The sequence below is a fragment of the Trabulsiella odontotermitis genome, from assembly GCF_001297775.1.
GTDB lineage: Bacteria > Pseudomonadota > Gammaproteobacteria > Enterobacterales > Enterobacteriaceae > Trabulsiella > Trabulsiella odontotermitis.
Genome location: NZ_LIFX01000004.1, coordinates 1 through 56,434 on the forward strand (window position 1 = coordinate 1; position 56,434 = coordinate 56,434).

56 protein-coding genes and 1 tRNA gene (1 of these 57 cut by a window edge) are annotated in these 56,434 nt (G+C 54.0%); 34 read left to right on the forward strand and 23 right to left on the reverse strand.

The features are described 5' to 3' along the window. Together fumA and yccX are read left to right on the forward strand one after the other, a co-directional pair. Positions 1-1,638: class I fumarate hydratase FumA (fumA, locus tag AOY23_RS05545; protein ID WP_072170928.1), on the forward strand; the 1,638-nt coding region annotated here is incomplete at its 5' end. 123 nt (positions 1,639-1,761) lie between these two features. Beyond that, positions 1,762-2,043, forward strand: coding sequence for an acylphosphatase (gene yccX, locus AOY23_RS05550; protein WP_054178785.1), 282 nt, complete (start codon positions 1,762-1,764; stop codon positions 2,041-2,043). On the opposite strand, the gene tusE is transcribed toward yccX, so the two are convergent. Both tusE and yccA read right to left on the reverse strand, forming a co-directional pair. Beyond that, positions 2,040-2,369: a sulfurtransferase TusE gene (gene tusE, locus AOY23_RS05555; RefSeq protein ID WP_054178784.1), complete on the reverse strand. Its 330-nt coding sequence runs from the start codon at positions 2,367-2,369 to the stop codon at positions 2,040-2,042. The two genes, yccX and tusE, sit on opposite strands and share 4 nt — an antisense overlap. An 87-nt stretch (positions 2,370-2,456) precedes the next feature. Continuing rightward, positions 2,457-3,116 (reverse strand): FtsH protease modulator YccA, encoded by a 660-nt coding sequence (gene yccA, locus AOY23_RS05560; protein WP_038154607.1) that lies wholly within the window; start codon positions 3,114-3,116, stop codon positions 2,457-2,459. 270 nt (positions 3,117-3,386) lie between these two features. On the opposite strand from yccA, the gene AOY23_RS05565 reads away from it, so the two are divergent. The 4 genes from AOY23_RS05565 (at position 3,387) to AOY23_RS05580 (ending at position 6,154) form a co-directional block, all read left to right on the forward strand. Next, positions 3,387-5,015, forward strand: coding sequence for an ABC transporter substrate-binding protein (locus AOY23_RS05565; RefSeq protein WP_054178783.1), 1,629 nt, complete (start codon positions 3,387-3,389; stop codon positions 5,013-5,015). Positions 5,016-5,158: 143 nt separating this feature from the next. Next, positions 5,159-5,246 (forward strand) — tRNA-Ser (locus AOY23_RS05570). A 332-nt stretch (positions 5,247-5,578) separates the two neighbouring features. Next, positions 5,579-5,860, forward strand: coding sequence for a hypothetical protein (locus AOY23_RS05575; protein ID WP_200906044.1), 282 nt, complete (start codon positions 5,579-5,581; stop codon positions 5,858-5,860). Between the two features lie 150 nt (positions 5,861-6,010). Then, entirely contained in the window at positions 6,011-6,154 is a 144-nt protein-coding gene (locus AOY23_RS05580) for a DUF1127 domain-containing protein (RefSeq protein ID WP_152958471.1), read from the forward strand. A gap of 120 nt (positions 6,155-6,274) precedes the next feature. On the opposite strand, the gene AOY23_RS05585 is transcribed toward AOY23_RS05580, so the two are convergent. After that, positions 6,275-7,396: an acyltransferase family protein gene (locus tag AOY23_RS05585; RefSeq protein ID WP_054181224.1), complete on the reverse strand. Its 1,122-nt coding sequence runs from the start codon at positions 7,394-7,396 to the stop codon at positions 6,275-6,277. A gap of 777 nt (positions 7,397-8,173) precedes the next feature. Between AOY23_RS05585 and AOY23_RS05590 the strand changes: the two genes are divergently transcribed. Both AOY23_RS05590 and AOY23_RS05595 read left to right on the forward strand, forming a co-directional pair. Continuing rightward, positions 8,174-9,067 (forward strand): GNAT family N-acetyltransferase, encoded by an 894-nt coding sequence (locus AOY23_RS05590; RefSeq protein WP_054178779.1) that lies wholly within the window; start codon positions 8,174-8,176, stop codon positions 9,065-9,067. 24 nt (positions 9,068-9,091) lie between these two features. Next, positions 9,092-10,075, forward strand: a complete 984-nt coding sequence (locus AOY23_RS05595; protein ID WP_054178778.1) for a glycosyltransferase — start codon at positions 9,092-9,094, stop codon at positions 10,073-10,075. Between the two features lie 21 nt (positions 10,076-10,096). On the opposite strand, the gene AOY23_RS05600 is transcribed toward AOY23_RS05595, so the two are convergent. Further along, positions 10,097-10,732: a GntR family transcriptional regulator gene (locus AOY23_RS05600; protein ID WP_054178777.1), complete on the reverse strand. Its 636-nt coding sequence runs from the start codon at positions 10,730-10,732 to the stop codon at positions 10,097-10,099. A 238-nt stretch (positions 10,733-10,970) separates the two neighbouring features. On the opposite strand from AOY23_RS05600, the gene AOY23_RS05605 reads away from it, so the two are divergent. Genes AOY23_RS05605 through AOY23_RS05630 form a run of 6 tightly spaced genes read left to right on the forward strand, consistent with a single transcriptional unit; the run spans position 10,971 to position 17,926 of the window. Continuing rightward, a complete protein-coding gene (locus AOY23_RS05605; RefSeq protein ID WP_054178800.1) occupies positions 10,971-11,831 on the forward strand; it encodes an alpha/beta hydrolase family protein in 861 nt (286 codons plus the stop codon). A 12-nt stretch (positions 11,832-11,843) separates the two neighbouring features. Beyond that, positions 11,844-12,950, forward strand: coding sequence for a C45 family autoproteolytic acyltransferase/hydolase (locus tag AOY23_RS05610; RefSeq protein WP_054178776.1), 1,107 nt, complete (start codon positions 11,844-11,846; stop codon positions 12,948-12,950). A gap of 13 nt (positions 12,951-12,963) precedes the next feature. After that, entirely contained in the window at positions 12,964-14,508 is a 1,545-nt protein-coding gene (locus AOY23_RS05615) for an ABC transporter substrate-binding protein (RefSeq protein ID WP_054178775.1), read from the forward strand. An 18-nt stretch (positions 14,509-14,526) separates the two neighbouring features. Continuing rightward, entirely contained in the window at positions 14,527-15,468 is a 942-nt protein-coding gene (locus tag AOY23_RS05620; protein ID WP_054178774.1) for an ABC transporter permease, read from the forward strand. Beyond that, positions 15,468-16,286 (forward strand): ABC transporter permease, encoded by an 819-nt coding sequence (locus AOY23_RS05625; protein WP_054178773.1) that lies wholly within the window; start codon positions 15,468-15,470, stop codon positions 16,284-16,286. Before AOY23_RS05620 ends, AOY23_RS05625 begins: the two co-directional genes overlap by 1 nt. Then, positions 16,283-17,926: a dipeptide ABC transporter ATP-binding protein gene (locus AOY23_RS05630; protein ID WP_054178772.1), complete on the forward strand. Its 1,644-nt coding sequence runs from the start codon at positions 16,283-16,285 to the stop codon at positions 17,924-17,926. The genes AOY23_RS05625 and AOY23_RS05630 overlap by 4 nt, the downstream gene beginning before the upstream one ends. A 5-nt stretch (positions 17,927-17,931) precedes the next feature. On the opposite strand, the gene AOY23_RS05635 is transcribed toward AOY23_RS05630, so the two are convergent. Next, positions 17,932-18,834 carry a LysR family transcriptional regulator gene (locus tag AOY23_RS05635; RefSeq protein ID WP_054178771.1) on the reverse strand — a complete coding sequence of 301 codons (903 nt, stop codon included), beginning with the start codon at positions 18,832-18,834 and terminating at the stop codon, positions 17,932-17,934. 93 nt (positions 18,835-18,927) lie between these two features. On the opposite strand from AOY23_RS05635, the gene AOY23_RS05640 reads away from it, so the two are divergent. From AOY23_RS05640 to AOY23_RS05660, 5 genes are all read left to right on the forward strand, one after another. Continuing rightward, on the forward strand, positions 18,928-19,761 hold the full coding sequence (locus tag AOY23_RS05640; protein ID WP_054178770.1) for an SDR family oxidoreductase: 834 nt from the start codon (positions 18,928-18,930) through the stop codon (positions 19,759-19,761). Between the two features lie 193 nt (positions 19,762-19,954). After that, entirely contained in the window at positions 19,955-21,592 is a 1,638-nt protein-coding gene (locus tag AOY23_RS05645) for a methyl-accepting chemotaxis protein (protein WP_054178769.1), read from the forward strand. Positions 21,593-21,698: 106 nt separating this feature from the next. Next, on the forward strand, positions 21,699-22,154 hold the full coding sequence (locus tag AOY23_RS05650) for a MarR family transcriptional regulator (protein WP_054178768.1): 456 nt from the start codon (positions 21,699-21,701) through the stop codon (positions 22,152-22,154). Positions 22,155-22,181: 27 nt separating this feature from the next. Then, positions 22,182-23,369, forward strand: coding sequence for an HlyD/EmrA/EmrK family protein (locus tag AOY23_RS05655; protein ID WP_054178767.1), 1,188 nt, complete (start codon positions 22,182-22,184; stop codon positions 23,367-23,369). Between the two features lie 10 nt (positions 23,370-23,379). After that, positions 23,380-24,921: a DHA2 family efflux MFS transporter permease subunit gene (locus tag AOY23_RS05660; RefSeq protein ID WP_054178766.1), complete on the forward strand. Its 1,542-nt coding sequence runs from the start codon at positions 23,380-23,382 to the stop codon at positions 24,919-24,921. Positions 24,922-24,958: 37 nt separating this feature from the next. Here AOY23_RS05660 and AOY23_RS05665 read toward each other — a convergent pair whose 3' ends face one another. The 7 genes from AOY23_RS05665 to AOY23_RS05695 are packed head-to-tail and all read right to left on the reverse strand — an operon-like array spanning position 24,959 to position 31,438. Continuing rightward, the gene (locus tag AOY23_RS05665) at positions 24,959-25,765 is read right to left on the reverse strand and encodes a phosphate/phosphite/phosphonate ABC transporter substrate-binding protein (RefSeq protein ID WP_054178765.1); all 807 of its coding nucleotides are present in this window, start codon (positions 25,763-25,765) and stop codon (positions 24,959-24,961) included. Continuing rightward, entirely contained in the window at positions 25,762-26,766 is a 1,005-nt protein-coding gene (locus AOY23_RS05670; protein ID WP_054178764.1) for an ornithine cyclodeaminase family protein, read from the reverse strand. The genes AOY23_RS05665 and AOY23_RS05670 overlap by 4 nt, the downstream gene beginning before the upstream one ends. Further along, entirely contained in the window at positions 26,763-27,731 is a 969-nt protein-coding gene (locus tag AOY23_RS05675; RefSeq protein ID WP_054178763.1) for an ABC transporter ATP-binding protein, read from the reverse strand. The genes AOY23_RS05670 and AOY23_RS05675 overlap by 4 nt, the downstream gene beginning before the upstream one ends. Positions 27,732-27,735: 4 nt before the next feature. Next, entirely contained in the window at positions 27,736-28,377 is a 642-nt protein-coding gene (locus tag AOY23_RS05680; protein ID WP_200906043.1) for an ABC transporter permease, read from the reverse strand. Continuing rightward, positions 28,374-28,997 (reverse strand): ABC transporter permease, encoded by a 624-nt coding sequence (locus AOY23_RS05685; protein WP_054178761.1) that lies wholly within the window; start codon positions 28,995-28,997, stop codon positions 28,374-28,376. Before AOY23_RS05685 ends, AOY23_RS05680 begins: the two co-directional genes overlap by 4 nt. Continuing rightward, positions 28,997-30,541 (reverse strand): HAL/PAL/TAL family ammonia-lyase, encoded by a 1,545-nt coding sequence (locus AOY23_RS05690; protein WP_081005647.1) that lies wholly within the window; start codon positions 30,539-30,541, stop codon positions 28,997-28,999. Before AOY23_RS05690 ends, AOY23_RS05685 begins: the two co-directional genes overlap by 1 nt. 9 nt (positions 30,542-30,550) lie before the next feature. Beyond that, on the reverse strand, positions 30,551-31,438 hold the full coding sequence (locus AOY23_RS05695) for a glycine betaine ABC transporter substrate-binding protein (RefSeq protein WP_054178799.1): 888 nt from the start codon (positions 31,436-31,438) through the stop codon (positions 30,551-30,553). Between the two features lie 202 nt (positions 31,439-31,640). Between AOY23_RS05695 and AOY23_RS05700 the strand changes: the two genes are divergently transcribed. Together AOY23_RS05700 and AOY23_RS05705 are read left to right on the forward strand one after the other, a co-directional pair. Beyond that, complete coding sequence (locus AOY23_RS05700; RefSeq protein ID WP_054178759.1) at positions 31,641-32,519, forward strand: NAD(P)-dependent oxidoreductase; 879 nt, start codon at positions 31,641-31,643, stop codon at positions 32,517-32,519. Next, positions 32,519-33,094 (forward strand): DUF1349 domain-containing protein, encoded by a 576-nt coding sequence (locus tag AOY23_RS05705; protein ID WP_054178758.1) that lies wholly within the window; start codon positions 32,519-32,521, stop codon positions 33,092-33,094. The genes AOY23_RS05700 and AOY23_RS05705 overlap by 1 nt, the downstream gene beginning before the upstream one ends. Before the next feature lie 66 nt (positions 33,095-33,160). On the opposite strand, the gene AOY23_RS05710 is transcribed toward AOY23_RS05705, so the two are convergent. Further along, the gene (locus AOY23_RS05710; RefSeq protein WP_054178757.1) at positions 33,161-33,553 is read right to left on the reverse strand and encodes a VOC family protein; all 393 of its coding nucleotides are present in this window, start codon (positions 33,551-33,553) and stop codon (positions 33,161-33,163) included. Between the two features lie 423 nt (positions 33,554-33,976). Between AOY23_RS05710 and AOY23_RS05715 the strand changes: the two genes are divergently transcribed. Further along, positions 33,977-35,635, forward strand: a complete 1,659-nt coding sequence (locus tag AOY23_RS05715) for a methyl-accepting chemotaxis protein (protein WP_054178756.1) — start codon at positions 33,977-33,979, stop codon at positions 35,633-35,635. Between the two features lie 60 nt (positions 35,636-35,695). Here the strand turns inward: AOY23_RS05715 and AOY23_RS05720 are convergent, their stop codons facing one another. Continuing rightward, positions 35,696-36,973, reverse strand: a complete 1,278-nt coding sequence (locus AOY23_RS05720; RefSeq protein WP_054178755.1) for a glycoside hydrolase family 10-like protein — start codon at positions 36,971-36,973, stop codon at positions 35,696-35,698. A 346-nt stretch (positions 36,974-37,319) separates the two neighbouring features. Here AOY23_RS05720 and AOY23_RS05725 point away from each other — a divergent pair, with 346 nt between their 5' ends. The 9 genes from AOY23_RS05725 to hybG all read left to right on the forward strand — a co-directional run bounded on the left by AOY23_RS05725 (position 37,320) and on the right by hybG (position 45,953). Continuing rightward, complete coding sequence (locus AOY23_RS05725; RefSeq protein ID WP_054178754.1) at positions 37,320-38,714, forward strand: cytochrome-c peroxidase; 1,395 nt, start codon at positions 37,320-37,322, stop codon at positions 38,712-38,714. A gap of 683 nt (positions 38,715-39,397) precedes the next feature. Beyond that, positions 39,398-40,516, forward strand: coding sequence for a hydrogenase 2 small subunit (gene hybO / locus AOY23_RS05730; RefSeq protein WP_054178753.1), 1,119 nt, complete (start codon positions 39,398-39,400; stop codon positions 40,514-40,516). 2 nt (positions 40,517-40,518) lie between these two features. After that, the gene (gene hybA, locus AOY23_RS05735; protein WP_054178752.1) at positions 40,519-41,502 is read left to right on the forward strand and encodes a hydrogenase 2 operon protein HybA; all 984 of its coding nucleotides are present in this window, start codon (positions 40,519-40,521) and stop codon (positions 41,500-41,502) included. After that, a complete protein-coding gene (gene hybB / locus AOY23_RS05740) occupies positions 41,492-42,667 on the forward strand; it encodes a Ni/Fe-hydrogenase cytochrome b subunit (protein WP_054178751.1) in 1,176 nt (391 codons plus the stop codon). The genes hybA and hybB overlap by 11 nt, the downstream gene beginning before the upstream one ends. Then, on the forward strand, positions 42,664-44,367 hold the full coding sequence (gene hybC / locus AOY23_RS05745; protein WP_054178750.1) for a hydrogenase 2 large subunit: 1,704 nt from the start codon (positions 42,664-42,666) through the stop codon (positions 44,365-44,367). The genes hybB and hybC overlap by 4 nt, the downstream gene beginning before the upstream one ends. Continuing rightward, positions 44,367-44,861 (forward strand): HyaD/HybD family hydrogenase maturation endopeptidase, encoded by a 495-nt coding sequence (locus AOY23_RS05750; protein ID WP_054178749.1) that lies wholly within the window; start codon positions 44,367-44,369, stop codon positions 44,859-44,861. The genes hybC and AOY23_RS05750 overlap by 1 nt, the downstream gene beginning before the upstream one ends. Continuing rightward, a complete protein-coding gene (gene hybE / locus AOY23_RS05755; RefSeq protein WP_054178748.1) occupies positions 44,854-45,342 on the forward strand; it encodes a hydrogenase-2 assembly chaperone in 489 nt (162 codons plus the stop codon). The genes AOY23_RS05750 and hybE overlap by 8 nt, the downstream gene beginning before the upstream one ends. Beyond that, complete coding sequence (gene hypA / locus AOY23_RS05760; protein WP_054178747.1) at positions 45,335-45,676, forward strand: hydrogenase maturation nickel metallochaperone HypA; 342 nt, start codon at positions 45,335-45,337, stop codon at positions 45,674-45,676. Before hybE ends, hypA begins: the two co-directional genes overlap by 8 nt. 22 nt (positions 45,677-45,698) lie before the next feature. Further along, on the forward strand, positions 45,699-45,953 hold the full coding sequence (hybG, locus tag AOY23_RS05765) for a hydrogenase maturation factor HybG (protein WP_054178746.1): 255 nt from the start codon (positions 45,699-45,701) through the stop codon (positions 45,951-45,953). A 39-nt stretch (positions 45,954-45,992) separates the two neighbouring features. Here hybG and AOY23_RS05770 read toward each other — a convergent pair whose 3' ends face one another. From AOY23_RS05770 to AOY23_RS05780, 3 genes are all read right to left on the reverse strand, one after another. Then, positions 45,993-47,381, reverse strand: coding sequence for a diguanylate cyclase (locus AOY23_RS05770; protein WP_054178745.1), 1,389 nt, complete (start codon positions 47,379-47,381; stop codon positions 45,993-45,995). 138 nt (positions 47,382-47,519) lie between these two features. After that, positions 47,520-48,002 (reverse strand): hypothetical protein, encoded by a 483-nt coding sequence (locus tag AOY23_RS05775; RefSeq protein WP_054178798.1) that lies wholly within the window; start codon positions 48,000-48,002, stop codon positions 47,520-47,522. Further along, positions 47,995-48,822 carry a winged helix-turn-helix domain-containing protein gene (locus AOY23_RS05780; protein WP_054178744.1) on the reverse strand — a complete coding sequence of 276 codons (828 nt, stop codon included), beginning with the start codon at positions 48,820-48,822 and terminating at the stop codon, positions 47,995-47,997. The genes AOY23_RS05775 and AOY23_RS05780 overlap by 8 nt, the downstream gene beginning before the upstream one ends. Before the next feature lie 572 nt (positions 48,823-49,394). Here AOY23_RS05780 and agp point away from each other — a divergent pair. Next, a complete protein-coding gene (gene agp, locus AOY23_RS05785; protein ID WP_054178743.1) occupies positions 49,395-50,636 on the forward strand; it encodes a bifunctional glucose-1-phosphatase/inositol phosphatase in 1,242 nt (413 codons plus the stop codon). An 88-nt stretch (positions 50,637-50,724) separates the two neighbouring features. Here the strand turns inward: agp and AOY23_RS05790 are convergent, their stop codons facing one another. Further along, positions 50,725-50,952 (reverse strand): YccJ family protein, encoded by a 228-nt coding sequence (locus AOY23_RS05790; RefSeq protein ID WP_038154557.1) that lies wholly within the window; start codon positions 50,950-50,952, stop codon positions 50,725-50,727. Between the two features lie 36 nt (positions 50,953-50,988). Continuing rightward, positions 50,989-51,585: an NAD(P)H:quinone oxidoreductase gene (wrbA, locus tag AOY23_RS05795; protein ID WP_054178742.1), complete on the reverse strand. Its 597-nt coding sequence runs from the start codon at positions 51,583-51,585 to the stop codon at positions 50,989-50,991. 384 nt (positions 51,586-51,969) lie between these two features. Here wrbA and AOY23_RS05800 point away from each other — a divergent pair, with 384 nt between their 5' ends. After that, a complete protein-coding gene (locus AOY23_RS05800; RefSeq protein ID WP_054178741.1) occupies positions 51,970-52,137 on the forward strand; it encodes a con-10 family general stress protein in 168 nt (55 codons plus the stop codon). A 91-nt stretch (positions 52,138-52,228) separates the two neighbouring features. Further along, a complete protein-coding gene (rutR, locus tag AOY23_RS05805) occupies positions 52,229-52,867 on the forward strand; it encodes an HTH-type transcriptional regulator RutR (protein WP_054178740.1) in 639 nt (212 codons plus the stop codon). On the opposite strand, the gene AOY23_RS05810 is transcribed toward rutR, so the two are convergent. From AOY23_RS05810 to putA, 4 genes are all read right to left on the reverse strand, one after another. Continuing rightward, complete coding sequence (locus AOY23_RS05810) at positions 52,864-53,259, reverse strand: lysozyme inhibitor LprI family protein (RefSeq protein WP_054178739.1); 396 nt, start codon at positions 53,257-53,259, stop codon at positions 52,864-52,866. The two genes, rutR and AOY23_RS05810, sit on opposite strands and share 4 nt — an antisense overlap. A gap of 48 nt (positions 53,260-53,307) precedes the next feature. Then, a complete protein-coding gene (locus AOY23_RS05815) occupies positions 53,308-53,754 on the reverse strand; it encodes a hypothetical protein (RefSeq protein ID WP_054178738.1) in 447 nt (148 codons plus the stop codon). Between the two features lie 28 nt (positions 53,755-53,782). Continuing rightward, on the reverse strand, positions 53,783-54,610 hold the full coding sequence (locus AOY23_RS05820; protein WP_054178737.1) for a winged helix-turn-helix domain-containing protein: 828 nt from the start codon (positions 54,608-54,610) through the stop codon (positions 53,783-53,785). 533 nt (positions 54,611-55,143) lie between these two features. Continuing rightward, positions 55,144-56,434: the 3' portion of a trifunctional transcriptional regulator/proline dehydrogenase/L-glutamate gamma-semialdehyde dehydrogenase gene (gene putA, locus AOY23_RS05825; protein WP_054178736.1), read on the reverse strand. The gene runs 2,672 nt beyond the window's last position; 1,291 of the gene's 3,963 nt are visible here — the last part of the coding sequence; its start codon lies off the right edge, out of view — the gene reads right to left on this strand; it ends in the stop codon at positions 55,144-55,146.

Below are 56,434 nucleotides of genomic sequence, written 5' to 3' on the forward strand. Positions count from 1 at the left end.
AAACCCTTTCATTATCAGGATCCTTTCCCCCTGGCAAAGGATGACACCGAATACTATCTCCTCAGCCCCGATTATGTCTCTGTCGCAGAATTTGAAGGGCAGGAGATCCTCAAAGTAGACCCGCAGGCGCTGACGCTCCTCGCGCAACACGCTTTCCACGATGCCTCTTTTATGTTGCGTCCGGCGCATCAGCAGCAGGTCGCCGATATCCTGAACGACCCGGATGCCAGCGAGAACGACAAATACGTCGCGCTGCAGTTCCTGCGTAACTCGGAAATCGCCGCGAAGGGCATTCTGCCGACCTGTCAGGACACCGGCACCGCCATCATCACCGGTAAAAAAGGCCAGCGCGTCTGGACCGGCGGCGGCGATGAAGCGGCGCTGGCCCGCGGGGTGTACAACACCTATATCGAAGACAATCTGCGTTACTCGCAGAACGCCGCGCTGGACATGTATAAAGAGGTTAACACCGGCACCAACCTGCCGGCGCAGATTGACCTCTACAGCGTGGACGGCGACGAGTACAAATTCCTCTGCATCGCCAAAGGTGGTGGCTCGGCCAACAAAACCTATCTGTATCAGGAAACCAAAGCGCTGCTGACGCCGGGTAAACTGAAAAACTATCTGGTTGAGAAGATGCGCACGCTGGGGACCGCGGCCTGCCCGCCGTACCATATTGCGTTTGTCATTGGCGGCACCTCGGCGGAAGCCACGCTGAAAACCGTCAAACTCGCCTCGACCAAATACTATGACGGTCTGCCGCTGGAAGGTAACGAGCACGGCCAGGCGTTCCGCGACGTACAACTGGAAAAAGAGTTGCTGGAAGAGGCGCAGAACCTCGGCCTCGGCGCGCAGTTTGGCGGTAAATATTTCGCGCATGATATCCGCGTGATCCGTCTGCCGCGCCACGGCGCCTCCTGCCCGGTCGGCATGGGCGTTTCCTGTTCGGCGGACCGCAACATCAAGGCGAAGATTAACCGTCACGGTATCTGGCTGGAAAAACTGGAAGACAATCCGGGCAAATACATCCCGGAAGCGCTGCGTAAGGCGGGCGAGGGTGAAGCAGTACGTGTGGATCTGAACCGCCCGATGAATGAAATCCTCAAACAACTGTCGCAGTACCCGGTATCCACGCGCCTGTCGCTGACCGGCACCATTATCGTCGGGCGCGATATCGCCCACGCGAAGCTGAAAGAGCGGATGGATAAAGGCGAAGGGCTGCCGCAGTACATCAAGGATCACCCTATCTACTACGCCGGTCCGGCCAAAACCCCGGCAGGGTATGCTTCCGGCTCGCTGGGGCCAACCACCGCAGGGCGGATGGATTCCTACGTGAATCAGCTTCAGTCGGAAGGCGGCAGCATGATCATGCTGGCGAAAGGCAACCGCAGCCAGCAGGTGACCGACGCGTGCCATAAGCACGGCGGTTTCTATCTTGGCAGCATCGGTGGTCCGGCAGCGGTACTGGCGCAGGGCAGCATTAAGAGCCTGGAGTGTGTGGAGTACCCGGAACTGGGGATGGAAGCTATCTGGAAAATCGAGGTGGAAGATTTCCCGGCGTTCATCCTGGTGGATGATAAAGGCAACGACTTCTTCCAGCAGATCCAGTCATCGCAATGCACGCGCTGCGTGAAGTAAACGAAACCGCCCTCCGGGGCGGTTTTTTTTATCGCTGTAATGGCATAAAGGACTACAACAAAAAGGCAAAGCCATCAATACTTAAACCTGTTTGCAGGTAAGAGGTATTCAAGGAGATCAATGATGGCAAACATCTGTACCCGCGCATGGGTTCACGGCATCGTTCAGGGTGTCGGGTTTCGCTATTGCACGCAACGCGAGGCGCTGAAGCTCGGGCTGACCGGTTACGCCCGCAATCTGGATGATGGCAGCGTCGAAGTGCTGGCCTGCGGCGAGGCGCAACAGGTCGAGGCACTAATTGACTGGCTGAAGGCGGGAGGGCCGCGGAGCGCGCGGGTCGATAAAGTGCTTACTGAACCGCATCAACCCGCCAGAACGTGGAATAACTTCGATATCCGCTACTAAATGCATTTCACCGGCTTGGGCAGACCTGCGATTTTGGTGGCCTGCTTCGCCGGGCCTTTCGGGAACAGACGGTACAGATAGCGGCTGTTGCCTTTCTCTTCGCCAAACTTATTGGCCATCGCTTTCACCAGCATGCGAATAGCGGGGGAAGTGTTGAATTCGAGGTAAAACTCGCGCACAAAACGCACCACTTCCCAGTGCTCAGGGGAGAGCGTGATACCTTCGTTTTCGGCGATTGTCGCCGCCATTGGCTCGCTCCACAGCGTGGTGTCTTTCAGATAGCCTTCGCTATCGGTTTCAATTTCTCTGCCGTCAAAAATAAACATAGCGCTTCATAATCTGAACAAACTGGCGGCAGTGTAGCAAAAAAGAAAGCCCCGCATAAGCGGGGCTTTCGTGTCGGACGTTAACCGTTAGTCTCTGCTGGCGAAGCCAAGAATGCTCAGCAGGCTGACAAAAATGTTATACAGCGATACGTACAGGCTGACGGTCGCGCGAATGTAGTTGGTTTCGCCGCCGCGGATGATATTGCTGGTCTCAAACAGGATGGCGCCTGAAGAAATCAGGATAAACACCGCGCTAATCGCCAGGTGCAGCGCTGGCAGTTGCAGGAAGATGTTTGCCACCATGCCAATCAGTACCACCACGATACCTGCCATCAGCATTCCGCCGAGGAAGGACATGTCTTTGCGGGTGGTCAGTACGTAAGCCGAGCAGCAGAAGAACACCAGCGCGGTACCGCCGAGCGCCATGCCGATGACATCGCCCATTCCGGCTGAAAGGTACGCGTTAAGGATCGGGCCGAGGATGTAGCCCAGGAAGCCGGTGAACGCGAAAGCCGCCAGAATGCCGCTGGGTTTGTTTGCCAGCTTATAGGTCAGGAACATCAGACCATACATCCCGACCAGCGTCAGGATAAGCCCTGGCGATGGCAGCATCAGTACCGTGCTGGCTGTTGCTGTGATGGCAGAAAATGCCAGCGTCAGGCTGAGAAGAAAATAAGTGTTACGCAGAACTTTGTGCGTACTCAGCAGCGATGAACGATCGCGTGACGAGGTAATTATACGATCCATAAGTCACTCTCTTATGACAGATATCATTAACGAAGAAGCATAAAAAAAGGAAAGCCAAAGCCCTAATGCTTTTACCCAACTTTACCGATTCGGCTTCCTTTCTTAATAGCAGATTATTTCACCATTAATCAGAAAGTTAGCATAAACGATTTTTTCATTCAGCGAAGCAGATCGACATCTTATAGGTTACTGAAAATTATTGCTTTATCGGAATTCCATGACTAAGACTGGATGCAGTGTCGCAAAAATTCTCAGCATAAGGCAATGGACATGAAACCATATAAACACAATCGCATTACGCAAATATTGCTGGCTACAGGACTGTTGTGTGTGACGTCGGCAGCGTTTGCCGCCACGGTGCCTGCCGGGACTGAACTGGCGGCGGAGCAGACGCTGGTCAGGAACAACGGCAGCGAGCCGTCATCGCTCGATCCGCATAAAGTTGAAAGTGATGTCGAAGCGAATATTATCAAGGACATGTTTGAAGGTCTGGTGTCGGTCAATGCGGATGGTCAGGTCGAACCGCGACTGGCTGTCTCGTGGGAAGAACAGAACAATACCGTCTGGACATTCCATTTGCGCCCCGGCGTTACCTGGTCCGATGGCACGGCTATCACGGCGCAGGATATCGTCTGGAGCTGGCAACGTCTGGTTGATCCTAAAACCGTCTCTCCGTATGCCTCTTACCCGGCAAATATGCGTATCGCTAATGCGGCAGAGATTGTCGACGGCAAAAAAGCGCCCGATACGCTGGGGGTGAAGGCGCTCAACGACACCACGCTTCAGGTGACGCTGACCCAGCCAAACGCCGCGTTTTTGCCGATGCTGGCTCACCAGTCGATGGTGCCGGTCGATAAAATCCTGATCAGCCGTTTTGGCGATAAATGGACTCAGCCCGAGCATATCGTCACCAGCGGCCCCTATAAGATTTCGCAGTGGGTGGTGAACGAGCGCATCGTGGCGCAACGTAACCCGCGCTACTGGGATGATGCGCATACGGTGATCAATACCGTCACTTACCTGCCGATTGCCTCGGAGGCGGCGGATGTGAACCGCTACAAAGCGGGTGAGATTGATATTACCTCGACGGTGCCGATCAACCAGTTTGCCTCGCTGAAGAAAACACTGGGTGATCAGCTCAGCGTGAAGCCACAACTGGCGACTTATTATTACCAGTTCAACACCACGAAACCGCCGTTTAACGATCCGCGTGTTCGCCTGGCGCTCAATATGGCGCTGGATAAAGACATCATTGCGCAAAAGGTGCTGGGACAGGGGCAACGTGCCGCCTGGGTCATCAGCCAGCCAGAAATTGGCGGTGTGACACTGACGAACCCGGACTACGCCAGCTGGCCGATGGAAAAACGCATCAGCGAGGCGCAAAAACTGCTGGAAGCGGCAGGGTTTGGCAAGGACCATCCTTTGACATTCAGTCTGCTGTATAACACTCAGGAATCCCATCAGCGGATCGCCATCGCCGCCAGCTCAATGTGGAAAAAGAACCTCGGCGTGGAGGTGAAGCTGCAAAACCAGGAATGGAAAACCATGCTCGACAACATGCATACCGGCAACTTTGACGTGGTACGCTATGCCTGGATTGCCGACTACGACGACGCCTCGACCTTTCTGAACAACTTCCGCACCGGCGATAGCGAAAACACCAGTCGTTACAGCAGCCCGGCGTTCGATGAAGCGCTCATCAATGCGTCGAAAGCGGAGGCGCTGACTGAACGCGGCAAATACTACCAGCAGGCGGAAGACCGCATAGGGCAGGATGTCCCGGCGATTCCCCTTTATCACTACGTTCGCTCCCACCTGGTCAAGCCGTGGGTAGGGGGATTCAACCCGGACCGGCTGGGGTACTACTACACCAAAGACATGTACATCAAAAAAAATTAATTTGATGGCGTGCTAACATGCTGAATAACTGGTCAATGCGCTGCTATTTCAGGCGAAAAGCGGCATTTTGATGGTTTTTCAGGCAAACGATCAAAAACAGGCTTTACACGGCGAACAGGGATGTTTATAGTGCGCCTCATTCCGGAAGTGTGGCCGAGCGGTTGAAGGCACCGGTCTTGAAAACCGGCGACCCGAAAGGGTTCCAGAGTTCGAATCTCTGCGCTTCCGCCAGATTAAACAAGGGGTTACCGAAAGGTAACCCCTTTGTTTTTTGGTGTTTGAATATTTCCCTTTTTTCCCCGCGTTTAACCTTCTTCTCCCATCAGCGGAATGTCCAGAGTTGGTGACATTTTGACCATTCGATCGTACGTCTCAACCTGAATTTCGGTGTTGTCCTCACTAAAGCGTCGCGGGCCCTTTTCATTCAACTGCCGCAAAATCTCATTGACAGGATAGATGACTGATCTTACATTGGTAACAAGTTACCTAGGTAACGAATTGTCCTACCCCTCGTTCATGAGTTTCATGATGTTACCGCTCACTTTTTGAATGAGGGAAGTGTAATGACAACTGAACAGGAACAACCAATGACTGATTCTCTCAATATTGAACGGGTGCAAACCGGCTTCCGTATAGAAAAACGTATCCTCAAGGTGCTGAAAGGCCTGGCTGAATACCACGATATTAGTTTAGGGGATTTGGTTGAAGGGATAGTGCTCCACGCTTTTGAAGGTAAATGTGCATTCGGTGAACAAAGCCTGGCGTGTATCGCTGAGTTAAAGAAAATTTATGCGCTGGATTTAGACGCTAATGCAGCACACAGATTAATTGAGAAAGAAAACTAATTCAAAATTTATACTCCACATGTGCCCGACGCTGAAACTGACAATAACGTAAATATTGTCAGTTTATCTTATCTTGATGAGCAGGCATCTAAAATGAACTGCAAAAGAAAGAAAGGTTACTGCTTTATAAAATGCTTATTATTTAAAATAATGCCGAAAGCGCTATCTCTTTTCCTTTTCTTTTTAAAATATCTTAAAAGAGTACAAGTACGCCGGAATGCATATATTACGCTTAAAAAAATGAGTGATGATCAACTGAAGGACATTGGTCTTACACGTGATGATCTCCCTTAGCCAGTGGGCTTAGCACAGCACCTTAAATCAACGGGCCACCATTCCCGCTGAAGAAAAGTAGAAATATCTGGATGGGAATATTTAAATAATACTCAGACCAGATATTTCACCCACTTAATATTAAAGTGCTTTTAGTTTGCTTTCGTGGTGGACGTTGGCTTTAAAAATATCTCGTGAAAGTAGCCAGTTTCTAAATTTGCTCGAGACTTTTCGTTCAATGTAATTGTATGTTAGCCCGGAAATAAACCATGTAATAGCAAATGCGATAGCGAATAAAGATATTCCGAGCATAAAGTGATATTCTTGTCCGCCTTTATGGAAACTATGATCTGCGATTTTTGTTATTAATCCTATCACTCCGGCGTGAACAAGGTAAATTGAAAATGATCTGTTTCCGGTTTCTATTAAAATATTTGGGATTTTTATTTTATGTGTTTTTTCTAATTTTAAAAAAGACACGATAATCAATGCGGCAGGAATCGCCCATGCGGTCGCCCGGAATGAAAAATTAAAGGGGCTGTACAGATTAGCGATATACCCAATTGTCGAAAGAATGATTAGTACATACCATGCTTTGTTGGCTTTATCATTCATTCTGGAATGAGCAAATCCTACTAAAATTCCAATAAGGAATTCTATGTTTATAGGATTTGTAATCATACTTAGATATTGATTGTCGAAATTGAATCCTTCGAACGCATAATTTTTTGGCATTCCGATAACACACGGTGGAATAACAACGAAAGAAACTATAGTTATACTGGTAAACCACCACTTAAATTTACCGAAAAAGAAAGATAGCGTTACCACGAGATAAAAATACATTTCGTAGTTTAGAGTCCAACCCTGACTTACCCGTGCGCCGCCATACATAGGCCCCTCACGTCCAAGCCCAAGAGGGATAAACATCAAAGATTTCAATGTCTGATAAAAGCTATCAAGAGTGTGCCCGGAACTGAGTAGCGTAAAAATAAAATAAAGGGGGATTATTTTGGCTATGCGTTTGAAAAAATAATATATGCCCTGACGAGTGCCCGTATATACTGAGTTTTCGACTGTATAATAAGCGATAAAGCCGCTTATAACGAAAAACATATCAACGCCAGAGTATCCGCGGATAATAAAGTGACCAATAAACGTGTCGTAGCTAAGTGGTAAAACCTCTCTGAAATGAAACACAACCACCATCAGTGCTGCAATTCCACGAAACATTTGTATAGATTCTAAATTGTTTTTCTTCAAAGGGCTATTCCACTTTCCAGTAAAGGTATAATCAAGGCCTCATCAAACCCATAAGGCAAATTTTGCTGAGAGTGCCCAGAAAAATTAATATCTCTTATATCTACTGCCGGCGATAATATAACTCGCCAGATGCCGCTTTCCTAATGGCTGAAACCAGAATTTATATTTAAGGTGAAATATAATGCCTTAACTTAAATTAACATCGTTAAAAATTAAACAAAGGAAAATTTAAATCTTTTGTTTGATGCCAGTATTCCCTTTCTGCAATTACTTGAACGTAAAAAAACTATACTCTTAGCTGTTCAGTTCTTTTTCACATTTTTCTGTGAACCCGCGGTTGTAGTGATCTCCCGGTTGTATTCTCCGTTTCTGAACGCTCCTGCAGCCGATAATGCTGTTAACGGCTAGATCACTGCAATAATGATCGATAAAAACGATCGATTAACATTAATCGATCTGCAAAATGAATTATCCACCCGGCGGCGGCTGTGTTAAATTTCCGGAAAATAACTAACTCTTTGTTTATTAATCCATTTCCTGTCTCCTGACGGGCGGGACGCTTGTGCCCTGAGCACGTGACTGCGGAATGCGATTACAGGGAATAGTATGAAAAGGTGTATGCGATGCAATAAGAAGAGGAGCCTGTCGGAGCGCCTCTTCGGGCTGGATAATGAGTATTGCGACCGTTGCCTGATGCTCGTTAATCAGGAGATAAGGGAAAAACGGGAAATTTCCGTTAAAGAATCTGAACGCAAAAAATAACGACAAGGAACGTTCATGCATTTTTTATCCCGTCGCTTTGGCTGGCATGAAGCCTCTTTTGAGGATTATATTCAGGCCTATGATCGGTTTGGTGGCAGTACGCTCGCAAATCCTCGTATTCTTCATTTCTTTCATACCCGACATCGTCTTAATGAAACATTCTTTATTCAACGAAGCCGGTCAGGGGAGTTAACGGGCGGCGTATGTATCTGGGATGGTAAGTATATTGCCGGTGACCAGAAGCCAGTGAAAGCGCACCAGTTAACCCGCTATCCTCTTAATTTTGACGAACTGGTATTGCCGGTATCCCCGCAGACCAGAGCGTTGCTCCCGTTCAGAACGAAATTTTTGTCCGGGCTTAATCATGCATCATTCATGAACTGTAGCCACCGGCTCAATGCAGGAAGAGAAATCAGCATTGTCAGGCCGGTCAGTCAGAAAACACGCCAGTCGCGCAATCGCGAGTTAAAACGCTTTCTGAATAGTGGCGGCGAAGTCCGTTGTGTCACCGATTATTCACATGATGAACTCATCCGTATTTATGCGCGTCTGTATTTTCTGCGACGCGGGAAAAATATCACAGCAGAGCCGATAGCTGATTTACTAAATGACATCCCCGATCTTATGTTCGGCAAAATACTTACCTTCAACGATGAACCCTGCGCCATGCAATGGCTCACTAAGTCAGAAGATCATCAACGCGTCTATCTGGATTACATTAACGCCGGAATGGATCTCGCCTTGTCATCGTTATCAGTAGGGACGCTGGCGGCATGGGTGAATATTCAGGCAGCGCAGGATTATTGCCAGATAACAGGGAAACAGATGCGATTTAGCTTTGGCCGTCCGACCGCTGACTATAAAGCCCGCTGGTGTGATCGGGAACCGCTTTATCGTCTGATTGCTTAATTCCGCGACCATGCATACGTAAACATGAAACACGATCAACAAAAAGATATTAGCGTTATTATTCCGGTATTCAATGCAGCGGCCTGTATTGGTGACCTTGTTCGTTCCCTGCTCAGCGAGCAGGCGGTCAACATGGAAGTGATCGTCGTGGATGATGGCTCGACAGACGAGACATGGGCCGTTCTCTGCGCCATCACCGATGAACGGCTCATTACGCTCCACCAGGAGAATCAGGGCGTATACGCTGCACGTAACGCGGCGCTGGCAGTTCACCGCGGTGAATGGGTGGTGTTCCTTGATGCCGACGATCAGATCACCGGGGATTTTCTCCAGAAACGGCTGTACACAGCCCGTACAACACAGGCGGATGTCGTTATCTTTAACGGCTGGCATGTCAGCAGCACCGGGGAACGTCGCCGTGCTGTCCACCACCGGCAGCCTTACGTGAGTACACTGACCGGGTACGAGTGGATACGCCATTGCGTCAGTCAGAAAGAATGGCCGCACTACCTGTGGCTGCAGATCGTCCGCTCGGCGTATATCCGCGATAATAACCTGCGATTCCAGCCAGGCAAAAGTCACAAAGATGTATTGTGGACGGTTCAGCTTGCGACCGGAAATGGCCGGTTTTATTTCTCTGACAGAGCGGATTACCTCTATATCAGTAACCCGGCGTCGATAACGCACCGGCAGGATTATTATGATATCCGCGCGACCAGCTATATTGATTTGATTGCAGAAATCCTGGCCATTGGCGCACAGCCGCAACATCACACGGTCAGAGGTTCACTGGTCAGGCATGCTCTGGTGGAGAGTCGGCACTTTCTGGGGTTGTACCGGCGCAAAGTGGAAAACCCGCAGGCACTGAGAACGCTGTTCAGGCAGCGGATTTCGCTACGCCAGTTGCTGCCAGGGGTGAGCAGCCTGAGTGATGTTTTTTTCTTCCTGAAACTGATGCGTAAAATCTACCTGCCGTCACGTCGTCAGCGGGTACTGGCACCGAAATAATGTGCCGGATACAACGGCACGCTATCCGTGCCGTCTCGGATTGTCTTCCTGCAGGATATGCAGCCGCAGAAGTTGTGCAAGCGCAGCCGCATCCTTGCGCTCAATCGCAGCCACCATCGCGAAATGTTCCTCCGATGACTGAACAATTCTGGCATGGGAATTCCATTGCCCCAGCGCCGCGGAAGGCACCCGGCCACGTAATTCAAAAATGAGCTCAATCATATCCAGGTTGGAGCAGGGGGCGAGCAGCGCGCGGTGAAAGGCGAGGTTAGATTCGTACTGCTCTAACAGCGTACCGTACTGGGTATAGTGATCGAACAATTCCGCGCACTGGCGCAGGGCATCCAGTTGCTGCGGTTGAATATGCTCCACGATATCTGCCGCCGAAGCGCTTTCCAGTATTGCCCGGATAGCAGAAATGTTGCGGCGTTGCTGCTCGTCAGGCGTATAAACGTGGTAGCCGCGGTTAGGCACATGCTGCACCAGTCGTTCAATTACCAGTTGATCCAGCGCCCGGCGCACCTCGCTGCGGGTGCACTGATAGCGTTCAGCCAGTTCCACCTGTTTCAGCCAGGAGCCCGGCTGAAATTCTCCGGTGTTGATGTCCATCGCGAGGCGATTGGCGACATGTACCAGTGCGCTTTTACGGTGCGCCATATCTTCTGTTCCTTCTGCTGTTTCTGCGATCTTATGCTGCTGCCCGATCCTCTGATAATGACGGGCTCCCTGTTTTTTCGCCAGCGTAAACCCCGGCACTATCGTTTTTTTATCTGACTCAGTGGCGAATTGTGACACGAGCCAGATCTTTTGTTAATAAATTGTTTTTTAAATTGGCGCCAATTTTGGTTTTGTGTTTGAATCGAATTTGAACAGCGACTGAATGGGCAAACAATTTATGCAACAAACTGATATTAAAGGTAATTCAGAAAATGCCGCCGTGCGTGGTCTGGCGCTTTACTACCGTGGAAGCACCACCATCTTTTCCTGCCAGCACGATCCGCGCTTTCAGTATTGCCTGTATGTTCCCCCTGGCTTTGATGATGACAAAAGCGGATATCGCCTGATTGTGGCGATGCATGGCACCGGGCGCTCGATGGTGCAGTACCGCGACGCGTTTGCCGAGTTTGCGCGCTACAACCGGTGCGTCGTGCTGGCGCCGTTGTTTGCGGTCGGGCCGCTGGGCGATGGCAACGCGCACGGATTTAAGTACATCATCGAGCAGGATCTTCGCTACGACCAGTTGCTGCTGGCGATGATCGACGAAGTCAGCGCCCTGCTGGAATATGACTTTGGCCGCTTTCTGCTGTTCGGCTATTCCGGCGGAGGTCATTTCGCCCACCGCTTTCTCTACATCCACCCGGAAAAGTTGCTCGGTGTTTCTGTCGGTGCGCCGGGGTCCGTCACGCTGCTGGACGACAGCAAGGCCTGGTGGCCTGGCGTGCAGAACTTTGAGCAGATTTTTGGCAAGCCCCTGAATTACCGCGCATTGCGCGAGGTGGCGGTACAGCTGGTGGTGGGGAAGGTGGATCTGGAAACCTGGGAGATTACACACAAACCCGGCGGTCGTTACTACATGCCCGGCTGTAATGATGCTGGCGTCACCCGTATCGAGCGCAACACGGCATTGCTGAACAGCCTGCGCGAACACGGCATCGACGCCGTACAGGACATTGTCCCGAACGTCGGCCATGACGGGATGAAAGTTCTGGAGCAGGTTAAAGATTTCTTCCTGCGGGTTTTGCAGGCACATCGCTGAGGAGCAAACAACGTGACGCAACCATTTCCGCTCATTGAAATTTCCGGCACGCCCTATGCGCGCGGCTGCCAGTATGGCGAACAGGCAAAGGCCCGAATTCACGCCAGCGTGGCCATCTATGGCGACCAGCTTGATGCCCTGCAGATTAGCCGCGAACAACGCGAAAAACTGATCACCAGTTTCAGCGCGATTATCCACGATTTTGACGCCGATTATCTTAACGAGATGCGGGGCATTGCCGCGGCGTCTGGCGTACCGCTGGAAGCGATTGTGATGATCAACGCCCGGACTGAAGTCATAGCCCAGGCGCGAAACCTGCAGTGCTGTGCGACGCCGCATGATGACGCGATAAAAGACGGCTGTACCGGCGCGGTGATTCTGCCTGAACGTAGCCAGCACGGAAAGCTCATTCACGGGCAGAACTGGGACTGGCGAGCCGAATGCGCGGAGAGTTCCGTGGTGGTGAAAATCAAACGGGAGCAGGGGCCGGATGTGCTGACGTTTGTTGAGGCAGGAGGTCTTGGGCGCAGCGGCATGAACAGCGCAGGCATCGCGATTACCGCCAATTATCTGCGCTGCGAGCGCGACTATCAGCAGCAGGGCGTCCCGTTGTCACTGATTAGACGTAAAGCGCTGGAGCAGCAGCATATGGCTCTGGCGATGAAAGTGGTCGCCACCACGCCGAAGTCCTGTTCCAACAACATGATCCTCAGCACCAAAGAGGGGTTTGCCATCGACTTTGAATGTGCGCCGGACGAGAGTTTCACCCTGTATCCGCAAAACGGCCTGCTGGTGCACGCCAACCATTGGGAAAGCCTGCCCGCCCGCTGCAAAGTCCGTGAGGAGGGCATTGAGGCATCGCCCGATTCGCTGTACCGGGGATGGCGTGTCAGCGAGTTGCTGAAAGGCTGCGAAAAACCCGGTGAAGAAGAAATGAAAAATGCTTTTTTTGATGATTTCGGAACCCCTTATTCGGTGTGCCGCCCGCCACGTCCCGGATTCAGCAGTGATTTGTCTGCCACCGTGGCGATGATTGTGATGACGCCTGCCGATGGCGTGATGGATGTGGCGCCGCTTCCGGCGCTGAACCGCACCTTTACACGTTACACGCTCGACTAACAGAGAGGCTGGTATGAAAAAGTTTTTATCTGCGATGGCACTGCTCATGCCGGGACTGATGGCGCAGGCGGCTGACAATACTGTGATCCGTTTCGCTCTCAATCAGGATATCCGGAGTAGCCAGCCAGGCGTGAACCGTGACGGCAACACCGACGATGTCCTGATGCACGTTGTGGAAGGTCTGGTCGGGTATCGCGAAGACGGTACGGTCGGGCCGATGCTTGCCTCTTCATGGGACGTCAGCAATGAAGGGAAAACCTACACCTTTCATCTGCGCGACGGGGTGAAATTTCACAACGGTGACACCATGACGGCGCAGGACGTGGTATGGAGCTGGAAGCACTGGAACGATCCGAAAACCCAGTGGCGATGTTTGCGTGAATTTGACGGCAGTAGTTTGATTCATGTGACTGACGTCAGCGCGCCGGATAACCGCACGGTAGTCATGACACTGGAAAAACCGGTGGCGCTGTTCCTTGATACGCTGGCGCGAACCGATTGCGGCGCCGCGGCGGTGATCAGTCCGAAATCCGTCGCGGCGGATGGCGCCTGGGTTGCGCCGATAGGCACCGGCCCCTTCGTTTTTGGCGACTGGAAACACGGCGAATACGTCTCCCTGAAAAGGTTTGCTGATTACAGCGCCTTACCGGGTAAACCTGATGGTTTTGTCGGCGGGAAAAAAGCGCTGGTTGATGAGGTTCGCTTTATGGCCGTGCCGGATGCGGCGACGGTAAAAGCAGGTCTGCAATCCGGTGCGGTGGATCTGGCGCAGGTCAGCCCGATTGACGGCAGTGATCTGAAAAAAGATCCCAATATCGCGCTCGAAGTGGCCCCGAATGCTCAGCGTCATGTGATGTTGATTCAGACTGACGATCCGCTGCTGAAAAACGTCAAGCTGCGCCAGGCGATTGCCTCCGCACTGGACAGTGAACAGATTGCGCTCGGCACCAGTCAGAATATGGCTCACGCCTCCAATTCCAATATTTCCGTCGCCTCGGCGTTTTACAGCAATGTGCAGAAGCAGGGATACAAATACGATCCGGCGCGCACCGCGCAGTTGCTGAAAGAGGCGGGTTACAAGGGGCAACCGCTGGAAATTATCGCCAATAAGCGTGCCACGGTACCGAGTTTCGACATGGCGATCATCATTCAGGCCATGTTGCAGGGTGCCGGTATCAATGCCCGTGTCACCACCATGGAGTGGGCGACGCAGCTGGAGCGTTATCAGTCCGGCCGCTATCAAATGATGACATTCACCTATTCGGCGCGCTTCAACCCTGCGCTGGCGTTTGAACAAATTACCGGCGACAAAACCCAACAGAAACGCAAAGTCTGGGGCGATCCACAGGCCATCGCCATGACCGACAAACTGGCCACCCTCGACGATCAGGCACAAATCCAGGCGCTGACCGACAAACTCCATCAGCAGATGATTGCCGATGTCCCGCTGATTATCTTCTATCCGGGGCTGGATATTGTTGCTCACCGCAAGGTTATCAGCGGCTATAAAGCCTGGCTGGCAGCTGCAGCGCGGCTGTGGAACGTCAGCAAAGCCTGATGAGATGAGGAGACGCACATGCTGCAGTTCCTGCTTACCCGTATTATGACCGCCATTCCCACGCTGCTGCTGGTGACGGTACTGGTCTTTTTGCTCACCCGCATGGTGCCGGGGGATCCGGCACTGTTGATGCTGGGCGATATGGCGACGGAAAAGAGCCTCGCTGATCTGCGCCATAGCATGGGGCTGGATCAGGGGATGGTCCAGCAGTTCATTATCTGGTTTGGCAACGTGTTGCAGGGCAATTTTGGTCACTCGATTCAAAGCGGCCAGGACGTATTGCCGCTTATCCTGCAACGCTTCAGCGTGACGCTGAGCGTGGTGCTGGCGGCGATTGCGATCGCCTCGCTGCTCGCCGTGCCTGCCGGAATGCTGGCGGCGTGGAAACAGAACTCATCGCTGGATACCGGGCTGGTCATGTTCTCCACCTTTTTGCTGTCCATTCCAAGTTTCTGGATGGGGCTACTCATCCTGTTGCTGTTCGGACTGCAACTGGGCTGGCTGCCGGTGGTCGGGTACGTATCGTTAAGCGATAACCTGAAAGCGGGCGTTCTGTATCTGCTGATGCCGGTAATGACGCTGGTGCTGGTCGAGATAGGGGCGCTGGTGCGGATGATGCGTGCCAGTACGCTGGAGGTGCTGCGGCTGGATTACGTTTCCCACGCCCGCGCCAAGGGGCTGCGCGAGCGTACCGTACTGTCGCGTCATGTATTTCCTAATGCGTTCGGTCCGACGTGGACACTGATTGGCTTAACGCTCGGTAATTTGCTTAGCGGCGTCGCGGTAACGGAGACGGTTTTCAGCCTTCCCGGCCTGGGGCGACTGCTGGTTGATGCCATCTACGCCCGCGATTACCCGGTGATCCAGGGCTGCATGCTATTTATCGCCACGCTCTACGTACTGACCAATCTGTTGATTGACGCCCTTTACCCGCTATTTAACCCGAGGGTTTCCGCCTGATGAAAAGACGAATAGCGCTTGCGCCCAATGCCCTGGTCGGCATGACGTTGATTGGCGTCATCGTGCTGGCAGGGCTGGTGGGCTTTTTCTGGACGCCGTTTGATCCTGGCCGGATTAACATCCTGGCACGCCTGCAGGCGCCCGGCACGCAGTACCTGCTCGGCACAGATGAATATGGCCGTGATGTACTCAGCCGCCTGCTGGCCGGGGCCAGCGCCAGCATGACCATCTCTCTGGTGACAGTCAGCTTCGCGCTGCTGGCCGGTATTGTCCTCGGGCTGATTAGCGGCTATCTGCGGGGCGTGGTGGATCGGGTCATCATGATGATAACCGATACACTGCTGGCGTTCCCCGGCATCCTTCTGGCGCTGGGACTCCTCAGTATCCTCGGTAATAACCGCTACGGCATTATTCTCGCCCTGGGGCTGGCTTATACGCCGTCAGTGGTGCGTATTGTGCGCGGAACCGTCATGGGGCTGCGTGAAGCGGACTTTGTCGCCGCGGCGCGAATTATGGGGCATAACGAACTGACCATTCTTCGCAAGCACGTGTTGCCGAACTGTCTTGCGCCGCTGACAGTACTGGCAACGTCGATGCTCGGTTGGGTGTTGATTTCTGAAAGCGCGCTCTCCTTTTTAGGGCTTGGCGTGCCGCCACCGGAACCGACCTGGGGCAATATGCTCGCGGCCAGCCGCAATTATCTGGCACAGGCACCCTGGCTGGCGCTGCTGCCGGGGATCTGTATCTCTCTGGCATTACTGGGCGTCAATATGCTTGGTGATGCGTTACGCGACTATCTCGACCCGAGGATGCAATGATGAATAACCCGACGCCTTTGTTGCAGGTGACTAACCTGCGGGTGAATGCGGCAGAACGTGACGTCGTGAAAGGCATCTCTTTTTCGCTGGCGCCACGCGAAGTGCTGGCCGTTGTGGGAGAGTCAGGCAGTGGAAAAACGCTGGCGATGCGCTCTTTAATCAAATTATTACCCACCGGCATCACCAGCCTCGCAGATTCGCTGATCTTCGACGGTCAGGATTTGCAGCAGCTTGACCAGGAACAGTTGCGGAGTCTGCGCGGCGCAGGCATTGGCATGGTCTTCCAGGAGCCGATGACGTCGCTGAATCCGGCGATGACCATCGGCCGTCAACTGGATGAAGGGTTAGTGCTGCACACTCAACTGACTGAACGCGAGCGGCGTGGAAAAATTATCGCCATGCTGGAGCGCGTTGGCTTAACGGATGCCGCCAGTTTGCTTGGCCGTTTCCCTCATGAATTTTCAGGAGGCATGCGTCAGCGGGTCATGATTGCCGCCGTGATGCTGCTGGAGCCGAAACTGATCATTGCCGATGAGCCAACCACAGCGCTCGATGTGCTTGTGCAGCATGAAGTGATGGAACTGATGCTGTCGCTGACGGCGGAGAAGGGCAGCGCGGTGATCCTCATCAGCCATGATTTATCGATGGTGGCGCGCTATGCCTCGCGCATCATGGTGATGGAGCAGGGGGAACTGGTTGAACAGAACAGCAGTCAGCATCTGCTGGCGGCACCACAGCATCCCTACACGCGACGGCTGCTGGAAGCATTACCGGTGCGCCAGCCCGCCCCGGACCGGCAACGATTACTGACGGCGGAAAGCGTGATTGCCCTGACGGATGTTGAAATTATCTACAGCGGTCATAAAAGATGGTTTCGCCCGGCATCCGTAACGAAGGCGGTGCAGGGCGTCAGCTTTAACGTGCGTGCGGGAGAGACAGTCGCGCTGGTAGGGGCGAGTGGCTCGGGTAAAACCACCATCGGTAAACTGATTGCCGGCATGTTAAAGGCCAGCAGTGGAACGCTGGCGTTTCGTGGACATCTGGTCAGCAATGCCGATAAGAAACTGCTCACCACCTGGCGTCGCGAATGCCAGATGATTCAGCAGGATCCGTTTTCCTCTCTGGATCCGCGGATGTTTATCGCACAAATCCTCGAAGAGCCGCTCCTGCTGATTGACACCATGAACCGGCGCGCCCGCGAACAACGAGTCCGCGAAGTGCTTGATGAAGTGGGTCTGGGGGAAATGTTTTTAACCCGATATCCGCATCAGCTCTCAGGAGGGCAGCGCCAGCGAGTGGCTATCGCCAGGGCGATTATTCGCCGTCCTGCGTTTATCATCGCTGATGAACCGACATCGGCCCTCGATATGACGGTACAAAAACAGATCCTGCAACTATTAAAACGGCTACAGAACCATTATGGATTCGCCTGTCTTTTCATCACCCACGATCTCGGGGCCGTAGAACAGGTTGCCGATCGTATTCTGGTGATGGAAAAAGGCGTACTGGTAGAAAGCGGTTGGAGTGACGATGTGCTGGATAACCCGCGTCACCCCTACACCCAGCGGCTACTGCGCTGCCTGCCGATCCTGAAACCCCTGGATCACGGCGGATATCAGCTCCAGCAGCAGCCTGCATGATGGCATCAGCCCTGCTCTTTAATGATGTCAATCAGTGCCCGCAGGCTGGCTGGCATATGCCGGTTGGCCGGAAACCAGAGGCATAAACCGGGAATCGGCGGGCACCACGGTTCGAGTACTGTGACCAGCCTGCCATCCTTCAGCGCAGACCGGGCATGAACATCCGGGACGTAGGCGATCCCCAGTCCCTGAATTGCCGCACACACCATGAGCGGTGAACTGTTCAGTGTCAGTGTTCCGGGAACATCCACCGCGATGCTCTGCCCGTGGCGGGAAAACTCCCAGCGGTAGCGTTTGCCGCTGGGTAATCGCTGACGAACACAGTGATGATGTACCAGATCGTCCGGCACCGCGGGTGCAGGGTGCTGCGCCAGATAGGACGGCGATGCGACGGCCAGAAAGCGGACATCACCGCCAAAACGCACCGCCACCATATCAGCGGGAACATCTTCCGCCAGCCGGATCCCCGCATCAAACCCTTCGGCGACAATATCCACCAGCCGGCCATCCACCACCAGATCCAGCGACACGCCGGGATAACGTGCCAGATACTCCGGCACAATCGTCTGCAACAGCAACTGGATGGCTTCCTGCCCGCCATTAATACGCAGCGTACCCAGCATCTGTCCCCGGGTATCCGCCACTTCTTCCAGTGCCTGCTCCAGACCCATCAGATGAGGAGAAATGCGCCGCAGCAACTCTTCTCCGGCCTCTGTCAACGCCACGCTGCGCGTGGTGCGGTGCAGCAGGCGAACGCCCAGACGCGCTTCCAGCCCGCGAATAGCGTGGCTTAACGTTGAGCGGGTCACACCGGAAAAATCCGCTGCGCGACGAAAACTACGTTGCTCCGCTACCGCCATAAAGGCTTTCAGATCGGAAAACGTCGGGGTTTTTATTGGTGATTTCATTTCACCTCTTTATGCCATTTGTTGAGTCTTATCATTCCAATCATCGTGCCATAACCTGTACTGGTGAGTTAACAATTTTCTGGAGAGAGTGCGATGAACAATAAAACCTGGTTTATTACCGGTACCTCAACCGGTCTCGGACGTCTGATGACGGAGCACCTGCTGGCGCGCGGCGATAACGTGATTGCCACTCTGCGTAAGCCCGGCGCGCTGGATGATCTGCTGGTGCGTTATAGCGGGCAGCTCCATGTTCTGTTGCTGGACGTCACGGATACCGCGGCCATACGCAGTGTCGTGCAGCAGGCATTCGACCTTGCCGGGCGTATCGATGTGCTGGTCAGTAATGCGGGATACGGGCTTTTCGGTGCGGCGGAGGAGGTCAGCGACGCCCAGATTGAGCGTCAGATTGCCACCAATCTCACCGGATCAATCCAGCTTATTCGCGCTGTACTGCCGCATCTGCGTCAGCAGGGGGGCGGGCGAATTGTTCAGGTGTCATCAGAGGGCGGGCAAATCGCCTGGCCGAATTTCAGTCTCTATCACGCCACCAAATGGGGTATCGAAGGATTTATTGAATCCGTCGCCCAGGAAGTGGCGCCTTTCGGTATCGATTTTCTTATCACCGAACCCGGCCCGACGGCGACGAATTTCGCCAGTGGTCTGGATGTCGCCCAGCCGATGGCCTGCTATGAGAATACCCCCGCCGGTGAGGTGCGCCGAGGGCTGGCTGACGGCAGTATCGGCATCAATGGCGATGCGGTTAAAACCGTCGGGGCGATAATTGCTGCTGCGGATACGGAAAAGCCCCCGTTCCGTCTGGCGCTGGGGAGTAAGGCTTATCACTCTATTCGCGAGGCGCTGAATGGCCGGTTGCAGGTTCTGGAGGCGACCCGCGCGGTGACCCTGAAGACGGACAAGGATGCGTAAGCCCGGGAGTATTTTCGGGGCTCTGAGTCAGCATGAGGCCGATGACGGATATGTCACGCCAAAGTCAACTTTGTGAGCCTTCCGAAAAAATTCATCATCAACAGATAATTGCCCTTCGTGGTTTTGCCGATAACCCTTTGACGCCCGGCAATAGCGGGATAACAACCACGATTCACACGTAAGGGTAATATCTATGGGCTTGTTCAAAAATTTCACTATTCGCAGCGTTATGCTCTGGGTACTGGGGCTGTTTTGTCTGCTCTGGTCTGCGGTCGGAGTATTTACTACGTATTCGCTGACGAAACTTAGCGATGGCAATATCGTTGATCGTGAACTGGTCGCGCAATTAACCATGCTGAGTAAGGGGAACGATCAATATTTCCGCTTTGTCACCCGTCTTTCCCGCGTGATGGAGGCAAAAGCGGCGGGGGAAGCCACGGATTTTAAACCGGTGCAGGAAGCGCTGGATAACATGAAAACGCAGTTAGAACGGCTGAAAAGCGTCTCGCCCGGCCCGATGGACGCGGACGTTTCCGCCGATGTCCTGAAAAAATGGCAGAAGTTGCTGGATGACGGCGTGGTGGTGCAGATGCAGCTCGCGCAGCAGGACAGCAGCGACTATCGTCGGCACGCCACCCAGGTCACCCCGGAACTGAGCCGCGCGTTTGGCGCCAGCACCAATAAATTCACCGCGGTCGCCGACGAGAAGCTGGACAGGACCCGCGTCGCGATGGATAGCCTGACGCAGATAATGAAAATCACGGTGGTGACGGCGATTGTCATCGGCCTGCTTATTTTGCTGTTTACCGATCGTTATCTGGTGAAGTTTCTGGTGAAACCGCTGGATCGCATTCGCCATCATTTTACCGTGATTGCCAAAGGGGATTTAAGCCAGCCGGTTGAGTTTTTCGGTAACAACTGCATCGGGCGGCTGTTCCCGTTACTGGCTGAAATGCAGGGCAGCCTGCGCGAAGCGGTAAGCACCATTCGCAGCGGTACGGAAAATATTTATCGCGGGGCGGCGGAAATCTCCTCCGGGAATAACGATCTCTCTTCCCGTACCGAAGAACAGGCCGCTTCGCTGGAAGAAACGGCTGCCAGCATGGAACAACTGACCGCGACGGTGAAATTCAACGCCGACAATGCGCGTCAGGCAAGCAGCCTGGCGGAGAAAGCTTCAGTGACCGCCAGCCGGGGCGGCAAGCTGGTGGGGGATGTGGTGATCACCATGGAAGGCATTTCCGAAAGCTCGAAGAAAATTAGCGAGATAACCAGTGTTATCAACAGCATCGCATTCCAGACCAATATTCTGGCGCTGAATGCGGCGGTGGAAGCCGCCCGTGCGGGCGAGCAGGGACGAGGTTTCGCCGTCGTGGCCGGGGAAGTCCGTAACCTTGCCAGCCGCAGCGCCGAAGCAGCGAAAGAGATTGAAACGCTGATTGCCGACTCGGTTCGCCGCGTGGGCAGCGGGACGGAACTGGTCGGCGAAGCGGGCAGCACGATGCAGGAAGTGCTGAAAGCGGTATCCGATACCACGGAAATCATGAAGCAAATCGCGTCTGCCACCGACGAGCAAAGCAAAGGGATTTCGCAGGTCGGTGTGGCGGTCAGTGAAATGGACAGCGTAACCCAGCAGAACGCTGCGTTAGTTGAGCAGATTTCCGCCGCAGCCGTCGCGCTGGAAGGGCAAACTGAAACACTGCAAAAAGCGGTTGCCCGATTCCGTCTTGCCGACAATGAACTCATCGCGAAGCCCGCTGGCGAAGCCACGCCTCCTGCTAAAGGTACCGCAAAGCCAGCGGCAGCCGAAAACGAGTGGGTGGCTTTCTAATCCATCGGGCTGATAAGTGGCAAAACTTGCGCTTTTCAGCAACGTGTATTGACAACTAAATGCCTGGTCAGTAATTTCAAATGCAATTACTGATCAGGCAAGTATTATGACTACCCCTACAGAAACTCCCAATATCAAACTTCACCTCGGCTTGCTGATTCATCTGGCAAGCCAGTTTAAAGATCAGTTGATTAACCAGTATTTCTCCGCCATCGACATCACTGCCGCTCAGTTCAAGGTATTGATAAGTATCTATAAAGGTTTCACCAGCCCGGTAGAAATCAGCAAGAATCTGTTGATGGACGCCGGAGCAATGAGTCGCATGATTGAACGGATGGTGAAGCGCGAACTGATCGTGCGAACCCCAAATCCGGAAGATAAACGGCAGGTCATCCTGGCGTTGACCGAAAAAGGACGGGCCATTTGCGACCGTTTTCAGAATGAGGCGCTGGCCTCGATTCTTGGCCTGCTGACCGCTCGTCTCACCGCCGGGGAGTCCCGGCAACTTGAAGCACTTCTGATAAAAATGTTGCCGGACGAGGTCATCCAGCCACATCGCTAAGTTGTCCTGAAAAAGGTTAAGACAAAGATGCAAACTTCATCTGCACAATCTGCACAACCAGAAAAAAAGCCCAGTAAGCGCAAACGTAACTTCGGTATTTTGTTTGTTATCCTGCTGCTGATCGGCGCGGGATGCCTGGCATGGTATCTGCTTTACGCCCGCTATTATGAAACGACTGACGATGCGTACGTTAACGCAAACCTGGTGACCCTGACGCCGCAAATCGCCGGTACGGTCACCCAGGTCACCGTTGATGAAGGCGATTACGTTGTGAAAGGGCAACCACTGGTCCTGCTTGATCCGAGCGATACCGAAATCGCCCTGCAACAGGCAGAGGCTAATCTGGCGAATACTGTGCGCCAGGTACGTGGGCTGTACAGCACGGCGGATAACTATCGCGCACAGGTCGCGGCGAAGCAGGTCGCCCTGCAAACCGCGCAAAGCGATTACGCGCGTCGGCAGAAGATCTTCTCAACCGGCGCGATTGCCGCCGAAGATCTCTCCCACTATCGCGATGCCGTGACCAGTGCAAAAAGTGATCTGGCCGCAGCGGAGCAGGCGCTGAAAACCAACCAGGCGATGGTGGATGACACTGTCATCGACAGCCATCCGGAAATCAAAAGCGCTGTCGCCACACTGCGTCAGCGCTTCCTTGATAACGCGCGCAGCACCATCCTCGCGCCAGTCAGCGGTTTTGTCGCTAAACGTGCTGTGCAGTTAGGCATGCGGGTGGATTCCGGCACGACGCTGATGTCCATCGTGCCGTTGGATCAGGTGTGGGTGGACGCCAACTTTAAAGAAAGCCAGATGAATACCATGCGTCTGGGGCAAAAAGTCACGCTCACGGCGGATCTGTACGGTGATGATGTGGAATATCACGGCACGATTGAAAGCCTGGGTATCGGCACCGGCAGCGCGTTCTCTCTGTTACCGGCGCAAAACGCCAGCGGCAACTGGATCAAAATCGTCCAGCGATTGCCGGTGCGAATCACCCTCGATCCACATGATATGCAGAAACATCCGCTGCGCGTGGGGTTGTCGATGTTCGCCCGGGTGGATATCCGCAACGCCGACGGCAATTTACTGCCGCAGAAAACCGTTGCCGCACCGCGTTTCAGAACAGACGTTTATCAGAACGCGCTCGATCAGGCCGACAGGCTGGTGGCGAAAATCCTTCATGACAACAGCAAAGTGGTAGCGACCAACGCCCGCTAAGAGAAATGTGATGCAAGAAGATAAGTCAGCGTTTACGCCGCCCAGCCTGCTGCTTGCCACCATCGCGCTGTCGCTTGCGACATTCATGCAAGTGCTGGATACCACGATTGCCAACGTGGCGTTGCCGACGATCGCCGGTAACCTGGGCGTCAGTTCCGATCAGGGCACCTGGGTTATTACCTCGTTTGCGGTGTGCAACGCGATTGCGCTGCCGCTGACGGGCTGGTTTACCCGGCGCATCGGGCAACTCAGGCTTTTTACCGGCTCAGTGATATTGTTCACCCTGACCTCGTTCCTGTGCGGTTTCGCCCACAGCATGACCGAGTTGATTGTCTTTCGCGCGTTACAGGGCTTTTTCGCCGGGCCAATGTTCCCGATGTGTCAGACGCTGCTGCTGGTTATTTTCCCGGCCAGTAAACGCAGTATGGCGCTGGCGTTGCTCTCAATGGTCACGGTGGTGGCGCCCATTGTCGGGCCGATTACCGGCGGCTGGATCACGGATAACTACTCGTGGCCGTGGATTTTCTATATCAACGTCCCTATCGGCATTTTTGCGGCGATCACCGTCTGGTCGCAACTGCGTGCGCGTGAAGAAACCACGACGACGGCGCCCATCGATTATATCGGCATTGCGTTGCTGGTACTGGGCGTCGGGTTGTTGCAGGTGGTGCTGGATAAAGGCAACGATCTCGACTGGTTCGCTTCGCAGACCATCATTGTGATGTCGGTGATTTCGGCGATTGCACTGGTATCGTTTGTCATCTGGGAGCTGGGGGAAAAACACCCGATTGTGAATCTGCGGCTGTTTACTGATCGCAATTTCGCCATCGGTACGACGGCCCTGACGCTGGGTTACGCGGCATTTTTCGCCATTAACCTTATCCTGCCGCAATGGTTGCAGACTGAGATGGGGTATACCGCGATCTGGGCCGGACTTGCCGCCGCGCCAATGGGCTTTTTGCCGTTGCTGTTGACGCCGATTATTGGCCGTTACGCCAGTAAATTTGATTTGCGGCTCCTGGCGACAATGTCATTCCTGGCGATGGGCGTCTCCTGCCTTGTCCGTGCGCAGTTCACCACTGACGTGGATTTTCGTACCATCGCTGAAGTACAGATGTTCATGGGGATTGGCGTGGCGTTTTTCTTTATGCCGATCACCACCATCGTGCTGTCGAATTTGCATGGCGTGGAAGTGGCGGAAGGTTCCGGCCTGGCGACATTCTTCCGTGTGCTGGGCGGTTCGTTCGCTTCATCGCTGGCCACCTGGATCTGGTCGCGGCGCGAGGTGTTCCACCATGCGAACCTGACGGAAAGCGTTTCCGTCTACAACCCGGCGGCGATGGACTATCTGCAAAAGATGGGCGGCGTGACGCAGCAGCACCTGGCGGCGGTCGATAAAACCATCGAGCAGCAGGCGTACATGATGTCGACTATCGACTATTTCTGGATCCTGGGCTGGGGATTTATGGCGCTGATTATCGTGATTTGGTTTGCCCGACCGCCGTTTATCCGCTCCGGCGCGCCTTCCTCGCCTGCGGCGTCGGGGCATTAACGAACTAAAACGTGAATGGGCGTCCTTGCCGTTGTGCTCAGCATAACGTCTGGTAACCTCTGGCGAAGGCGATTTCCGCCCGATCATTAACAACGTCCCAGGCGTCGGCGGGCGGTGCGATAAATCCCTGTAGCGCCAGCGGCTGTAATAGCGCGGCATCATGTTGCGCTTTAAGTGTCAGAAACGCGGTTTGTAGTGCCTGAATGGTCTGCGGGTCAACGGTTTGACTCGCCACCAGTAAAGGCATCGGCGCCGGGGCGCTACGTGTCAGTATGCGGATTTGGCGCATTAATTCCGGCTCATGCTGACACAACAGCGACCAGGCATAGCTGTCCAGCGGACCCACATCGGCCTGACCGGCGATGAGTGTTTCCACGACTCGCCGTGGGGTGACCAGCGGCCCTGTGCATTCACGGTACAGCGGCTTCCTCGTTTCACTAAAATACGCTGACAGGTGGTAACGCACCGCGTTATAGCCGGAGTGGGATTCGGGATTGGTGTATGCCAGCCGCCCACCGAAAGTGTCTTCCAGACACCGGGCGGTGGATCCCTGCGGCACGATAAACAGGGTGCGGTAATGACCCGGCAGCCCTTCCTCCGCGGCAATGCGCGTTACCGGCGCGACAACAGGTTGCACGGCAAACCGTTTCTGCGCGAACGGCCAGCCGCACATAAATACCGCCAGCAGATCGGCGCGCGACCATAAGCCTTCCAGCCTGGCCGGGGCAGGGTAGTCGAATATTTCTGCTGTCAGGCCCGCACGACGCACGACCTCGCGAAGAAGCACTTTCCAGCCTTCGGTTGTCGCCGGGGTGACAGAGTACATTCGCGCGTTAACGATCATCGGTAACGTAATTCCTGTCCAATGCCGAGGGCGCGCGCTTTCTCCAGCATCGCATGTCCCAGCGCGATATCGCTCAGCGACAGGCCGCGATGCCAGAACAAAATGGTTTCGCGATCGCTTTCACGGCCCGGTTTTATTCCTGCGACAATGTCACCCAACTCAGCATGCAAGGTTTGCTCGCTTAATTTCCCCGCATCGACATGGGCGCGCAGCGATCCAAACATGCCGCCCTTGCACTGCCCCCAGTCATCCACGACCAGTTTGTCCATAATATCCGTGAGTGACAGTTCCACGGCGCTCATGGTGCCGTAAGGCACAACAAAGGCACCGGGCTTTATCCATGCGGTTTTCAACAACGGCGTCGGTGCATTAAGGCGGGAAGCTTCAACGACAATATCTGCGTCGCGTACGCAACTTTCCCAGTCATCCGTTACGATGATTTTCTTGCCGAGATCCTGCTCCAGACGGCGGGCAAACGCGTTGCGGCTTTCAGGGCGACGCGAGTGGATGCGGATTTCATCGAAATCATAAATGCTGTTGAGCAGACGAACATTCCAGTATGCGGTTCCCCGCGCACCAATATGCCCCAGTATTTTGCTGTCACGGCGGGCGAGATGGCGTGCGCCCAGAGCCGTCAGTGCGCCGGTACGCATATCGGTAATCGCTGATGCGTCCAGGATGGCGACGGGCATCCCGGTGCGTGGGTCGAACAGGTTGAGCAACGCCATTTCGGAGGGCAGGCCGCGTGTGTAGTTATCGACATAATCACCGACAATTTTCACACCCGCGAGCCCAAGCGGCTCGATATAACCGCGCAGGACGTTGAAGTGGCCGTTAAACGCTTTATCAGGAATCAAATGTACACGCGGTTCGATAACGGTTTTTTTCTGCCCCTGCGCCAGCAGTCCGGCTTCTACCGCAGTGAGAATTTCCTCGTCCGTCAACGTCAGTTGATCAACATCCGGACCATTAAGCCAGGTCAAATTAATGGGTTGCGTCATACATTTCTCTCATTGATAACATGATCGGTATCAGACTGTACGTGAGCGAATAATTGCTCACGGGTTAATACGCCGACGGGCGCGCTGTTTTCGATAACGGTGAGGCTGTCGGTGCGTCGGGACAGCATCAGCGCCAGCGCGTCTTTCAGTGTGGCGCTGGCCTCAAGCTGGTGCGGGTGAGTCGTTAAGGCGGGTTCCATCGCCTGTTTCACCGGGGTAATGGCAAGCAGTTTCAGCGTGGCGTCGCTGCCGACGAAAGCGGCGACAAACGCATCCGCAGGCGAAGAGAGCACCTCGGCTGGCGGAGCATACTGGCACAGCTTCCCTTCGCGCATGATGGCGATGCGGTCGCCCATTTTGATGGCTTCATCAAGATCATGCGTGACGATGATGACCGTCTTTTTCACGCGTTGCAGGATCTGCTTAAACTCGCTCTGTAAACGTCCCCGAACCAGCGGGTCGATGGCGCCAAAGGGCTCATCCATCAGCATCACCGGCGGATCTGCCGCCAGAGCCCGCGCAACACCAACACGTTGACGTTGCCCACCTGACAGCGCCGCAGGAAAGCGACGGGCGTATTGCCGGGCATCCAGTCCCACCAGCTCCATCAGTTCTTCCACCCGCGCCTGAATCCGTGAGGGCGTCCAGCCCAGCAGGCGCGGTACGGTGGCAATGTTGTCCGCGACAGTCATATGCGGGAACAGCCCGACGTTCTGAATGACGTAGCCGATATGGCGGCGCAGCATGACCGGATCTTCCGTTGCAATATCCCGTCCATTCACCCATATCCGCCCGGAGGTGGGTTGTTCCAGGCGGTTAATTAAGCGCATCGTGGTGGTTTTGCCGCAGCCGGAAGGGCCGATGAGCGCGGTCGTGGTTCCCTCTTCAAAGGTCATTGAGAGGTCATCCAGCGCTTTGCGTGATGAACCCGGGTAAATTTTGCTGATATTTTCCAGTGTAATCATGCCATTAACTCTTTGGAATATGCTGAAAAAACAAACGCTCCACCAGGGAGAAAAGCGCTTCGATACCCATTGCCAGCAAAATGATGGGCACCGCGCCGACCAGAAGGCGTGACATATCCATAATGGCAATGCCGGTGGTGACAAAATCCCCCAGCCCACCGCCGCCGATAAATGACGCCAGCGCTGCGCCGCCAACCACCTGGACGGCGGCGGTACGACATCCGGCGAGAATACCGGGCGCCGCTAAAGGCAGAACTATCTTGCCGGTGACCTGACGGGGGGTGAGCCCCATGCCGTTCGCTGCGGAAAGCGTATCCGGGTCAATGGACTGAATGCTGGTGCAGGTATTGAGCAGAATCGGTGGAATAGCCAGTACCACCAGCGCAACGACCGAGGGCAGCAGGCCAATGCCGAGAAAGGGCATGGTTGCCGCAAGAATTGCCAGGCTGGGGATGGTTCGCAATGTGCCAGTACCACTGGTGACAATAAAGGCGAGGCGAGGGGTGTTCGCAATCAGCACCCCCAGCGGGACAGCAATGATTAAGGCAATACCCAGCGAAAGCCCGCACATGATCAAATGCTGCCATACCGCCTGCCAGAATAACGGTTGGTTTTCCAGCACCCACAACCACGCTTGTGTTATCACTGGCATCTCCTTAGCGCAAGGCGTCGCTGTAACCGGACAAAAAACACATCAGCGCCGATGGCCAGAAGCGATGTCAGCCCGCCGCCGATAAAGATTTTCTCCGGGTAACGCTGATCCAGCCCGGCGAGAATAATCGCGCCAAGCCCGCCCGCATTGATATAGGCCGCAATCGTGGCAATGCCGATAAGCGTGGTGGTGGCAATGCGTAATCCACTGATAATAAAAGGTAACGCCAGCGGTAACTCCACTTCACGCAGATTGCGCCATTTACCGTATCCCATGCCGCGTGCCGCTTCGCGGACCTCCGGCGGGATGGCGTGGAAACCGGCGGCGATATTGCGGGTCAGGATCATCAGCGCATAAGCCGTCAGACCGACGATCGCCGGGAGAATACCGATGCCAAGCCACGGAATAAGCAACGCGAACAGCGCCAGCCCAGGAATCGCAAAGAGGGTGCCGGTGATGGTCAGTACCACCGCGTACAGTCGCGGACGACGGGCGGTCGTAATGCCAAGAAACAGCGAAATGACGAACGCCACCAGCATCGCGACCCCCACCAGAAGCAGATGCTGCATGAGTGCCAGCAGAATATCGTCATAATGTCGGGTGACCCATCGCATCAGGCGGTCTCCAGTAACGGAGCCGTACCAACGAGCCATTCCGGTTGCATGATTTCCCTGGCCAGTACGGCGATGTCATCAGCGCTGGAACGATCTTCATCCAGTGGCGCGACCAGCGCGCGAACCCTGCCGTGTAGCGCTTTTGCATAATGACCCGGTTGCGCGGCATCCTGCAGATCCAGCGCCTGTGCCGCCACCAGCAGTTCAATGGCGACCAGATAACGCAGGCTTTCCAGCAAACGCGCGGTTTTACTGATAACGCCCATCGCCTGTGAGGCGTAATCCTCAACCCGGTCGGCCACCGGTATCGTCAATGGGGAGAGCGGCTGGGCATGATGTGCGATATCACTCACCAGCGCAGAAACCGTTTTTTGCAGCGTGGCGAATCCGGTTTGCCCGGCATGACGCGTAAGGAAGCGCGGCAGCCCACTGGCGGCGGGGGACATCATTTTCATGATCCGTTCGCCAGTGCAGGCGGCGTGACGCGCGAGCGCCATCCCCAGACTTTCCAGCGCCAGCGCCAGATGTGTGGCATCAAAATTGGCATTCGCCAGCACCAGCCCGGGCTCTGCCAGCAGACCAGGATTGTCGTCAGCGCTGTTGAGTTCCAGTTCCACCGCCGCACGGGCGAGTAAATAATAGTGGCGAACGCAGGCCAGTACCGGCGCGACGCAGCGGAAGCTCAGGGGATCCTGCAATGCGCGCGCGCCACCGGGCTGTAGCAGCGGGCTGCCTTCCAGAAGCGTCAGCAGGTATGCGGCGGTTTCAGCCTGTTGCGGTGCGGGACGCATGTGCGCCGCCCAGGGGGTGAGCGGTGAAATATTGGCGCGAAACGCCTCAAACGAGAGCACAATCGCCCCCGCGTGGACATTGACCAGCCGGGCGATATCCAGAAGCAGCAGTGCGCCGAGGCCGACGCTGGCGGCGTTGGATGACACCAGTGCCAGCCCGTCTTTTCCGCGTAACGGCGCGGGCGTCAGGTTAAGCTGGTTCAACACGGTGGACGCAGGCAACATCATGCCCTGGTATTCAACCTCGCCATCGCCGACCAGCGCGCGTCCGATATGCGCCAGTGGCGCGAGATCCGCCTCGCCAATCGACCCGATGAGCGGGACGCGGGGATGAATCCCCAGGTTGAGGAAAGTCAGCAATGTTTGCGCCACAGGCAGGGAAATACCGGAGGCACCCTGCGCCAGTCCCGCTAGGCGCGCCAGCATGATAGCCCGCACCTGCGTGCGGGTTGCCTGCTGACCGACGCCGACGGCCCGCGCCAGGGGGATCCGTCGCTGAATCGCCTGTAACAGGTCCTCATCGTGACGGCCATCCCGGGCGTGCAATACCGTCGTATCGACACTGGCGCCAAGCCCGGTGGTCACGCCGTAAATGCGCTCTCCGGCGCTGATGCTTTGCATCAGAAAATCAAAGGACGCGCCGATAGCCTGCTGCGCTGGTGCCCCATATTCGACAATCTGACCGCCGTCGGCGACCGCCCGCACATCTTCAAGCGTGAGTGGCGCATCACCCGGAATAAGTTTCGTTGCCACGGTCATGCCCTATTTGATGATGCCTTTTTCGCGCAAAAAGTCTTCCGCCACGTCGCGCGGCTCTTCTTTATTTTTTTCCACTTCGGCATTGAGTTTTTGCATGGTGGCGTTATCCAGTAACTGGCTGACGTTGTTTACTATTTCGCGAACCTGAGGGTGTTTTTGCAGGGCGGCATCGCGTACCACCGGCGCGACTTCATACGGTGGGAAAAGATGTTTATCATCTTCCAGCGCCACATACTGATTTTCAGCGATTTGCCAGTCGGTCGCGAAGCCGTTTGCAACGTCAATCTGCCCGGCGGCAAGCGCGTCGTAACGCAGGCCGACTTTGGCAAACTGGCGGAAGGCTTTAAATTTGATGCCATAGGTCTGTTCCAGCCCTTTCAGGCCGTCCTGGCGATCACCAAACTCCGCGCCTGCGCCGATAGTCAGTTCCGGCGCGGCTTTAGCGAGATCGGAAAGCGTTTTCAGGTGATATTTTTCTGCTGTCTGTTTACTCACCAGCAGTGCGTAGCCGTTGTTCACGCGGGCAGGTTGCAGCCAGGTAAGATGGTATTGCTGCTGATAGGTGTCGCTGACCTGTTTAAACACCTGGGCGGCGTCGGAAGAGGGTTTACCTTTGACTACCGCGCTGAGCGCCGTCCCGGTATATTCCGGGTACATATCAATTTCACCTTTCACCAGCGCGGCGTGGGCGATCAACGTCCCACCCAGGTTTGTTTTGCGCTCAACCGAAAGTCCTGACTGTTCCAGCGTCTGGGCATAGATTTCCGCCAGAATATATTGTTCGGTAAAGTTTTTACTGCCAACCACGAAATCAGCCGCCTGCACCTGAGCGGTCGCCAGCCCCAGTCCCAGCAAAAGCCAGGAGGTTACACGTTTCTTTTTACTGTTCATCCCCGGTGTCCCCATAAATGAAATGCCTGAATTTACTTGTATATACAAACCAGCAAAGCTAGCAGCACATTGACGGCGGACGAAATAGGAATTCGTTCTTTCATATAACGGAAACGGGAGTATTCCATGGTGTTTATGATTCCCGCTTCCGCAAGCCGCCATCCACTGTTAGTGTTCTTGTAACGAATAAGGAGAGAGAACAATGAATCAGCAACCTGTAGTGGCGGTATTAGGGCTGGGGGCGATGGGGCATGCTTTTGCCGCCAACCTGCTCAAAAAAGGGTTTACCGTGCGCGGCTGGAACCGCACGCGGGCGCGTGGTGAGGACTTATTACCGCTGGGACTGGCGCTGTCAGACAGCGCAGTGCAGGCGGCAGAAGGTGCCGACGTGGTGATTGCCATGCTGTCGGATGGCGAGACGACGCAAAAGGTGCTGACTGAGGTGCAGTCAGCGCTTAAACCGGGTGCGACGCTTTGCCAGATGGGGACCATCGGCGTGGAGGCGACCGACGCGCTGCTGGCACAACTGGCACAGGCGCGTCCTGATGTTGTGTTCATTGATGCGCCGGTTTCAGGCACCAAAGCCCCCGCCGAAAATGCGCAAATCCTGATCCTGGCCAGCGGCGAGCGTTCGCGGGCGCAGGCGGCGGAACAGGTGTTTTCTGCTATCAGCAAAGGCCAGGTATGGCTCGGTGAGGCCGGGGCCAGTTCGCGGATGAAGCTCGTGGTCAACAGCTGGCTGATTGGCATGATGCAGAGCCTGAGCGAAACCGTGATACTGGCGGAGAAACTGGGTTTTACGGCCAGCGATCTGTGGAGCGTGCTGGAGGGCGGGCCGCTGGCGGCGCCTTATGCCAAAGCGAAACTCGATATGATTTCGGGTGGTGATTTCACACCGCAAATGCACCTTATCTGGGCGCTGAAAGACGCGCGTCTGGCGAAAGATGCCGCCGGAGACGCCAGACTGCCTGCGCTGGAGAACATCATTGCGCTGTGGCAGCAGGCGGCAGAGGCAGGTTACGGTGAACAGGATCTGGCGAGTATTTATCAGTACCTGAAAACGGAAACCGGGGACGCCTGATGAACGCGGATTTTTACTGGATCAATGAACCCCACTCATGGCTGCGTAAAGACGACACGTTATGGGTGACGACAGATGAAAATACCGACTTCTGGCATAAAACCTGGTACGGCTTTGCGCGTTTTTCCGGGCATTTTTACGGCTGTGATGTCACCGGCGATTTCACCTTCCAGGTGAGGGTGCGCGGGGATTTCAACACTCTTTATGATCAGGCCGGGATCATGTTCATGCAGGATAACGCGCACTGGTTAAAAGCCGGTATCGAGTTTAACGATGGTGCTCCGGCCATCGGTAGTGTGTTAACGCTCGGGCATTCAGACTGGGCAACGGGGGTGTTCCCCGGTAATGCGGATCTGTTCTGGATGCGCCTGACCCGCAAAGGCGACAGCCTGCGGCTGCAGTATTCAGCCGATGGCAAAAGCTGGCCATTGCTGCGGCTGGCGCACTTCCCCGGCTCCGGCAAATGCACGGTAGGGGTGATGTGCTGCACACCGGAACGCGGCGGGCTCTCGGTGCGGTTCGATGATTTTCTGCTCGCGCCAGCGTTTGATAACGCACTGCATGATTTGTCCTGACCGCGAAAAAACAAAAGACCGCCTCCTGAATGAAGCGGTCTTTTACTGTCTGGCTTAAAAAAACAATCAGGACGCCGCGGCGTAATAAACAAACGCCAGTTTGTTGCCGTCGGGATCTCTGACATACGCGCTGTGAAAACCGTTGCCGTAATAAGCACGATGTCCCGGCGCGCCTTCGTCTGTTCCGCCCAGGCGCATCGCCAGCGCATAAAGTTCTTCAATGTGCTCAGGCGAGCGGGCATTTAGCGCCACCATTACCCCGTTTCCGACCGTGGCTTCTTGCTTATCAAACGGTCTGCCGACGCAGAGCCCGGTGGTATGGTTGTCTTTGAATGTTCCCCATGACGCGCCTTCTTCACCCCGTCCGCCCTGCGGATATCCCAGTAACTCCATCAACGGATCGTAAAACCGCAGCGCGCGGGGCAGGTCGTTGGTGCCGAGCATAATATATGAAAACATGAATCCTCCTTTTTTCATTTCGCTATCCATATATCAACATACATCGGCGTTAAGTGCTAATAATCTGACTTTAAGATTGATATTACTTTGCCTTTCCGGCACCCCATGACATTAACTTTTTTTTTGTTATCCGCGAGGTAAAACAACAAAAATGAACGAGCGCGCTCACAATTATTTCTGCATAAAAAACAGTCAGATACGGCGATTTCTTTCAACATGAAGCGGTAAAATACCTGTCATCTGTGAGTAAAATCGCACGTAAAGTAAAACCGTTTTTCGCCGATAGATCACATAGACACGTTAAAACATGATCAAATTCAATGTGTTAGACAAAACTCTGTTCGTGAGGGAGCGCACCCGTTCTTGTTCAAATTTTTCCAACGGGAGAGCAGAGAGAAAGCGACCTTTACCGTGAGATAATAGATGAAAATAAATAACTTTGGTGTTGGTACCCGTATGGGCGCTGGTTTTAGTATCGTTCTTGCCCTCATGATTATGATGGCTGTTACCGGGGTTGTTAAGTTAAGCGGTATCCTGAAAGATGCAGATACGATTACCGGCCGGTTGCTGGTGCTCGAACGCCTCACCAGTGAGTGGGGTGCAGCAATCGATTACAACGGCGCGATGGGCCTTACCCTGCTGACCACCGCCGATCCTGAAATCAAGACCTTTGCTCAGACCAGAATGAATGAAGTGACGCAGCGTGTCACGGTCATTCAGAAACAAGTAACCGAGACGATTGCCTCTGATGAGGGGAAAAAACTGCTGGATGCGGTTGGCGCGCAAAGAAAGCAGTATATCGCGGTGCGCGCGGATGCGATTCGCCTTAGTCAACAGGGCGACAGCGCGGCCACCAACGCGTTTATTCGTGAGAAACTCATCCCCGAAATGGAAATCTACTCCCGCACCGTGAAGGCGCTGGGGGAACATGAAAAAGCGCAGATCAACAAAGCGGATGTTTCCATTAAAGGCAACGGTTCTGAAGCCATTGAGCTGCTGCTGATCCTCGGCGCGATTGCCATTATTTCTGGCATTCTGGTGGCATTGTTCATTACCCGCAGCATCACCCGTCCGCTGCAGGCCGCGGTGCATGTGGCGAAAGAAGTGGCCTCCGGCAATCTGGGCATTGAGGTGAAAGTTGAATCACGCGACCAGTTGGGACAACTGATGCTCTCCCTGCAGGAGATGACGGACAGCCTGAGCAATACCGTGCGTAAAGTGCGTGAAGGTGCCGATAACATCGCGATGGCGGCGTCTGAAATCAGCAACGGCAACACCGATCTGGCCTCCCGCACGGAAGAGCAGGCGGCGGGTGTGGAAGAGACCGCCGCGACGCTGGAAGAACTGACTTCCACCATCAACAACACGGCCTCGAACACCGCACAGGCGTACCGTTATGTCAACGAGACGGCGACGGTGGTGAAACAAAACGGCGTGGTGATGGGCGAAGTCTCCTCGCAGATGCAGGAGATTTACGACTCGTCATCAAAAATGTCTGACATCATCCAGGTAATTGACGGCATCGCCTTCCAGACCAATATTCTGGCACTGAACGCGGCGGTGGAAGCGGCGCGGGCGGGCGAGTCCGGTCGTGGCTTTGCGGTCGTGGCGGGTGAAGTGCGTACGCTGGCGCAACGCAGCGCCTCTGCGGCACGAGAAATCAAAGAGCTGATTGATGACTCTGTCTCGCGCATCGCTACCGGCCGCACGCTGGTTGAAAAAGCCGATGGCGGCATGGTGGAGATTGTTACCAACGTGCAGAACATGAGCCAGCTGATTGAAGAGATAGCCCAGGCCAGCCGCGAGCAGAGCGACGGTATCGCCCAGATCAACAGCGCTATGGGACAGATTGATACCACCACGCAGCAGAACGCGGCGCTGGTGGAAGAATCTGCGGCGGCGGCAGCCTCGATGCAGGAGCAGTCACAGGTGTTGCAGGCGATGGTCAGCGCGTTCCGCCTGAGTGAGCACGCGAAGAGAATCACTCGCCCGGACACCACCCGCCGCGAACAGAAGGACTTACCTGCCTCAGGTCGGTTTAAAAAACTGGCACCGGAAGGGGATAACTGGGAAACGTTCTGAGTGACGCAATAATCAGGGATAAAAAAACCGGCATGCTGTCATCATCATGCCGGTTTTATATTATCGGCCCCAGCGGTTTCGGAGGTAACTCACCGCAGATCCCGTCTGCGGCTGACTGAGATACCCTTCCCGGAACAAAATCGTGCCGTTAATATTCGGATTGCTGTCGTTCAGATCGAGCTGTTTTTTCAGCTCCGGCACGCCGCCGTCAATGGCCCAGTCCGGCTCGTTTTTTGACGGCTCACCCACTTTGTACAGCGCAATGCCGATATACAGCCGGGTGTGAGTGGGTTTCACTACTTCTGCCCACCAGTTTGCCAGCACATCGTAGCGCGCGGCGCTGCGTGAAAACGGCCAGTACAGTTGCGGCGCGATATAATCCAGCAGCCCCTGTTGCACCCAGCGACGGGTATCCGCGTAAGACTCATCATAGGCGGCCGCGCCACGGGTGTCAGAGCCTGCCGGATCAAATGACCGGTTGCGCCACACCCCGGCTGGACTGATGCCGAATTCAACGCCAGGTCGCTGTTGCCGGATGGTGCGTGAAACCTGTTCAATCAGCAGTTGTGTATTGTTGCGCCGCCAGTCGGCTTTACTGGCAAAGTGCTGCCCGTATTGTCTGAAGGTGTTCTGGTCATTAAGCCGCGAATCGGCAGACTCGGCATAGAAGTAATCATCAAACTGCACGCCATCGACCGGATAGCGGGTAATCACTTCGCTGACAATACTGGTGATCCAGTCTCTGACGTCGGGAATGCCCGGATCAAGCACAAAGCGGTTGCCTGCGGTGCGGATCCAGTCGCGGTGCTCCACAAAAACACTGGCCGGGCGCAGTGATGACGTACGGTTTAATTTCGTTATGGTTGATGCACTGATGTTGGTGGAAACGCGATAAGGGTTAAACCAGGCATGCACTTTCATACCGCGACGATGCGCTTCATCCAGCATGAATTGCAGCGGATCATAGCCTGGATCGGCGCCGATAGTGCCGGTCAGAACATCAGACCAGGGCAGAATCTTCGACGGCCAGAGCGCGGTGCCGTCCGGTTTAACCTGGAAGAAAACCGTATTAATGCCGAGCTGTTGCAGATTATCCAGCTTGGCTTTCAGCGCGTCCTGTTGCTGGCGGATGCGCAGCGCGCTGCTGCTGACCTCAACGGATGACACTGGCGGCCAGTCGAGCCGCGAAACGGTGGTCAGCCAGATACCGCGAACGGTGGCCGGAGACGAGGGAGACTGAGGCTGAGGCCATTGCCCGGTAGAAGGAAGAGGCGTTACGAGTGAGGTGGGCGGCGCGGAGGCGCAACTTATTAACAGCAGTGCGGCGGTAATAAGCATACCGGGTTTTTTAACTATCGCTAAAGACGAAATGCAGCGAGAAAACCGTAAACTTTCCAAGTTCTCAATTCCAGATTAAGCCAAATCCCGTGACGTACAATGCGTCGTTGGCCTTCCGAAAGCAAGGGAATATTATTCTCAGGCTTCGCAATAATTCCAATAAAATCCAATAAATAATCGTCAAAAAAGACGATAGCCGGAACCTATTACATCTATAGGTGGGGCCAATAATATTCATTGATACCCGTCAATAACCATAATGCCTTTAAGGTTACCATCGGAATGCCGTAACGGTAAATATAGGGAATGTATTCAACCCTGGCGCAATACCTCAAAGGACAGACTCATGAAAAAGGTTAAATATATAATAGCCGCCATCGTTGTTGTCGTTTTGGTGTGTTATTTGGGACTGGCTGGATATATCTCGCATTATGACAGCCAACGAAGTAAAAATAATCCCACTCAGGCTTCGGCAGTTGCAGGAAATAATAAAATACTTGGGTTTTTCAGTGAAAAGGGATGTGATTATTGTCACACGCCGTCTGCTGAATTACCTTTTTATGCCTCATTTCCTGTTGCGAAGCAGTTGATGGAATACGACGTTCAACTCGGATATAAATCCTTTAACCTGGAGGCGGTGCGTAAAGCACTGATTGACGATACCCCTGTTCCACAAAGTGAGCTGAATAAAATTGAGTGGGTCATGCAGCATCAGACCATGCCGCCCGGACGTTATCTTTCTCTGCACTGGAGCGCCAGTGTCAGCCCGGAAGAGCAGGCGGATATTCTGAGCTGGGTTGCCGGTCAGCGTGAAAAGAACTATGCCAGTGCCGATGTTGCGGCGCAGCATCGTAACGAACCCGTGCAACCGATCCCCAGAAGCGTTCCTGTCGATGACAGGAAAGTCGATTTGGGCTTCCGTCTCTACCATGATCCGCGCTTGTCCGGCGACAGCACGATTTCCTGTGCGCATTGCCACGCGTTGAATGCGGGTGGGGTGGATGGAAGAGAAACGTCAGTGGGTGTGGGTGGCGCTGTCGGGCCAATCAACGCACCGACGGTGTTCAACTCAGCCTTTAACATCGAGCAATTCTGGGATGGTCGTGCGCCATCGCTGCAGGCTCAGGCGGGTGGTCCGCCGCTGAACCCGATCGAAATGGCGTCTAAATCCTGGGACGATATCGTCGCGAAACTGGATAAAGACCCGGTGCTGAAACGGGATTTCCTGGCGGTCTATCCTGGCGGCTTTAGCGGTGACACCATTACCGACGCGATTGCCGAATTTGAAAAAACGCTCATCACGCCCGATTCGCCGTTTGATAAGTGGTTACGTGGCGATGACAAGGCGATGACGGCGCAGCAGTTACACGGTTATCAGCTGTTTAAAGATAACAAGTGCGCGACCTGCCATGGCGGTATCATTCTGGGTGGTCGTTCATTTGAACCGTTAGGACTGAAGCAGGACTTTAACTTTGGTGAAGTGACGGCCGCGGATATTGGCCGCATGAATGTCACCAAAGAAGTCCGCGACAAACTGCGTCAGAAAGTGCCGGGCTTACGTAACGTGACACTGACCGGGCCGTACTTCCACCGTGGTGATGTCACGTCACTGGATAGCGCCGTCAAACTGATGTTGCGTTATCAGGTTGGCACTGACTTGCCGCAGCAGGACGTTGATGACATCGTTGCCTTCCTTGAAAGCCTGACCGGTGTTTATACCCCCTATAAACCCGTGCAGTAACCGCCGTTTCCTCATGCCGTGCGTCATCTGATGCACGGCATTTTTCATTCTTACGTTTGCACACCATAATGTCAGGGGAACGGGGGGCAAAGTGGGTTGCGAGCCGGAATTATTATTATTTTCATTACCGGTTTAATGTGAAGCTCTTCGCAAATAGTAACGTTTCAGCAAATATCTCGCCTGAAAAATGACAAAACGCAGTCAGCAAAATCCAGGAATTTATTAAGATTCTACTCGCCAAATGTTTATTTATTCCGCAAAAAAAGACCTTGATTTTAGTGTGTTCAGGATTATATTGCAGAACGAAGAAAATAGATTTTACTTAGTGTGCTTTGATGTAAATCAGTAAAATGAATAATAGCTCATAATATACCCATAAAGGGGTATTGAGGGATGGTTTTTTAAGTTACTTAACTGATTTTATTAGTTTTTTTAAGGCGTTTTAAATAAAGTAAAATTGAAGCGATCGGATTATACTGCAACGAAAAAAATGTACAATCGCAACCTGAAGGAGAATTTTGCTGAAATCCGGGGTTGTTTGATTTAGATCTCACAATATTGAAAATTTAGCCCCCTGAGGGCCGCAATATTATATTTTTGTTTATGAATGTCGAGGTGATCTCATCATTTAATCGACAATAAACATATATTATCGCTTTCTTGTCATAAAGGAATGACAACAAATGGAAGGAGTAAATGCGTTAATCTCTTCTCATGGTGTGAGTCGCCGTGATTTCATGAAGCTTTGCACCGCGCTGGCTGCGACCATGGGCTTAAGCAGTGAAGCCGCGGCCGCCATCGCCGAATCTGTCAGTAGTCCGCAGCGCCCGCCCGTGGTCTGGATTGGCGCGCAGGAGTGTACCGGTTGTACAGAATCGCTGCTCCGTGCAACGCACCCGACGGTAGAAAACCTGGTGCTGGAGACCATCTCGCTGGAATACCACGAGGTGCTTTCTGCAGCCTTCGGCCATCAGGTCGAAGAAAACAAACATAACGCGCTTGAGAAGTATAAAGGGCAGTATGTTCTGGTCGTCGATGGTTCCATCCCGTTAAAGGACGATGGCATCTACTGCGTGGTGGCTGGGGAACCGATTATCGATCATATCCGCAAGGCGGCTGAGAATGCGGCGGCGATTATCGCCATCGGCTCCTGCTCATCCTGGGGCGGCGTCGCGGCGGCGGGGGTTAACCCGACGGGCGCGGTCGGGCTTCAGGAGGTATTGCCGGGTAAAACCGTGATCAATATTCCGGGCTGCCCGCCAAACCCGCAGAACTTCCTGGCGACGGTCGCGCATATCATTACCTTCGGTAAACCGCCAAAACTGGACGCGAAAAACCGTCCGGCCTTTGCGTATGGCCGTTTGATCCACGAACACTGTGAGCGTCGTGCGCATTTTGATGCCGGTCGCTTTGCCAAAGAGTTCGGTGATGAAGGGCATCGCGAAGGGTGGTGTCTCTACCATCTCGGCTGTAAAGGGCCGGAAACCTGGGGTAACTGCTCAACGCTGCAATTCTGCGACGTGGGCGGCGTCTGGCCGGTATCGATAGGTCATCCGTGCTATGGCTGTAATGAACAAGGGATTGGCTTCCACAAAGGCATTCATCAACTGGCTAACGTTGAGAATCAGACGCCACGTTCAGAAAAACCCGACGTCAACAATCGGGAAGGCGGCAATGTCTCGGCAACGGCGGTCGGTTTGTTGGGCGGCGTAGTGGGGCTGGTAGCCGGCGTCAGTGTGATGACGGTGCGCGAACTGGGACGTCAGCAGAAGAAAGACGATGCTGATTCACGGGGAGAATAGCCGTGGATAGACGTAATTTCCTGAAAATAGCGTCCGGTGGGGCGCTGCTGATCGGCAGCACCTCTCCCGGTCATGCGGCGGCGGAAAACCGTCCGCCGATCCCTGGCTCGCTCGGCATGCTGTATGACTCTACGCTCTGCGTGGGGTGTCAGGCGTGTGTGACGAAATGCCAGGATATCAACTTCCCCTCCCGCAACCCGGAAGGCCCGCAAACCTGGTCGAACAACGACAAGCTGTCGCCCTATACCAATAACATTATTCAGGTGTGGCACAGCGGCACAGGCGAGCACAAGGATCAGCTCGACGATGGCTATGCCTACATCAAAAGACAGTGCATGCACTGTGTTGATCCGAACTGCGTGTCCGTATGTCCGGTGCAGGCGCTGACCAAACACCCGAAAACCGGCATCGTTCAGTACGACCCTGATATCTGCACGGGCTGTCGCTACTGCATGGTCGGTTGCCCGTACAACGTCCCGAAATACGACTACAACAACCCGTTCGGCGCCATTCACAAGTGTGAACTGTGCAACCAGAAGGGCGTTGAGCGTCTTGATAAGGGCGGATTACCGGGCTGTGTCGAAGTCTGTCCGGCAGGGGCGGTGATTTTCGGTACCCGTGAAGAACTGATGGCGGAAGCGAAAAAACGTCTGCAGATGAAGCCTGGCGACGAGTATCACTACCCGCGCGAGACGGTGGATTCCACGGACCGTTATCAGCATACGGTGCCGCATTACCAGCAGCATTTGTACGGTGAGAAAGAGGGTGGCGGCACGCAGGTGCTGGTACTGACCGGTGTGCCTTATGAAGAGTTAGGGCTGCCGAAACTGGATGATCTCTCCACCGGCGCGCGCTCGGAGAATATCCAGCACACGCTGTACAAAGGCATGGTGTTACCACTGGCCGTGCTTGCGGGGTTGACCGCCCTGGTGCGTCGCAACACCAAAAACGACCATCACGACGGAGGGGACGACGATGAGTCATGATCCGAAACCGCTGGGCGGTAAGCTCGTCAGCAAGCCGATCCTGTTCTTCGGCCCGCTGATACTGCTCTGTCTCCTGTTTATCGGCAAGCGTCTGGTGTTCGGTCTGGGCTCGGTCTCTGATCTGAACGGCGGTTTTCCGTGGGGGATCTGGATCGCCTTTGACCTGCTGATCGGCACCGGTTTCGCGTGCGGCGGCTGGGCGCTGGCCTGGGCAGTGTATGTCTTTAACAAAGGCGAATATCACCCGCTGGTGCGACCTGCGCTGCTGGCGAGCCTGTTCGGCTATTCGCTGGGTGGTCTGTCGATCACCATCGATGTGGGTCGTTACTGGAACCTGCCGTACTTCTACATTCCGGGGTTCTTCAACGTCAACTCGGTGCTGTTTGAGACGGCGGTCTGTATGACCATCTACATCGGCGTAATGGCGCTGGAATTTGCGCCAGCACTGTTCGAGCGGCTGGGCTGGAAAGTCTCCCTGAAGCGCATCAATAAAGTGATGTTCTTTATCATCGCCTTTGGCGCGTTGCTGCCGAGCATGCACCAGTCGTCAATGGGCTCACTGATGATTGTCGCCGGGCATAAAGTGCATCCGCTGTGGCAAAGCTATGAAATGCTGCCGCTGTTCTCCCTGCTGACCGCGTTCATCATGGGTTTCTCGATCGTCATTTTCGAGGGATCGCTGGTGCAGAGCGGCCTGCGTGGAAACGGGCCGGATGAACAACCGCTGTTCAGAAAACTGATGGGCACCATCAGCATTTTCCTTGCGCTGTTCCTGGTGCTGCGTTTTGGCGAACTCATCTACCGGCACAAACTCGGGTTAGCCTTTGCGGGCGATTTCTATTCAGTGATGTTCTGGGTGGAAATTCTGCTGCTGGCCTTCCCGCTGGTGGTGCTGCGTGTGCCGAAACTGCTCCATGATTCGCGGATGCTGTTCATCGGGGCGCTGAGCATGCTGTTGGGCTGTGCGCTGTGGCGTTTGTCCTACTCGCTGGTCGCCTACAATCCGGGCAACGGTTATCAGTACTTCCCGGCCTGGGAAGAGATTTTAATTTCTATTGGTTTTGTGGCAATTGAGGTATGTGCATACATCTTACTCATTCGTTTACTGCCGATAATTCCTCCTTTAAAGCAACACGATCATCGTCATGAGGCGAGCAAAGCATGAGCCAACGTATAACTATTGATCCGGTAACCCGTATTGAAGGGCATTTACGCATCGATTGCGAAATTGAAAACGGCGTCGTGTCAAAAGCGTGGGCATCGGGAACCATGTGGCGCGGCATGGAAGAAATCGTCAAGAACCGTGATCCGCGTGATGCGTGGATGATCATGCAGCGTATCTGCGGCGTGTGCACCACCACGCACGCGCTGGCGTCCGTTCGTGCGGTCGAGAGCGCGCTGAAGATCAACGTTCCACTCAACGCGCAGTACATTCGCAACATTATTTTGTCGGCACATACCATGCACGACCACATCGTGCATTTCTATCAGTTGTCGGCGCTGGACTGGGTGGATATCACCTCCGCACTGAATGCTGATCCGGCGAAAGCGTCGGCGCTGCTGAAAGGCGTGTCAACCTGGCACCTGAACAGCACGGAAGAGTTCACGAAGGTACAGAACAAGGTCAAGGCGCTGGTGGCCAGCGGTCAGTTGGGGATTTTCGCCAACGGCTACTGGGGACACCCGGCGATGAAACTGCCGCCGGAAGTCAACCTGATTGCCGTTGCCCACTATCTGCAGGCGCTGGAGTGCCAGCGTGACGCTAACCGCGTGGTGGCGCTGCTGGGCGGTAAAACACCGCACATTCAGAACCTCGCCGTGGGTGGCGTCGCGAACCCGATCAACCTTGACGGGCTTGGCGTGCTGAACCTTGAGCGCCTGATGTACATCAAGTCGTTTATCGACAAGCTGAGCGATTTCGTTGAGCAGGTTTATAAGGTCGATACCGCGGTCATCGCGGCGTTCTACCCGGAATGGCTGGAGCTGGGCAAAGGCTCGAAAAACTATCTGGCGGCGCCGGAATACCCGACCGACGGCCAGAACGGCAGCTTCCTGTTCCCGGGCGGTTATATCGCCGACAGCGATCTGTCGACGTACCGGCCGATCACCTCGCACACGGATGAATACCTGATTAAGGGCATTCAGGAGAGCGCGAAGCACGCCTGGTACAAAGACGAAGCGCCGCAGGCGCCGTGGGAAGGCACCACCATCCCGAATTTCACCGGCTGGAATGCGGATGAAAAATACTCGTGGGTGAAATCGCCGACCTTCTACGGCAAAACGGTGGAAGTCGGGCCGCTCGCCAACATGCTGTGCAAACTGGCGGCGAAACGCGAGTCCACCTGGAACAAGCTCGGTGAAATCATCGCCATTTACCAGAAGCTGACCGGGAAAACGATTGAAGTGGCGCAACTGCATTCGACGCTGGGTCGCATCGTCGGGCGTACCGTGCACTGCTGCGAACTGCAACACATCCTGGAGAATCAGTTCAACGCGCTGATCGCAAACATCGGTAAAGGCGACCACGTCACCTTCGTGAAACCGGATATCCCGGCCAATGCGGAGTTTAAAGGCGTTGGTTTCCTCGAAGCGCCGCGCGGGATGCTCTCGCACTGGGTGGTCATTAAGGACGGGAAAATCAGCAACTATCAGGCGGTCGTGCCGACAACCTGGAACTCAGGGCCGCGTAACTTTAACGATGATGTCGGACCGTACGAGCAGTCGCTGGTAGGTACACCGATTGCCGATCCGGAAAAACCGCTGGAAGTGGTAAGGACTGTCCACTCCTTTGACCCGTGCATGGCCTGCGCGGTGCATGTGGTGGATGCTGATGGAAATGAAGTGGTCTCAGTGAAGGTTCTGTAATGCGGATATTAGTGTTAGGTGTCGGTAACATTCTGCTGACTGACGAAGCCATTGGCGTACGTATTGTTGAAGCGCTTGAGCAACGGTACGTACTGCCGGACTACGTCGATGTTCTTGATGGCGGGACGGCGGGCATGGAGCTGCTGAGCGAGATGGCGGACAGGGATCACCTGATCATCGCCGATGCGGTTATCTCGCGCAAAGGCGTGCCGGGGGACATCTTAATCCTGCGTGATGATGACGTTCCCGCGCTGTTTACCAACAAGATTTCGCCGCACCAACTCGGTCTGTCAGATGTGCTCTCGGCATTACGTTTTACGGGGGAATTCCCCCGTAAGCTGACGCTGGTTGGCGTCATTCCGGCGTCACTCGAACCCAAAATCGGGATGACTGCCGAAGCTGAAACGGCGCTGGAACCCGCGCTGCAACACGTGATTGCAGCGCTGCGCGAGTCCGGCGTGGAGGTGGTGTCCAGGGAGGCATGTTATGGATAATGAGATTGTCGGTTTCTCAGACAGCCCGGCGCAGGCGGTACAGGCTGCGTTTGAGGTCATCTCGCGTGAGGCGATGCAGAACCTCTCGTTTTTGCATCCCGACATGCCGGTGCATGTGTCTCCTTTCAGTCTGTTTGAAGGCCAGTGGGTCGGTTGCGTGGTGACGCCATGGATGCTGAGCGCGCTGATTTTCCCCGGACCGGATCAACGCTGGCCGCAACGGAAAGTGAGTGAAAAAATCGGGCTTAAGCTGCCCTTTGGCACCATGACCTTTACCGTTGGCGAGCTGGATGGCGTGTCACAGTATCTGACCTGTTCACTGATGTCGCCGCTGGATCATAACCTGACGGCGGAGCAGGGCGTGCGGCTGGCGGAAGACTGCCAGCGCATGCTGCTCTCAATCCCGGTGAGCGATCCCTACGCCGTACATGCCAGCCGTCGCGCGCTGCTGTTTGGCCGCCGGAGCGATGAACATGCATGAGCTGTCCCTCTGTCAGAGTGCGGTCGAAGTGATACAGCAACAGGCCGCGCAGCATCATGTGGCGCGGGTCACCGGCGTCTGGCTGGAGATTGGCGCGCTGTCCTGCGTGGAAGAAAACGCGGTGCGCTTCAGTTTTGACAGTGTCTGCCGCGGCACGGTGGCGGAGGGATGCGAGCTGCATATCGCCATTAAACCGGCGCAGGCGTGGTGCTGGGACTGCAGTCAGGCAGTGGAAGTGACCAGTCAGGACGCCCGCTGTCCCGTTTGCAACGGTGCGCGACTGCGTATCGGCAGCGGCGACATGCTGGTGGTGAAGAGTATCGAAGTGGAATAACGTCGTCATTCAGGAGTTAACGATGTGTATTGGCATTCCCGGAAAGGTGCTGTCGGTGGGTGAAGATATCCACCAGATGGCGGAAGTGGAAGTGTGCGGCGTGAAGCGCGGCGTCAATATTGCTCTGGTGTGCGAAGGCGATCCGGCGGCGCTGGTGGGTCAGTGGGTGCTGGTTCATGTCGGCTTTGCCATGAGCATCATCGACGAAGTGGAAGCGCGGGAAACGCTAATTGCGCTCGAACAGATTGGCGGGCTGGAGCCGGTGCAGACGAACTAAATCAGTTCCCCGGCGACGGGCATCGCCAGGGGAATATAATCACGCTTTATTTTCAGGGGTGTACATTTCCGAGCGGTTTCGGCCATTACGTTTCGCGACATACAGGGCTTCGTCCGCCGCCTGAATCAGGCGTTCGTAGTCCGGGTGTCCCTGAAACATCGCCGCGCCGATGGATAACGTAGTGGTGAGTTGTTTTCCGTCCGGCGTTATTACTGCCTGTTTCGTGGCCTTCGCCCGAATACGTTCCGCAATGTGCATGGTCTCGGCAGGTGTCGCTTCGGTCAGCACAATCAGAAATTCGTCACCGCCGTAGCGGAAAACATAATCGCTGCTGCGAACGTTGTCATAAAAGACCTGGGAAATTTTGCGCAAAATGTCATCACCGGTCGCGTGCCCATGACCGTCATTGATCTCCTTGAACTTATCAACATCGATCAGCAATACCGACAGGTTGGATCCGGCGCGATTCGCATGGGTAATTTCGCGTTTGAAAATGGCTGCCAGGAAACGCCGGTTCAGCAGTTTGGTTAATACATCCATGCCGACTTCATGCTTGGACACATCATCAAAGAGCCCGCGTAACAGGACGGAAATTTGTGTCGTGTTATTTTTAACTTTCAGCATAAAATCATTGCGAATATTTTTTTGCCGAAAGGTCCGGGACGCTTCTCGCGTTTTTATCAATATTTGATCGGTTTCCTGGATTAATTTCGCAATATAACCGACTTCGGCAATACCGCTGAAATAATGGCGGCCTTTATGATTAAACCACAGGCCGAAATCCGCGCGGCTGAGAAGCTGAATACTGTCGAGATCCGCTTCCAGCATCACGTTATACATCACATCCATTTCCCAACTGAGCAGGCTGCCAATCTGCCGCTCTTTTTCCTCTTCGGCATTTTCAAAAAGCGAAAAGATGCGGTAGTTTTCATCCTCTTTCATGCTGCTGTTTTCACCAAACGTGAATGTCCGCGCCATGATTTCCAGCGCCAGATCAATGCTGCTTAATGAAAAACTCAGGAGCTTAATTTTGTCGCTGTCACTGCCGTGGCGTTCGATGATCAGCGGAATGAGATTACGCTTTAAGATCCGCGCGCCCATATCGACTAACTGTATCGGGATACCAATGCGGGCATGGATCTCGCCCACATGTTGCTGGATGGCAATCAGCTCATCGACGTCATTCTCCGAGCAGGAGAGAACACGCTTTAACCACATCACCAGTGATTTTTTCAGATGTGTTTCGACCTGTTCATTGGTGAGAAAATCGACGGCCTGCGGATCGGTAAGAATATTGCTGTAAAAAATTTCGCTCAGATTCCGGGCATTATCTTCGCCCAGTCCCCGAGCCATGTCATGAATATGTGGCTCGGTTTCCCGGATCAGGCCGAGCCATTCATCTTTTACTCTGGCGACATAGCTTTGCATCTTGGCTTACTCCGTATTCGAACCTCATTTAATGATAATCGAAGTCTGAAAATTTGCGGGACGGTATAACCGACAGCCATGGAGACAGATAACATGACGATTTGCCACGGGAAAACCCCGTGGCGTGGCGTCAGAAAATTAATGCGCGCAGAAGAAAATAGGGCGTTTACCCACGGTAAATATAAAACCCCGATGACCCTGCGTCAGAATGGTGTAGCTAATCGTTTTGTTCGGATAGACGTAAAAATCGGGTAACACATCATTAAGCAGCTCGTCCGAGACGACCGCATCGTTGGTCACTTTATGCACCCGGGTGGAGTGAAAACGCAGGTTATCTTTGTTTTCCGTCCAGGTGTAAGCGACGTCCTGGCGGATCACGCCAAGCGGTTTGTCGTTCTGGTAGTACGTGCCGCTGACCGCGACCACACCGGTCCGTTTTTCCAGGGTGTACATAAAGTCGAGCGTCATATTTGCCCGCACATCTTTATAATAAACCACCACCGATGCCGTGCATTTTTCGGGGTCGAGCATGCGCTCGCTCTGCCGGTGGTAAGCGTATCCGGCGATGCCGCCGAGTGCGAAAAGCAGTGCACACACTGCGGCTGTTCTTTTCTTATTCATCATTCAGCCCCCGGAAATAGAGGGTGATACAACCGGAATTTGATTTTCGCTCATAGGGCCTGTGGCAAATCAGCGCTGACAACGCAGGCGCGGTGCTGGAAGAGGAAAAGTAAATCCACGGATACTTTTTACAATCAACGCCGGTTTTCATGACCGCAGTTTTGTATTTCTGGAAACTGTCACTGCCGTCGATATCATCGCTACGGGAAAAGAACTGACAACCATTCACCGTTTCGTATAACCGGTAGTTGTCAAAGAAATTCTTCTCGTTGGTCAGATACCACGGATACTGGAATATCAGCGCGCCGACAATAAACGATAACACCATCAGCAACGCGCGAAGGTTACGCGCGCGTTTGCTATTCCTGTTGCTGTCAGTCGTTTCTGATACCGGTGGTGGCGTGACATCCCGTAAGGCATTATCGCCAGCGACTTCGACATCATCAACGGTGTTTCCGGCAGCTTCCGTTCCGGCTATTTCCTCGATCTGTTCAACTTTAATGGTGCTGTCAATCTGAAAGCCTTTGCGCGGGACAGTGGCAATCAGCGTCCCTTCGGTTTCACCCACGGTGCGCAGCCCACGGCGAACAATAGAAATATTTTGATATAGCGTATTGGCAGGCACCAGCATGCCATCGTCTTCCCAGACCTTTTTAAAGAAATCCTGCTGCGGTACCACTTCCGGTGCAGCTTCCAGTAAAAGGGTCAGACAGCGACTGGCAGGCGTGGTAAGTATTACGCTTAGTTCAGGGTTAGTGACAGACGACAGTCTGTTCTTTTCTGGCCTGAACTCAATGTTATTGTTAATAATCCATAACATACATCAGTCACCATGTATTTAAATGCAGCATATAAAGTTGTAACGGAAATGAAAGTTCAGACTCATAAATTGGCAAAAAACTGTGTACTTACAGTCGGCTATAAGTATCGCACATTTTCAACTGAAACACATTTTTAAAAATGCAAAAACCCCAGGTCAGCTAAGAATAATCGAAAAAAATAAGTACAGCCTTATAACATCATACTAAAAATATTTAATGAGAATTAACAGGTAGTTAGTCTATGGCAAGAATCTGTAACCTTTACAGGTGGGGCGGGTGATAGTTAAACCTTATTAACGAGTCATTCTGTCCGCCAAAGTCGCATTTCAGAGTTTATTATCGGTCTGAAGCGGGTGTAACTTACACGATTAAGATTTTTCTTAAATAATAACAGGATTTGCGAGCAAGTTAACAAATTATTTATTTCCTGAGCAGGTGTTGCGGTGTGTTTTTGCTCGGTTAAATAGCGCGCAATGTCACCTTTGTTCTTTTGCTTTGCGAACTATCCCCCGGAAAATCGTCATAAATCTGTCACAATTAACCGAATGATTACCACAATGAGGACGTAGGGATGAATAAGACGATACTTACCAGCGCAGTTGTCGGCGCGATGTTAATGACCTCGGGTGTCCAGGCGCAAAGCGCGGCTGATGGATATAAGCTGCAACAGGTGCTGATCATGAGCCGCCATAACCTGCGCGCCCCGCTGGCGAATAACGGCAGCGTGCTGGAGCAGTCCACGCCGGACAAATGGCCGGAATGGGATGTGCCGGGCGGAGAGTTAACCACCAAGGGCGGTGTGCTTGAAGTTTACATGGGCCATTATATGCGTGAATGGCTGGCGCAGCAGGCGATGGTGACCACCACGGAATGCCCGGCGCCGCAGACGGTTTATGCCTACGCGAACAGTCTGCAACGTACCGTGGCAACCGCACAGTTCTTTATCGCTGGTGCCTTCCCGGGGTGTGATGTGCCGGTTCACCATCAGGAAAAAATGGGCACCATGGACCCAACCTTCAACCCGGTGATCACCGATGACTCGCCGGAATTTAAAGCGAAAGCGTTGCAGGCGATGGAAAATGAGCGCCAGAAAATGCAGCTCAACGACAGTTATCAGTTACTGGCGCAAATCGCTGATTACCAGGATTCCCCCGCCTGTAAAGAAAAAAAGGTCTGCTCACTGATTGATGCGAAAGATACTTTCAGCGCTAATTATGAAAAAGAGCCCGGCGTTGACGGTCCGCTGAAAGTGGGTAACTCGTTAGTGGATGCCTTCACGCTGCAATACTATGAAGGTTTCCCGCTGGATCAGGTGGCCTGGGGGAAAATCAAAACCGATCAGCAGTGGCGCGTCCTGTCGAAGCTGAAAAATGGCTATCAGGACAGCCTCTTCACCTCGCCGGAAGTGGCGCGCAACGTCTCAGCGCCGCTGGTGAAATACATCAATAAAGTGCTGGTGAGTGATGTGGCGAATGCGCCGAAAATCACCATGCTGGCGGGGCACGACTCCAACATTGCTTCGCTCATCCGCGCGCTGGATTTCAAGCCCTATCAGTTGCCGAACCAGTATGAGCGCACACCCATCGGCGGTAAAATTGTCTTCCAGCGCTGGCATGACGACAAAGCCAACCGTGAACTGATGAAAATTGAATATGTCTATCAGAGCACAGAACAGTTGCGGAATGCCGAGCCATTAACTCTGGAAAACCCGCCGCAACGTGTCACGCTGGCGCTGAATGGTTGCCCGGTCGATGCTAATGGTTTCTGCCCGATGGATAAATTCAAAGAAGTGATGACTCAGGCGGTCAAATAACAATTTCGCCCCTTAATCGTTGAGGGGGTATTGAACTGAGGCGATAAAAAAACCCCCGCCAGCGGCGGGGGCTCAGGTTATCAGTTGCTCAGACGTTTTTACGTTCGATGGTCTGTTCGCCCCAGAAGAGCGAGTCTTTATCGGTTTTTTCAAACGCGCGGATCAATACTTCATCGCTGCCTTCTTCCCAGATTTTTTCCGCCAGCTTTTCGTCATACTTCGCGGCTTCAAAAATGGCTTCGGCAATTTCGGGAGAAGTGTTTCGCAAACTTGCCCATTCGCCTACGTGATGTGCCTTTGCTTCATTACTCGGCATGTGTCTCCTCCTGTGGAATTCGGTTGAAGGTTAGCGTTAGCCGTTCAGTTTTTTCGCCAGTCCGGCGACGTACTCACCCTGATAACGTGCAATGGAAAGTTCTTCCTGGCTTGGCTGGCGTGAACCATCACCGCCAGCAATGGTGGTCGCGCCGTATGGCGTGCCGCCGCGTACCTGGGAAACGTCAAACAGTTCCTGCGCCGCGTAACCAATCGGCACAATGACCATGCCGTGGTGGGCGAGGGTCGTCCAGGTGGAGGTGATGGTCTGCTCCTGACCGCCGCCGGTTCCTGTTGAGCTAAAGACGCTCGCCAGTTTGCCGTACAGCGCGCCGGAAGCCCATAATCCGCCAGTCTGGTCGAGGAAAGTCCGCATCTGCCCCGACATGTTGCCAAAGCGCGTTGGTGTGCCGAAGATGATAGCGTCATAGTCAGCCAGTTCCTGTGGCGTGGCAACGGGTGCGTTTTGCGCTTTACCCCCGGCTTTTTCGAAAACCTCAGCAGGCATGGTTTCCGGGACGCGTTTTACCACCACTTCAACACCGTCAACCTTGTTTGCCCCGTCGGCCACCGCTTTCGCCATGGTCTCAATGTGTCCGTACATGGAATAATAAAGCACCAAAATCTTTGCCATTTGCTTCACTCCTCGATTTTCATAGTTAACAGCCTGTGGCTGCCCTCCTTTAAAGATATGTCGTGTGGCTGAGAGTGCAACTATCACAATCACTTCTTTGATTCATAACAAAAATGTCAAATTTCGGTTTTGTTGTAATTTGATACATTTTCCGCCTTACCGCTTTTGGCAGTGATAAGAGACGCTTATTGATTGCGAGGCGGGAAAGTCACCCGAAAGTCGGAGATCCTGTTGCAGGATATTTCGACTGACTGGCTGTCCGGGCCAGCTTTACTAAGATTAGTTCCACGGCGAGGGAATACTTCCCTACGTCGCAGGTGAAAGAATTCTCTTTTACTGAATGCAGTATGATGTCTAATGTTTTCACATAACCGGAGGTTAGTTATGGCAAACCATCGTGGTGGAGCCGGCAATTTTGCCGAAGACCGTGACAGAGCATCAGAAGCAGGTCGTAAAGGTGGTCAGCACAGCGGCGGTAATTTTAAAAATGATCCGCAGCGTGCCTCTGAAGCAGGCAAAAAAGGGGGCAAAAACAGCCACGGCAGCAAATAATTGCTGAGTGACTGTGACACCCCAGCCGCCGGGATATCCCGGCGGTTTTTCTTTTGTTATCCTGTCCGCGCATAACAAAAGGAGAGGGTGCATGGCGCAGGGCGCAGTCAAAAAAACCGGTAAGCGTTCACAGGCGGTGAGTGCAAAAAAGCAGGCCATTCTTAACGCGGCGCTGAACACCTTTTCGCAATTTGGCATCCACGGCACCCGACTCGAGCAGGTGGCGGAACAGGCGGGTGTCTCGAAAACCAATCTGCTCTACTATTTTCCTTCCAAAGAAGCCCTGTACATCGCGGTGCTGCGGCACATTCTGGATATCTGGCTGGCGCCGCTGCGCGCATTCCAGGCGGATTTTACCCCGCTGGTGGCCATCAAAGAGTACATCCGGCTGAAGCTCGAAGTGTCCCGCGACTACCCGGAGGCCTCAAGGCTGTTCTGTCTGGAGATGTTGCAGGGCGCGCCGCTGTTGATGGGCGAACTGACCGGGGATCTGAAAACGTTAATTGACGAGAAATCGGCGATTATCGCCGGATGGATAGCGAGCGGTAAGCTGGCGCCCGTCGACCCGCACCATCTGATTTTTATGATCTGGGCTTCCACCCAGCATTACGCCGATTTCGCCACCCAGGTGGAAGCGGTCACTGGTGCCACGCTGAAAGACGAGGCCTTCTTTCAGCGTACAGTAGAAAACGTACAGCGGATGATCATCGAAGGGATCCGCGTGCGTTAATTTCCCGGCGGCAGCGGGCAGCTCAGATCACCCTCTTCGCACTGCAACAGCGAGGCGAGAAACGCTTCACGTTCGACGGTTTTGTCCGCCAGACACTGGCTGTTTATCATCGGCTGGACGCTGCCGCCCGTGGCGCCAGAGCTCATAAACGTACAGTCCGCGTCACGCAGCGTAATCCACGCGTTTTGCGCTTTTTTCAGCAGTTCGCGCTGCGCCGGTACCGCACGCTTAAGCGCATCCTGATACGTCTGGTTGAGCTTTTTATCGGCGGCCTGATACTGCGCGGCAGTGCAGGTGTTCAGTTCCGTCTGCGTGCTTGCGCTGGCGCATTCGTCGGCCAGTGCACCGGTGCTGAACGCCAGGGCGCTAAACATAATCAGTATACGTTTCATTATCATCTCCCGATTTCATAATGAAACGTAGTATACCTGTTCTGCGTTTCAATGCGCGCAGAAGAAAATCGGACGTTGCCCAACCGTGAACAGGAACCCCTTTTCATCCTGCGGCAGAATGGAATAGGTAATGTTTTTATCAGGATAGACGTAAAAATCCGGCAGGATGTCATCCATCACGTTGTCCGGCAGCGACTCATCATTCGACATTTTATTGATGCTCGTCGAATGCAGGCGCACCTCGTTTTTATTTTCGGTCCAGCTATAAGCCACTTCGCGGCGCACCGTCCCCACCACTTTATTGTTTTCGCGGTAGGTTCCGCTCACCGATACCACGCCAGTGTTATTGTTGGTCGAATACATAAAATCCAGCACCAGATAGGCGCTCACATTGCCGGAATAGATGCGCACCGGCGCCGAGCAGCGTTCCGGCTTGTAGATCTTCTCGACCTGAAAAGTGAAGTGGTAAGAGAGCGCGCCTCCTAATACCAACATAATGAGACAACCCAGCGTTGTCTGTGTTCTAGTCACGAGCTACCCCACGAAAATAGAGCGAAACGCAACCAGAATCGTTTGCGTCGTCATAAGGTTTTTGGCAAATCAGCGCCGTCAACGCGGGCAATGAGCTGGATGACGGGAAATACACCCACGGGTATCGCTTGCAGTCCAGTCCCGTTTTGATGATGGTGGCTTTATTTTCCTGAAATGAGCTCCTGTCATCGATTTCATCTTCCCTGGAATAGAAGTGGCAGCCGTTGCTGCTTTCGAACAGGGTGTAATGCTCAAACAACGAGTCGTCAGGCGTAAAAAGAGCAGCACTGTAGACGGCCAGCGCGCCAAGTAAAAAGGCCGCGACCATATGCAGCGCGGGCCATTTGTTATCACGCAGCACGCAGACCCGACGGCGGGGCTTCGCCAGCGATTTAACGATGCGCTGTGTATCGGTGGCGTCCGGCGTGGTTTTCGGCTCGTAAAGGGCTTCCACCTGCGCCGTGTTGTGATATTCCTCAGCGCTGATGCGCACCACCTTCACGTTGCTCTCAATCTGAAAGCCCCGGCGCGACACCGTCGCGAGAATGGTTTTATCGGTTTCCCCCACGGTACGCAGCCCGCGACGGACGATAGAGATGTTCTGGTAAAGGGTATTGGTCGGCACCTGCACCAGTTCGTCAGGCCACACCTTTTCAAAAAAGGTCTGGTGCAATACCACACTGTGCGCCGCTTCCAGCAGCAACACCAGGCAACGGCTGGCCGGGCGGGTTAACAATACCGACAGTTCCGGCCTTGACAGGGAAGCCAGTTTGTTTTTTTCGGGTACAAACTCGATGTTATCGTCGATTATCCAAAGCATACGTAAGTTACCGGCAGAGAAATAAACTTTGGGTGTAATCCCAAATACGAGTCGTGTAAGCGACATCCTTTTTCAACAGAGGACTGGTGTATTAATAATTGATGTTAATCGCACCACATAAGAATCCAGGAATAACTATCAGATTCTGACTGACGAGAGATTAACAATAACTTCAAAAACTTCTCTTTAATGTAACAAGCTCATTTTTCTGCATTTTTGTTACTTCCGGCAGTTATTGCTTAAATTTACTTCAGACATGTTTCGACTTTCAATATGTAATATAAGGAAATCGTATTAAATAGGTGATTTAAGAAATAAATTCTTAGGAAAATACTTAGAAAGGTCAGGGATTACAGGAAATGTGCGAGATCACCGAATGGCGAGATATTATCCTAAATCAGGAGTTGAGTTATTCCTGATATAAGATAAATTCTCGTTTTCAGGTGCAATTCGTGAGCAAAGGCAAGATGAGGGGGAAATATCGTGAGCAGAAAGAAACCCGGTAACTCATTCGTTACCGGGTTAATAATAACTTAGCCAATCGTCATCAGACTGGCATTACCGCCAGCCGCGGCGGTATTAATACTTAACGAACGTTCATGATACAAACGTTCCAGCAGCAGATTGGTTTCACCGCGGGCAAACCCCTGTACCGAGACAATAGCCCCGTCACGCGCCGCGACCTGTTCGCACAATTCACGCAGTTGATCGGAATCACCGTGGTAAATCACCGCGTCAAAGTGCTGTGCCATCAGCACGTCAGGCTTCGCCAACCGAACGCGTTCAGCCACTGCTTTTGGCAACTGTTTCACCAGCGCGCGTTGCAGCGGCTCATCCGGCCACAGCACTTCGCTGCCGACCGCCGTCACCGCGGCTAACTGTACCAGCGCATCGTCGTCGTTATCGGCCACGCACAGCACGCATTCGCGCGGCACGAAGGTGAGGGTGTTGCGCTCACCGGTCGGCCCTGGCAACAGGCGCTGCGTCCCGGCCTGCGCCAGGTCGCCATACTGCTGGCAGAGCGCATGCAGCGACGGGCGGTTTTCTGCCCACTGCGTCAGGGCCAGCAGCGGTTTTTCCAGCAGCGCTTTCAGTTGGGTATCCACCGCGTATTCCGCATCCTGACGGGCGAGGGTTTTCGCCAGCGCCGTTTCCGGGCGGCTCGACAACAGACGGTAAAGATAGAGCGGGCCGCCCGCTTTTGGCCCGGTTCCCGACAGCCCTTCGCCGCCGAACGGCTGCACGCCAACCACTGCGCCAACCATGTTGCGGTTGACGTACAGGTTGCCGACGTGGGCGTTGCCGGTCACCTGGGCGATGGTCTCGTCAATACGGGTATGTACGCCAAGCGTCAGGCCATAACCGGCCGCATTGATCTGCGCCAGCAACTGATCCAGCTCGTTGCGGCGGTAGCGCACGACGTGCAGTACCGGGCCAAAGACCTCTTTTTTCATCTCGTCGAAACTGTCGAGTTCAATCAGCGTCGGCGGAACAAAGGTACCGCTGGTCCATTCGCGGGCATCTTCGCCGTTGTCAAACGCCGCCTGGAAGACGTTGCGGCCTTTGGCGCGCAGGGTCTGAATATGCTGCTCGATATTGGCTTTGGCTTCCGCGTCGATCACCGGCCCGATGTCGGTCGTCAGACGGCCAGGGTTACCCATCCGGCATTCCGCCATCGCACCACGTAACATGGTCAGGGTGTGGTCAGCGACCTCTTCCTGTAAACACAGTACACGCAGGGCTGAGCAGCGCTGACCGGCGCTGTCGAACGCCGAGGCCAGCACGTCGATCACCACCTGTTCGGTCAGCGCGGACGAATCCACA

Excerpts from the sequence above, each read along its gene's own strand:
- yccX (WP_054178785.1), top strand. The coding sequence starts at position 1,762 with ATGGCAAACATCTGTACCCGCGCATGGGTTCACGGCATCGTTCAGGGT.
- tusE (WP_054178784.1), bottom strand. The coding sequence starts at position 2,369 with ATGTTTATTTTTGACGGCAGAGAAATTGAAACCGATAGCGAAGGCTAT.
- yccA (WP_038154607.1), bottom strand. The coding sequence starts at position 3,116 with ATGGATCGTATAATTACCTCGTCACGCGATCGTTCATCGCTGCTGAGT.
- AOY23_RS05565 (WP_054178783.1), top strand. The coding sequence starts at position 3,387 with ATGAAACCATATAAACACAATCGCATTACGCAAATATTGCTGGCTACA.
- AOY23_RS05575 (WP_200906044.1), top strand. The coding sequence starts at position 5,579 with ATGACAACTGAACAGGAACAACCAATGACTGATTCTCTCAATATTGAA.
- AOY23_RS05580 (WP_152958471.1), top strand. The coding sequence starts at position 6,011 with ATGCCGAAAGCGCTATCTCTTTTCCTTTTCTTTTTAAAATATCTTAAA.
- AOY23_RS05590 (WP_054178779.1), top strand. The coding sequence starts at position 8,174 with ATGCATTTTTTATCCCGTCGCTTTGGCTGGCATGAAGCCTCTTTTGAG.
- AOY23_RS05595 (WP_054178778.1), top strand. The coding sequence starts at position 9,092 with ATGAAACACGATCAACAAAAAGATATTAGCGTTATTATTCCGGTATTC.
- AOY23_RS05600 (WP_054178777.1), bottom strand. The coding sequence starts at position 10,732 with ATGGCGCACCGTAAAAGCGCACTGGTACATGTCGCCAATCGCCTCGCG.
- AOY23_RS05605 (WP_054178800.1), top strand. The coding sequence starts at position 10,971 with ATGCAACAAACTGATATTAAAGGTAATTCAGAAAATGCCGCCGTGCGT.
- AOY23_RS05615 (WP_054178775.1), top strand. The coding sequence starts at position 12,964 with ATGAAAAAGTTTTTATCTGCGATGGCACTGCTCATGCCGGGACTGATG.
- AOY23_RS05620 (WP_054178774.1), top strand. The coding sequence starts at position 14,527 with ATGCTGCAGTTCCTGCTTACCCGTATTATGACCGCCATTCCCACGCTG.
- AOY23_RS05625 (WP_054178773.1), top strand. The coding sequence starts at position 15,468 with ATGAAAAGACGAATAGCGCTTGCGCCCAATGCCCTGGTCGGCATGACG.
- AOY23_RS05630 (WP_054178772.1), top strand. The coding sequence starts at position 16,283 with ATGATGAATAACCCGACGCCTTTGTTGCAGGTGACTAACCTGCGGGTG.
- AOY23_RS05635 (WP_054178771.1), bottom strand. The coding sequence starts at position 18,834 with ATGAAATCACCAATAAAAACCCCGACGTTTTCCGATCTGAAAGCCTTT.
- AOY23_RS05640 (WP_054178770.1), top strand. The coding sequence starts at position 18,928 with ATGAACAATAAAACCTGGTTTATTACCGGTACCTCAACCGGTCTCGGA.
- AOY23_RS05645 (WP_054178769.1), top strand. The coding sequence starts at position 19,955 with ATGGGCTTGTTCAAAAATTTCACTATTCGCAGCGTTATGCTCTGGGTA.
- AOY23_RS05650 (WP_054178768.1), top strand. The coding sequence starts at position 21,699 with ATGACTACCCCTACAGAAACTCCCAATATCAAACTTCACCTCGGCTTG.
- AOY23_RS05655 (WP_054178767.1), top strand. The coding sequence starts at position 22,182 with ATGCAAACTTCATCTGCACAATCTGCACAACCAGAAAAAAAGCCCAGT.
- AOY23_RS05660 (WP_054178766.1), top strand. The coding sequence starts at position 23,380 with ATGCAAGAAGATAAGTCAGCGTTTACGCCGCCCAGCCTGCTGCTTGCC.
- AOY23_RS05665 (WP_054178765.1), bottom strand. The coding sequence starts at position 25,765 with ATGATCGTTAACGCGCGAATGTACTCTGTCACCCCGGCGACAACCGAA.
- AOY23_RS05670 (WP_054178764.1), bottom strand. The coding sequence starts at position 26,766 with ATGACGCAACCCATTAATTTGACCTGGCTTAATGGTCCGGATGTTGAT.
- AOY23_RS05675 (WP_054178763.1), bottom strand. The coding sequence starts at position 27,731 with ATGATTACACTGGAAAATATCAGCAAAATTTACCCGGGTTCATCACGC.
- AOY23_RS05685 (WP_054178761.1), bottom strand. The coding sequence starts at position 28,997 with ATGCGATGGGTCACCCGACATTATGACGATATTCTGCTGGCACTCATG.
- AOY23_RS05695 (WP_054178799.1), bottom strand. The coding sequence starts at position 31,438 with ATGAACAGTAAAAAGAAACGTGTAACCTCCTGGCTTTTGCTGGGACTG.
- AOY23_RS05700 (WP_054178759.1), top strand. The coding sequence starts at position 31,641 with ATGAATCAGCAACCTGTAGTGGCGGTATTAGGGCTGGGGGCGATGGGG.
- AOY23_RS05705 (WP_054178758.1), top strand. The coding sequence starts at position 32,519 with ATGAACGCGGATTTTTACTGGATCAATGAACCCCACTCATGGCTGCGT.
- AOY23_RS05710 (WP_054178757.1), bottom strand. The coding sequence starts at position 33,553 with ATGTTTTCATATATTATGCTCGGCACCAACGACCTGCCCCGCGCGCTG.
- AOY23_RS05715 (WP_054178756.1), top strand. The coding sequence starts at position 33,977 with ATGAAAATAAATAACTTTGGTGTTGGTACCCGTATGGGCGCTGGTTTT.
- AOY23_RS05720 (WP_054178755.1), bottom strand. The coding sequence starts at position 36,973 with ATGCTTATTACCGCCGCACTGCTGTTAATAAGTTGCGCCTCCGCGCCG.
- AOY23_RS05725 (WP_054178754.1), top strand. The coding sequence starts at position 37,320 with ATGAAAAAGGTTAAATATATAATAGCCGCCATCGTTGTTGTCGTTTTG.
- hybO (WP_054178753.1), top strand. The coding sequence starts at position 39,398 with ATGGAAGGAGTAAATGCGTTAATCTCTTCTCATGGTGTGAGTCGCCGT.
- hybB (WP_054178751.1), top strand. The coding sequence starts at position 41,492 with ATGAGTCATGATCCGAAACCGCTGGGCGGTAAGCTCGTCAGCAAGCCG.
- hybC (WP_054178750.1), top strand. The coding sequence starts at position 42,664 with ATGAGCCAACGTATAACTATTGATCCGGTAACCCGTATTGAAGGGCAT.
- AOY23_RS05750 (WP_054178749.1), top strand. The coding sequence starts at position 44,367 with ATGCGGATATTAGTGTTAGGTGTCGGTAACATTCTGCTGACTGACGAA.
- hybE (WP_054178748.1), top strand. The coding sequence starts at position 44,854 with ATGGATAATGAGATTGTCGGTTTCTCAGACAGCCCGGCGCAGGCGGTA.
- hypA (WP_054178747.1), top strand. The coding sequence starts at position 45,335 with ATGCATGAGCTGTCCCTCTGTCAGAGTGCGGTCGAAGTGATACAGCAA.
- hybG (WP_054178746.1), top strand. The coding sequence starts at position 45,699 with ATGTGTATTGGCATTCCCGGAAAGGTGCTGTCGGTGGGTGAAGATATC.
- AOY23_RS05770 (WP_054178745.1), bottom strand. The coding sequence starts at position 47,381 with ATGCAAAGCTATGTCGCCAGAGTAAAAGATGAATGGCTCGGCCTGATC.
- AOY23_RS05775 (WP_054178798.1), bottom strand. The coding sequence starts at position 48,002 with ATGAATAAGAAAAGAACAGCCGCAGTGTGTGCACTGCTTTTCGCACTC.
- AOY23_RS05780 (WP_054178744.1), bottom strand. The coding sequence starts at position 48,822 with ATGTTATGGATTATTAACAATAACATTGAGTTCAGGCCAGAAAAGAAC.
- agp (WP_054178743.1), top strand. The coding sequence starts at position 49,395 with ATGAATAAGACGATACTTACCAGCGCAGTTGTCGGCGCGATGTTAATG.
- AOY23_RS05790 (WP_038154557.1), bottom strand. The coding sequence starts at position 50,952 with ATGCCGAGTAATGAAGCAAAGGCACATCACGTAGGCGAATGGGCAAGT.
- wrbA (WP_054178742.1), bottom strand. The coding sequence starts at position 51,585 with ATGGCAAAGATTTTGGTGCTTTATTATTCCATGTACGGACACATTGAG.
- AOY23_RS05800 (WP_054178741.1), top strand. The coding sequence starts at position 51,970 with ATGGCAAACCATCGTGGTGGAGCCGGCAATTTTGCCGAAGACCGTGAC.
- rutR (WP_054178740.1), top strand. The coding sequence starts at position 52,229 with ATGGCGCAGGGCGCAGTCAAAAAAACCGGTAAGCGTTCACAGGCGGTG.
- AOY23_RS05810 (WP_054178739.1), bottom strand. The coding sequence starts at position 53,259 with ATGAAACGTATACTGATTATGTTTAGCGCCCTGGCGTTCAGCACCGGT.
- AOY23_RS05815 (WP_054178738.1), bottom strand. The coding sequence starts at position 53,754 with ATGTTGGTATTAGGAGGCGCGCTCTCTTACCACTTCACTTTTCAGGTC.
- AOY23_RS05820 (WP_054178737.1), bottom strand. The coding sequence starts at position 54,610 with ATGCTTTGGATAATCGACGATAACATCGAGTTTGTACCCGAAAAAAAC.